The sequence below is a fragment of the Streptomyces sp. NPDC002784 genome, assembly GCF_053592135.1.
The window spans coordinates 1-56,187 of the sequence record NZ_JBSFVD010000022.1; the positions used below are offsets into that span (position 1 = coordinate 1).

Here is a 56,187-nt window from a genome sequence, read left to right on the forward strand (position 1 = left end):
AGCGAGTACTTTCTGGGGGCGGCCATGGTCGATGTTCCTCTCATGAGAACCATCTGACCCTCTGTCAACACACTCCGCATCTCGGGGGAACCTCAGTGCGAGCGATTGTGTTCCTCCTTCCAGGCCGGAAGTTCTGCCTGGCCGCGTTCGCGGCGGTGCGGGATGACCAGGCCGGTACCCCGGTAGCCGCCGTCGGCGATCACCGTCGTGCGGCCGACGGCGGCCTTCGCTCCGGACAGCTCCCACGCCTTGCAGTCGTTGCGGTTTCCCGGCAGCGGCCGGCCGACCGCGACGACCAGCCGGGTGTCGGCGTCGATGACCACCTGATGATTGGTCGAGTACCGATAGTTCTTCGACTGCTCGGCGACGCTGTGGTCGCGGGTGGGGACCAAGGTGCCGTCCACGATCAGCACGGTGTCCTTGCGGAACCGTTTGCGAGGTTGCAGGGCCAGCGCCGGGCCAAAGTGGTCGACGATCCGGTCGGCCGCGGACTTCGAGACCCCAAACAGCGGCGCCAGTTGGCGCAGTGTCAGGTTCGTCCGCCAGTACGCGGCGACCAGCAGCACCCGGTCCTCCAGAGGCAGGCTCCACGGCCGGCCCTTGCGCACCGGATCTGCACCCTCACGCCGCAACGCGGTGATCAGCTTGCCGAACTGACGCGGGCTCAGCCCGGTGAACGGGGCTATCCAAGACGGCTCCGACGCCGTGATCACACCAGCCACGACGAGATCATCTCACCCGTGACCAGCAGTTACGGGACAACGCTTAGTCTCCAGCCATGAGCATGATCGGTGAGTATCTGCGTGTCACGGCTGCGGAGCTTGACCGGGCGACCCGAGACCCAGACTGGGCTTTGGACTTCGTCGAAGAGGTCCAAGACGCCGAGGAGGAGACGGAGCCTGCGCCGGCCGAAGCGCGCCACTTCAGCACGTACAAGACCTGGGACATGCTCCGCTTCCTCCTGGCGCGCGCCGAGTTCCCCGTGAACGTGATCCACGGTGAGGAGCCATTCGCCGAGGATGAGGACTGGGGGTACGGGCCTCCGAGGTACCTGCGACCTGAGCGGGTCCAGCTCGCGGCGGAAGCTCTGCGGGCTACCAGCTATGCCGAGCTGATCAGTGATGTGGATCCTGCTGAGCTGAGCAGCGCCGAGGTGTATCCCCTCGGGTGGAGTGAGCCTGGTGCGCTGGAGTGGGGGCGCCCCTGGTACGACGGCCTCACACAGTTCTTCGAGGCTGCTGCCAGGGCGGACGACGCGATGCTCGTCTGGCTGGACTGACGGACGAAGACAACGGTGAGACCTCAGGTTGGGAAGCTTGGGTTCTCTGTGCATGGCTGCCACGCTGACATGCGGTGGACCGGCTAGGAGACCTGACTGGCCGACGACCTGGTCCCTGCCAATCCCCGTGGCTCCCCGCACGATCTGGCACGGCTCTGGCACGACCTCTTCGTCCCGACCCTCTCGGCTGGGCGGTCAATACGGGCCGGCCATTCACGTACCGTGCCCCTGGCCGCGGTGCAGCCCGAGGTTAGTGCGGGGCCATCAGCCCGCGCCCGACTGCTGTCCTCTGAATCAGGGGGTGCGAGCGACGGCCCCGGAGGAGAACCACTGCACCAGGGTGGCGGCGAGATGGACGCCGGCCCGTGCGGCTGCCAGTGTCTCGGGGACGGTGGTTGTCTGCTTGCCGTGCCGGGAGGTCTGCCCGTCCCACAATGCGCGCATCAACGCCTCCACCGGCGCGATCGGGTCGGCGTTGCCCGCGGTGGTGAGTGCGGTGGTGAACTTGGGTCGGGCCGCGCCCTTGAGCTCGCCGAGCATTGTGCCCAGGGTTGCCCGTGTGTGGTTCGGCTGGATGATCGCGTGTGCGGCGCATTCGACCGCTTTGATGGCCTCGCTGTATGCGCGCACAGCGTCGGGGCGCCGTCCATACGCCGCACTCCATGCGGTAGCCAGATGGTCGGCGGAGGAGCCAGCCGAGGGATTGCTTGCTGCGTCGGCGATGGTCTGGCGGATGGCGTCCCGCACCGCAGGCATGACCCGCTCCTCCAGACCGTCCAAAGCATCTGTGATCCGGTAGGCGGACCCGCCCTCGTCAAGGAGTTTGGTCAGGTCCGTCAGTTCGGTTGGGTTAGTCGTGCCATGTTCGACCCGGTACGCCAGCAGTGCGTCCACTGCGTCAAGCAGGTCTACTCCTTCTTGCGCAGCCAGTACGTTGACGTACATGGATCCAGCAGGGGAGTACACGCCATCTGCGGCAATGCGCAGACGCAGGCAGATGACTCGCCCCATCTCCTCGTCCGGGTGAGACTCCGGCCCGAACTCGCCTCGTGTCTTACGGTGTAGGGCGCCCAGCAGCCAGTGCTGCAGTGGTACGAGGAGATGGTCGGCGACGCCGTCGTAGGGGCCGTCGCCTGCGACGGAGGCAAGGCCAACGCGAACGGAGAAGCGCTGCCGCGGGGTGATCGTCATGCTTGGTGAGCGTACCGGCGGGAGACGCGACTCCGGGGAGAATAATGGCCGTTACCTCCCCATACTGGGTAGGGAAGTAGTCACGACGAGCCCGACGCCCGGTGAGGCTGCGGCCGCTCGCTGGACCTGCGCTCCGTGGCTTCCTGGCTCGCTCGCTCTCCTCAACGGACATCGTCGAGACAGCCGCGCCCGCGGAGGTCCTATACAACATCGCTCGCGTCCTGGACGCTCTGCGCCACCCGGTCACCGCGCTCGGTGGCACCGAAGCCGCGGCCGCCGGCCACAAACTGGTGGTCAGCCAACCATGACTGCCCTTGCCAAGGTGAGCCGTGGGCCCTCGCCATGACGGCTTTCAAGAGCATCGCGAGTTCAGGGAACGCAGCGCCCTGACCTGCACCTATGAGTCAAGCACTGAGAGCGCAAAGAGCGTTGGCCCACGCATGGCCCACAGGCTTCCCGTTGGGCACGAGATCGCTTTGTCCCGAAGCAACTTGGGTAGGCGCTCTGCCTTGGATCGGCGGGTCTCTCACCTGCGCTGAAGGTCCGCCAGCGTCCGCAGTCGTTCGCCGCTGTTCGCTGGCGTTGTCACGCAGTTGGACACTCACCGGTTGCCACCGTCGCACCAGCTTGATGCTCAGTCCTCGTCTGCTTGACCTCGCCGCCGGCGGCGCCATGCATCGAGTCGTAGCCCAAGTCCAAGCAGGGCAGTGAGAATTGTGATGAGTTGCGCGAGCAGATCCATAGAGGCTCCTGAGGTCGTCCTCCGGGGGCCTGGAGCGCTTCCGGGAGAAGCATGCACAGGCTCCCGGAGTGAGTGTTCCGGGGCTGTGCGCTTCAGCCCGAGCCAGCAAGAGTCTGCTGGCGACTACCTTGGGTCCCAGCTGGCACAAGTGCTTGCACCTTCAGCGTCCCTGGTCACTGGACCAGGCGCTTAGCTGGTTAGCTCGTCGGCTTCGGGCAGAACTGATGCCCGGCGCTAGGACAGGCTACACCGGCAGGCAGTGGAGCGCTGGGTCCTCCACTCAGGTCCTGCGAGGGAGCCTGCGGAAGTAGTTCTGGCGTTGCGGTATACCGCTGCCGCGCTGCCAGCTAGCGTGGCGACGTGCTTGATGATGAGATGCCATACGACGACATGGCGGACACTCAGTTTGAGGAATTCTGCTTCGGTTTGATGCAGGAGCTCGGCTTCGTGAACGTTGACTGGCGTAAGGGCACTGGCTTCAATGCCAGCCCAGCTGACCACGGACGAGACATCGTGGCGGAGCGCTCGATCGAGGAGTTCGACGGGACTCACCACGTCGAACGATGGTTCGTTGACTGCAAGCACTACAAGCAAGGCGTGCCACCAGACAAGATTGCGGGCTTGCTCACTTGGGCTGCCGCCGAGCGAGCAGACGTAGCACTCGTTATCGTGAGTAACTACTTGTCGAACCCATGCAAGGACCACCTCCAGCTTTACGAGCTGAACAACAGGCCCCCCTTCCGTATCAAGCATTGGGAGCGGCCTCAGCTTAAGAAGCTGCTAGAAGGCAAAGACGAATTTGTCGCTCGGTACGTCGATGCTCGTCCTCGTACAGAGGCAGAGATCCTTGCTGCCGAAGAACGACGTACAGACAAGCTCTGGTACTACCGCAAGGAGCTGCTCTACCACTTCGTGCAAAGTGGTCAACGGGAACCCTTGGAACCCAAGCTCGATCAGATGGTCAAGGACGCCATGCGGAAGATGGAGGAGCAGTACAAGGACGACCCGGACTTTGTCATCCAGGGTGATGAGCAGGAGCGCTGGAACGTCGCTTACCTGCTTGGGGAACTGTCGGCCTTGCGCTGGGTGCTTGGTGATGAGTGGAACAATGGTGACAGCTGAGCATCAAGGGTGACGATGCTGGGTGGCAACGACTGTCTCGTACAAGCGGATGCCACTGCCCTAACGCTGCATTTCCGCCCTGTCGCGTCAGCGGTTAGGAAGCTAGGCGCTGCCTTAGCTTGTTGAGCCGGAGCCGGTGCTCATCGTTACCGTGCGTCAAAATCCGAGAGGTCAGCGCCTAAGCAGCAAGGACCTTCTCAGGGCGCGGGGTAGTGAAGCAGAATTGTCAAAAGGAATGTTTCGCGATCTGGTGTTTTCGAGTAGATCGCTATCGGCGCTCAGGCGGATCAGCCCGTTAGGGGTCCATCTTTTCCTTCTCGAAAAAAGCACGTCTAGATGAAGGTCATTCGCCCCTGGCTTCATGAAGTCGTCTTCGCTTGAATCGAACTCGCATACCATTTCCTTTGAATCCCTACCGGCGATTACGAAACCTGTGGCGAACGTAGATTTTTTGCTATCAAGGTCCATGGCCTCATGTAGTCGCGTAAAGGCGGCCACATTGCCTTCCTTGTCTCGCAAGCGCATGGCTACCACTGATAGAGTCCGCGCTCCAGAATTCTGAAGAATCATAGGTACTCTGATGAGGAAATGCCCGTCAATTCGCTTGAGTATGAAGCTCCGGGGGTGGTCCACATGCAACTTGCCGCGCCGCCAATTGTTCCACCAGAAGGTTGCCAATGTGAACAAGAACGTGGTGAAAGCGATCATTGGAGTGGCGACATCTTTGAATGTCAGCCCGTCGCCGCTGCTCCGCGTTAGCAGTGCTGACATGGTTTCCATCACCGGACTCACCGAAAAACTGCAAGCGGAGATACGATCACCAAAGGCCCGGGCAATGTGAATGCATCATCCGAGATCGGCCCACCTAGGTCTTGCGGCCAGGAGCGAAAGGCGTCCTTCAGGCTGTTTTTTAGGTCAACGCCCGCTTGGCCGCGTCGCATTGCCCGAGGGAGGATCTTCAGAGCATCGAAAAGGTCGACTTCCTGGCCTGAGGGCACGATTTTTTCGACCCTACCTACGAGCGTCGATTCGCCATCCAGTGATTCTGTTCCGCGCAAGATGTACTCTCGGTGAGCCAGAAAGAATACCGACGTCTCGAACTCGTCGACCGAAGAAACGACTGGCACTTCTTTCTGTGTTGCATCGTGCCCTCGAAAGAGCATGGTAATACCGTGGATTGCCGCTCTGGTTTCGTCGGAATCATCCATTGCTCCCATGTTTTGAGCCATGGCTGCAAATTCTAGAATTGAGTCGATCATCTGACTCAGGGGAGACGGTTGGAAGTCTCTGGTAACTTCAATCAACTCCCTCTTCTCGATCTCTGCAAGATTAACCTCAGTATCCTCATCGTACGCCTTCAGGCTGCTCCTGACTGCTTCATAGAGCCGGATAAACGAACTCTTCTCTGATGCGCTGAGGACTCTTTCGTGCGTGCTTTCACTCGTTGCCTTCTTGGTGTCCGCGGGAATCTGGTTAAGGAAAGACTCTGCCTCTTCCGTGTCGCTCTGCTGTGTTTTTGTGGTTTCCCTCATCTCCTTTAGGACTCCGGGGTCAACAGCCGACATGTAATCACTCAACTTCGTGGTGTCCAGGTAGAGGTAATCAAGTAGGCGCATTACTTCCTCTTTCGGTGGAACATGGGGTAGGAGGGGATCCTACTGCTCCAGCAGGTGAAGACGTAGGACTCTGGGCGAATTGCTTCGCACCTCTCTGTGCGCTGTCGATCTTCCTGGATGAGGGAGCAATCTCCCTGGTCAACCAGCGCAGGCAAATCTAGACATCCGCCAACTACTCACCCAGCTCCCATCCCGTCTGCCGTCGGCCCACACACCGTGGAGCGGGCGTGGTTCCTGGCGTCCAGGTGGAGCGCGCCACTGTACGAACGACCTGGACGCCAGGGGCCGCGTCTGCTCGGCTCTGCCTGGGTCGACGGCAGACGGGATGGGAGCTCCCCGCGCCCGCCACTCATGGCCGGCACCCGCGAACGGCGCCCCGCCATCTCGGAGCCTGAGAGCCCCCGCCGGAGGCATGTCTCTGACCAGCGGATGACTTCCTCGCTTCTGCCCGCAGCGCGTAGCGCGCCGCCGGGCGCGGCCAGCCGGGGCGGAGACAGGAGGCAGGCCGCGCCGCAGAGGCGGCGCGCACCCGCGCCGTGCGCGGGCCTTGATGAAGTAGGGAAAGTCTTATCCCGCTGGGATCAGTCGCTTGCCGTCGTGGCTTCGTACGTGGGGGCCGTTGCCGTCGATGGCGTCCAGGAGTCTGATCGCGTAGACCTCGGACATGCGGGCGCTGACCTCGTCGGGTGTGAGCCAGGAGACGGCCGTCGACTCGCTTGAGGTGCGTTCGGTGCCGCCGGAAGGCTTGCAGCGGAAGACCAGGGCGACGATGCCGCGGGTGGTGTTCTTGTAGACGCCGGTGAGTTCGTCGACCTCGACGTGGATGCCTGTCTCTTCCCAAACTTCGCGGGCTACGCCGGCCTCTGGGGTCTCGTGGAGTTCGAGTACGCCGCCGGGGAGCTCCCACGTGCCGTTGTCGGCTCGGCGGATCGCCAGGAGGCGTCCGTCTTCGCGCACCACTACTCCGGCTACGGATACGGAGTGCCGGGGTGGCGACGTCGCTTCCTGTGGTTGACTCATGTACAGGAGCATAGGAGGCAGGGAAGGGCTATGGGAACTGCGGTAGAAGGGGGCAGGTCCGGGCCTCGGTACGTGCAGATCGCCGATGAGATCGTGCGGCAGATCCGGGCTGGTGTGCTCAAGCCCGGTGACATGGTGCCGAGCGAGTCGGAGCTGGTTGATCGCTACGGCGTGTCTGGCGGCACGATTCGTAAGGCCATGGTCGAGGTGCGGGCGAGTGGGCTCGTCGAGACCCGGCACGGCAAGGGCTCCATCGTGAAGGACCGGCCGCCGGTGCGGCACCGCTCCTCCGACCGCTTCCGGCGTTCGCTCCGGCAGGGTGGCAAGGCTGCGTACCTTGCGGAGTCCGCACAGTCCGGTGCCACGGCGAAGGTGAGCGTCCTCTACATCGGGCCCATGGAGGCTCCCGAGGATGTCGCGCGGCGGTTGGGCGTTCCCGTCGGCACCCAGGTGCTCGCCCGGCGGCGGCTCTACTTCCGTAACGGCACTCCGGTCGAGACCGCCTCCTCCTACCTCCCGTGGGACGTCGTGAAGGACATCCCGGAGCTGTTCGCCGAGAACCCCGGCGGCGGTGGCATCTACGCCCGACTCGAAGACCACGGGCATGAGTTCGCGGAGTTCGTCGAGACGCTGCAAGCTCGGCCGGCGTCCAAGGCGGAAGCCACCGAGCTGGCGCTCAGTCCGGGTGCGCCGGTGGTGCACCTCATCCGGGAGGCCCGTACGACGGCCGGGCTCGTGGTCGAGGTCTGCGACACGCTCATGGCTGCTGACCAGTTCGTTTTCGAGTACCGGATCCCAGCCGCGGACTGACGCCCGCTCAACTCCCCTCAGCTCGTCGTGACTTCGTAGTCGCGGCAGGTTGACTCATGTATAGGAGTGGTGCACTCTTCTTCATGTCACTCATGTACATGAGTGACGGAGTCCAGCATCTATAGAGGAGTGTTCCGCTGTGCGTCAGATCCCTGTCGACACCTCCGCCGCGACCGTGATGGTCGCCAAGACCCCGCAGCCCAAGGTGCGTGACCGCCGTACCGGTGAGATCGCCACCGACGCCGAGACCGGCGCGAAGCTGATGACCGTGGACGTGATGTTCGCGGCCAACGACGAGGTCGAGATCCTGTCCGTCACCGTCCCGGAGACCGGGATCTCCGGTGACCTGACCATGGGCACCCCGGCCGCCCTCACAGGGCTGGTCGCCCGGCCGTGGGAGAACGAGTTCAACGGTCAGAAGCGGCACGGCATCGCCTTCCGCGCGGTCGCCGTCACCTCGCTGGCCACCATGAGCACGGGTTCGAAGGCGGCCTGAGCCATGACATGGCCGACGGTCTTACTACTGGTGGTCGTCGCCGCTGCAGCTCTCCTGCGGTGGCGGCGTCCCGCCTGGTATTGGCTGACCTTCGGGGTCACCCTCGCTGCCGTGCGCGTCCTGGTCCGCTACGCCTCCGTCATGGAAGCCTGCGGGCTCACGGTCCCGCCCTCGCGCTGGCGGCTGATGCTGGCCCGTCTGGCCAATCGCCCGGCACCGGAGTCCCGCGCACCGCGCATCCTGCGGCTACGGCCCACCCGTACCGGGCTGGTCCTCCGGCTCAAACTTCGGCCGGGTCAGGACGCCTTCGACGTCGCTGCCGCCACTGACCGGCTGCGCCACTCCTTTGGGATGTACGGCGTGACCTCCCGTGAGGTGTGCTCCGGTGTGGTCGAGATCCGGATGACCGGGTACGACGTGCTCAAGCGGGTGCAGATGCCGGCCAGGACCGACACCCGGCCTATGCGCATACCGGTCGCTCTGCGGGAGGACGGTTCGGTCCACTACCGCGACTACCGTGCCGTCCCGCACGGTCTGACCCTCGGCGCTACGGAGTCCGGAAAGTCTGTCTGTCAGCGCAACCTCGTCGCCGGGCTCGCCTCACAACACGTCGCGCTGGTCGGCATCGACTGCAAGCAAGGCGTCGAACTGTTTCCGCTGGCCCGCCGGTTCTCCGCTCTCGCCGACAATCCCGATACCGCGCTGGAGTTGCTGGAGGCACTGGTGTCCCACATGCAGGACGTGTACCAACTCATCCGTGCCCAACAGCGGATCAGCGTTGCCGTACCGGATGCGGAGATCGCCGCCGACATCTGGGATCTGCCCGACGACCTGCGGCCGGTGCCGGTTGTCGTCCTGGTCGACGAGGTCGCCGAACTCGCGCTGTTCGCAAGCAAGGAGGAAGAGAAGCGTCGGGACCGGATCGTCACCGCGTTGGTCCGCCTCGCCCAGCTCGGTCGCGCGGCCGGCGTCTACCTGGAGATCTGCGGGCAGCGCTTCGGCTCCGAACTCGGCAAGGGCATCACCATGCTCCGTGCCCAGCTCACCGGCCGTACCGCGCACCGCGTCAACGACGAGACGAGCGCGAACATGGCCTTCGGTGACATCGCTCCGGACGCCGTCCTCGCCGCCATCCAGATTCCCGCCGAGACTCGCGGCATCGCCATCGCCGGTGACTCGACCGGTGGCTGGCACCGTATCCGCGCCCCGCACACCTCACTGCGCCAGGCCGTGAACGTCTGCAATCGGTACGCCGACCGCACCCCCGACGTGTCTGCCCTCGCGCCCTTCCGGCCTGCGGTCGCCGCGATGTCCTCGGCCCGTGTGCCGCTGTCCAAGACGGCTCCCGCCACGGCCTGACTCGCCCCCTCCCACGGTCGGCGCGAGCGCCCTTCGCGCCAGGTCCCTACCCCCGCCATGCCTGATCACAGGAAGGAGCCGTGATGGCCCGCCCCGCTCTCCGCATCGACGCCGTACTCGTTCAGGCCGTCATCGCCGGGGCGCTGTCCTTCGCCCACCTGCACGACCTCGCCGCCGCTGCCGGGCAGACCGGATGGAAAGCATGGGCCTACCCCGTCTCGGTGGACCTGCTCTTGGTCGCCGCCTGGCGTCGGCTGCGTGCTGACGGGCCGTCTCGGCTGGCCTGGTGCTGGTTCCTCATTGCCCTGGTTGCCTCGCTCGGCGCCAACGTCGCCACCGCCGGGCTCCTCGACCTCGGCGACGTCCCGGACTGGCTGCGCATCCTCGTCGCCGCCTGGCCCGCCCTCGCCTTCATGGGCGGCACCCTCCTCGCCCACTCACCCGCGGCCCCTTCCCCGGCTCCGCCGACGCCCTCCGCCCCGGACTCCAAGCCCGAGGCGCTGTCTGAACCGGCCGCCGCCGCTGAACCGGAGCGGCTGCCCGAACACGTCGCCGCCCCGCAGGCCGAGGAAACCCCCGCCGTGCCGGTGCCGGCCGCGCTCGTCGACCACGCCCGCAAAGTCGCCGACGACCACCACGCCCGCACAGGCGCCCGGATCGACACCGACACCCTCCGCGCCCGCCTCGGCGTGCCACACCAGCTCGCCGACGCCATTGCCGCCCAGCTCACCTGACCTGGAAAGGCCGACAGATGACCTTCGACCCCGCCGACCTGACCGCTGCCGACTACCTCGACGGCGCCCGAGAGATGGCCGCCGCCAACCGGCCCTACCTCGCCTTCATGCTCGCCGAGAAAGCCGCCCAACTCACCACCGACCCGGCCACCGCCGCCGGCATCCGCGCCGCCTTCCCCGACCCGACCGCGAACCGAGAGGAGACCGACTGACATGCCCGCCCGCGACTTCTTCCACTCCGTAATGCGGATCGGCCCCGTGCAGATCGGCACCCACCGGGACCGCCACGGCCGCACCAAGCACGCCGCCGTGTGCACCGCCGACCGTTGCGGCTGGTCCGCCGACTACTCCAGCCAGTCCGCCGCACAGCTCGCCGCCCGCACCCACCGCTGCCGCGTCAGCTAGGAGACCGACCCGATGGACGTTCCGCTCTGGCTCGCGCTGCTCGCCGTCGGCTACCTCGGCGTCAAGCTCATCCGCCCGCCCTTGTGGCTCATCGCCGTCATCCTCCTCGGCGGCTTCCTCCTCGCCGACAGCGTGCTGGCTCCCGTCATCGACAGCTTCGTCAAGTAGCACGCCCGAAGGGAGAACACCGATGCTCCGCCCGAAGATCCCGACCAACCCCACGCCCACCGGCATCGTCACGCCGCGCCCTGTCGTGGAGCCGACCACCGTCGTTCCGGGCCCGCAGCTTCCGACCCCGACCCCGATCGCCCCCTCGGCGCCGACCCGGCCCACGGTCCAGGTCACCCCCGGCACCGCCCTCGCTCTCATCGGCGGCGGGACGGCCGTCGTCCTGGTCGTCGGCGCCGTCCTGGTCTCCCTGCTCCTGGCGGTCGCCATCACCGGCGCCTCGGTCGCCGTCTGCGCCCTGGTGATCCGCTCCCTCGTTCGCGCAGAGGCCAAGCAACGCTGACCGGCCCCCGGGCGGCCTCGATACCGCCAAGCATCCGCCGCCCGGGCGCCGTCCCTGTTCGATCGCATAACCGGAAGGAAGACCCCAGCATGGCGCATCGCGCCTCGTCCATACCTGCCCCGTTGCTCGATCCGATCATCCTCGGCGACCTCCTCCGGGTCGCCTCGGCCCCCGACTACACCCGGTGGGAAGACCAGATCCGCCGCACCGGCGGCTGCTCCGACCCGATCCACCTCACCGGTTGGACCCTCACCAAGGACAAGACCACCGGCGAGACCCTGCACCGCTACACCACCGCCGACGAGCCGGGCGGCCGCCTCCGCCTCGCCTGCGGCAACCGCCGCGCCTCCCGCTGCCCGGCCTGCGCCTGGACGTACGCGGGCGACACCTACCACCTGATCCGCGCGGGCCTTGCCGGTGACGAGCGTCGCGACATCCCCGCCACCGTCCGCGACCACCCGCGCGTCTTCGCTACCCTCACCGCGCCCTCCTTCGGCCAGGTCCACAACCGCCCCGACCACGGCGCCTGCCGCTGCGGCACCCAACACGCCCCCGACGCGCCCGAGCTGGGCACTGCCCTCGACCCTGACACCTACGACTACGCGGGCGCCGTGCTGTTCAACAACCACGCCGGACAGCTCTGGCAGCGCTTCACCACCCGGCTCCGCCGCGAACTCGCCACCCGCGCCGGCCTCACTCGCCGGGAGCTCTCCGACCATCTGCGCGTGTCGTACGGCAAGGTCGCCGAGTTCCAGAAGCGCGGCGCCCTGCACTTCCACGCGGTCGTACGCCTCGACGGCCCTGCCGGGCCCGGCACACCGCCGCCAGGCTGGGCAACGGTCGACCTACTCACGGACGCGATACGTGCCGCCGCCGCACACCCGTACACATCCGTCTCGGTCCCAGCTGCCGATGACGAACCCGCCCGCACCTTCCGCTGGGGCCGACAGCTCGACGTCCGCCCGGTCAAGGCCTTCGGCGACGGCTCCGACATCACCGAGCAGGCCGTCGCCTCGTACGTGGCCAAATACGCCACCAAGGCTGCCGAGAACACCGGCACCCTGGACCGCCGTATCGGCGAACTCGCCGAACTCGACCGCCACCAAGTCCCCGACCACACTCGGCGGCTCATCAGGGCATGCCGTGACCTTGATGCCCTGTACCCGGATCGGCGCCTCTGGGCATGGGCGCACATGCTCGGCTTCCGCGGGCACTTCTCGTCGAAGTCGCGCACCTACTCCACCACCCTCGGCGCCCTCCGCCAGGCACGCGCCGACTACCGAGCCGCACAGGATGCCGTCGGTATCGACGACCGCGAGCCGGACACCGTCCTCGTCCTGGCGGACTGGCAGTACGCCGGCCACGGCCACACCCCTGGCGAAGCCGCCCTCGCCGCCACGATCGCCGGCGACCTCCAGACCAACCGCGAAACCGCCCGGGATGCCCTCCTGACCGAAGGGAGCACGGAATGACCACGGCTATCCGGTCACGACGCACGATGCTCACCCTTGCGGAGGTCTGCGAGGAACTGGCCATCTCCCGCTCGACCTTCTACGACTGGCGGGCCAAGCGCCGCGCGCCCCGCTGCATCAAGCTCCCGAACGGCGACCTTCGGATCCGGCGAAGCGATCTCGACCACTGGCTCGACGACCGCGAGGACGCTGCCTGATGGAGACCACTTTCGACGTCAAGATCTACAAGATCCTGGTCTACAAGGGCGCCCGTAAGACCACCTACACCGTGAGGTGGGTCGTGGCGGGCAAGCGTTGGCGCGAGCCCTTCGACACCGTTGCGCTTGCCGAGGGCTTCCGCTCCGGACTCATCCAGGCCACGGGCAAGGGCGAAGCCTTCGTGGTCAACACCGGTCTACCGGTGTCCCACCGCTCCAAGGCTGCCGACATGAGCTGGTACCGGTTCGCCGTCGAGTACGTGGATGTCCGCTGGCCTCAACTCGGCGGCAACAGCCGTAAGAACGTCGCCAAGACCCTGACCGCTACCACCATCGCGCTTCTCCGGACCAAGCCCACTCAGTTCGCAGCCGCCGAAGTGCGCACGGCCCTCCGCGAGTGGGCGTTCAACACGAACCGACGACCGGACGCGCCCCGAGAGGTGGCGGTGATCCTCAGATGGATCGAGCGGAACTCCCTCCCCATCTCGGTCTGGGAGGACCCTGAGCGTGTCGAGCAGATCCTGCGCGCCATCGACACCCGTCTCGACGGCAAGCAAGCGGCGGCCTGGTCCAGGAAGCGCAACCGCCGCATCCTCAACGTGGCCTTGCAGTACGCCGTCCGGCGGCGAATCCTGCGGGCGAACATCCTGCCCAAGGGCAAGGAGGCGACGGGTGCGACGAAGACCACGAACGCCGTCGACAAACGGTCCTTGCTGAACCCCGAGCAGGCGGCCGCGATCCTCGACTGGATCCGCCGCCGGCCGCGGGGTGGCAAGCGACTCCATGCCTTCTTCGCCACGCTCTACTACTGCGGGCCCCGCCCCGAGGAAGCCGTGGCGATGCGGGTCGAGGACGTGACCCTTCCGCCGGTCCAAGCCGCCGACCAGTGGTGCGAGTTGCTGATCCACACCGCGACCCCAGAGGTCGGCAAACAGTGGACGGACACAGGGGAGATCCACGAGCAGCGCCATTTGAAAGGCCGTGCGGAGGGTGAGACGCGCACTGTCCCAGGGCACCCCGACCTGACCCGCATCCTGCGCCAGCACATCGAGGACGAGCAGCTCCGGCCGGGTGATCTGCTGTTCCAGGGGGAGTTCGGCGGCATCCTCGCGGGGTCCGTCATCCGGCGGGCCTGGCGCAGCGCTCGTAAGGCCGTGCTGCCGCCGCACGTCTTCGACTCGCCGACCGGGCGACGTGTCTACGACAACCGCAACACGCGGTTGACCAAATGGCTCAACGACGGCATCCCGCCCGCCCAGGTCGCGGAGTGGGCAGGGAACAGTGTTGCTGTGTTGCTTGCCACATACGCCCGGTGTGTCGACGGGCAGCTGCCGGATCTCAAGCGGCGGCTTGAAGCTGCCGGGGATCTTCCTGAGTTGCCGCCTGCTGAGTGACGGCCTCTGGCGGCGCGGACTTCGACACGTATTCGACACGGCCACCCGCGAAAACCCGGTGACAGCCGGACGGCCCCGGAGTGCTCCCATGATCAGTGGGGGAGTGCCCGGGGCCTTCCCGCGCCGCGCAAAACAGGCTCTGACCAGCAAAAAAGCCCTCCCGGAGGAGAGCTGAGAAATGGCGCCCCCGGCAGGACTCGAACCTGCGGCCAAGCGCTTAGAAGGCGCCTGCTCTATCCACTGAGCTACGGGGGCCGGTGTGTGGCCTCTGTCGTGGTGCCCGGGTGTGGGCGGATCCGTGACGTTGCCGGGGTCAAGGATAGGGCTCCCGTGTCCTTGTCCCTGCTGCTTCGCCTCCGTGGCTCGATGTGGAGGTTCGGTGAAGCGGTCCTGATAATCGCAGGCAAGTGCGAATCGTGCACCGCTTTTGGCGTCCCGCGCACCGGGTGTTGTGCACTCGTTATGCCTGGACTATGCCGGTGTCCCAGTCATCCCTTCCATCCCTTGTGTTCCGTCGGCGCGCAGACATGCTCATATGCTTCAGAATTCCCCTAAAATTGGGCATTCTTCACATGTGGTGACCTTGGACGTACGGCCTCAGCTGATCGACGCACTCTCCGCTCTGCGCGACCGTGTCGCAGCCGCACGCTTTCCGCTTCCCCTGCCGGGGGCGCCACGCGCGCGTGCCAACCGCGACGAACTGCTCGCGCAGCTCGACGACTACTTGGTGCCCCGGTTGAGAGAGCCCGAAGCGCCTTTGCTGGCCGTCGTGGGAGGTTCGACGGGGGCCGGCAAGTCGACGCTGGTCAACTCCCTGGTGGGCCAGCGGGTCAGCGAGGCCGGGGTGCTCCGGCCCACCACCCGCACTCCGGTGCTGGTCTGCCATCCGGAGGATCACCACTGGTTCAGCGGGATGCGCGTACTGCCCGACCTCACCCGCGTCTGGGTGCCCCAGCAGGAGGCCGGCGACGACCTCCTGCTGCCCGGCGAGGACCCCGCGCGCGTGCTGCGCGTCGAGACCGCCGAAACGCTCCCGCGCGGTCTCGCCCTCCTTGACGCCCCCGACGTCGACTCCCTGGTCGCCGACAACCGCATCCTCGCCGCCGAGCTCATCTGCGCCGCCGACATCTGGATCATGGTCACCACCGCCGCCCGCTACGCCGACGCCGTCCCCTGGCACCTGCTGCGCACCGCCAAGGAGTACGACGTCACCCTCGTCACCGTCCTCGACCGGGTGCCCCACCAGGTCGTCTCCGAGGTCTCCCGGCAGTACGGAGCCCTGCTCACCAAGGCCGGCCTCGGCCACGTGCCCCGCTTCACCGTTCCGGAGCTGCCCGAGTCGGCCTGGGGCGGCGGCCTCCTCCCGGCCACCGCCGTGGCGCCGCTGCGCACCTGGCTCGTCCACCAGGCCCAGGACCCGGCCGCCCGCCAGCACGTGATGGCCCGCACGGCCTACGGCGTCCTCGACTCCCTCAAGGCCCGGATGCCCGAGCTGGCCGGCGCCGCCGCCGCCCAGTACGCCGCCGCGCTCCGGCTCACCGCCGCCGTCGACTCCGCGTACGACAGCGAGTACGCGCGCGTACGCGGCCGTCTGCAGTCCGGCGCCGTCCTCGCCGGCGACGCCCTCAAGCGCTGGCGCGCCTTCCCCCTCGACTGCACGGCCGGTGAACTCCTGGACTCCCTGGTGGAGAGCCTCGTGGCCCTCCTGGTGTGCTCCGTCACGGCCGCCGACGAGCGCGTCGACGACGCCTGGCGCCGCGAACCGGCGGCGGGCGCCCCCGGCCTCCGGGACCGCGACCCCACCCTGGAGACCGCCGAGCACCGCATCGGCCTGGCCGTACGGCGCTGGCGGCGCGAGCTGGAGGAGTACGCCGAGGACGAGGTGCGCGACCTCGACCGGAGCCCCGCGCCCGACCCCGAGGTGGTCGCCGCCCTCGTCGCCACGGCGCTCCTGGGGGGCCGCAGGGCCCGTTCCGCGGGCGAGGGACTCGCCGAGCGCATCGGAGCCCACGGCGCGCTGCGGCTGCGCGACCGGGGCGGACGGCTCCTCGCCGACCACCTGGACCGCGTCATGCACACCGAGCGCGAGCGCCGGCTCGCCCCCCTCGACGCCCTCGACGTCCACCCGGAACCACAGGCCGAACTCATCGCCGCGCTGTCCGTACTGCAGAAGGAGAGGTGACCGGTGACCGCCGTCACTGACCAGGACCACGACCGGGGACACACGGAACCCGCCGAGGACGGTGCCGCCGAGAGCGTTCCCGAGGAGACCAAGGAAGCTGAGCAGGCGGAGCAGGCCGAGGCGTCCGGGGGCGGTTCGGGCGAGGAGAAGGGCGCCGAGACGGACGTCGAGCCGCAGAAGGACGTAGAGCCGCAGAAGGACGTAGAGCCGGAGAAGGACGTGGACGCCGAGGGCGGGGAGCACGCGCGCGTGGAGGATGGCACGGCCGGGGGCGAGTCCGGGATCGCGTGGGACGACGGGCTGATCGCGCGGCGGGTGAACGAGAACGCCGGGGAGCAGGCCCCGCCCGTGGTGGAGAGCCGGGCCTCCGTGCCGCAGACGGCGACCACCCTGGCGTACGACGGCGTCCTGCGGTCGCGGCTCGACGCGCTGCGCGAGCTGGTGGGGCTGTCCCGGACCCGGCTCGACAGCCGGACCCTCGCCGAGGCCGGGCGGGTGCTCGACGAGGCCGCCGCGCGGCGCCGGCTGTCCGGGCAGCACACCGTGATCGCCATCGCGGGCGCCACCGGCAGCGGGAAGTCGCAGCTGTTCAACGCGCTGGCCGGGGTGACCATCTCGGAGACGGGCGTACGCCGGCCCACCACCGCCGCGCCCATCGCGTGCAGTTGGAGCGACGGCGCCGCCGCCCTCATCGACCGGCTCGGCATCCCGCCCCGGCTGCGCCGCCGCCCCGCCGGCCAGCACGCGGACGCCGAGGGACAGCTGCGTGGGCTAGTCCTGGTCGACCTGCCCGACCACGACTCCGCCGCCGTGCAGCACCGCGAGCAGGTGGACCGGGTGCTGGCCCTCGTGGACGCCGTCGTGTGGGTCGTGGACCCCGAGAAGTACGCGGACGCCATGCTCCACGAGCGCTATCTGCGGCCGATGGCGGGCCACGCCGAGGTCATGTTCGTCGTCCTGAACCAGATCGACCGGCTCCCCGGGGAGGCGGCCGAGCAGGTCCTGGACGATCTGCGCCGGCTGCTGGACGAGGACGGCATCGCGCTCGGCGAGTACGGCGAACCGGGCGCGACCGTGCTCGCGCTGTCCGCGCTCACCGGGGACGGCATCGGCGAGCTGCGCGAGGCGCTCGGCCAGTTCGTGGCGGAGCGCGGGGCCGCCGCGCGCCGGATCTCGGCCGACGTCGACGCCGCCGGGTGGGGGCTGCGGCCCGTCTACGCCACCTCCCGGCGGACCGGGCTGAGCGAGGAGGCCCGGGACGAGTTCGCCGCCCGGCTCGCGGACGCGGTCGGCGCCACCGCGGCGGGCGAGGCCGCCGAGCGCGCGTGGCTGCGCAACGCCAATCGCGCGTGCGGGACGCCCTGGCTGCGGCTGTGGCGGTGGTACCAGGACCGCAGCGAGCCCCCGACGGGACGGCTTCCGCTGCGGGCCCAGGCGGACGAGGAGGCCACCGCGCGCCAGCGGGTCGAGCAGGCGGTGCGCACGGTCGCCGAGCGGGCGTCCGCCGGGCTGCCGGCGCCGTGGGCGCAGGCGGTACGGGAGGCGGCCGTACGCGGCTCCCAGGGGCTGCCCGAGGCGCTGGACGAACTGGCCGCGCGCGCGGGACTGCCGCCGGGGCGGCCGCCGCGGCCGGGGTGGTGGCCGGCGGCGGTGCTGGTGCAGGCGTCGATGACGCTGTTGCAGGTGGTGGGCGGTCTGTGGCTGGCGGGGCAGATCGTGGGTGTCATGGCGCCGAACCTGGGGGTGCCGGTGCTGTTGATGGTGGCCGGGATCATCGGTGGGCCGCTGGTGGAGTGGAGCTGCCGGATGGCGGCGCGGGGGCCGGCGCGGCGGTACGGCATGGAGGCGGAACGGCGGCTTCGGGAGGCTGCCGCGGGGTGTGGGCGGGCTCGGGTGCTGGATCCGGTGGCGGCGGAGTTGCTGCGGTATCGGGAGGTTCGGGAGCAGTACGGGCGGGTGATGGGGGTCGGGGTGGGGTGAGTGGCGTGCGGCTCCGCGGGTGAGGCGGGTGATGCGGGTGGGGGTGGGTGGGTGAGTTACGTACGGCTCCGGGTGATGCCGGTGGGGGCGGTGAGGTAGGGCTCGGGGTGAGGCGGGTGGGGGGCCGGTGAGGTATGGCTCGGGGTGATGCGGGTGGGGGCCGGTGAGGTACGGCTCGGTGGGGTGGCGTACGGCTCGGGGTGCTGCGGGCCGGGGTGGGGAGCCGGGGTCCGGGGGCCGCACGGCGTGATGCGGAGCGCCCCGTTCGAGTGGCGGGGTTTTCCACAGGGCCGGGGGTGATCCACAGCGCTCGGCGGGATCGGCCCGGCGGAGGCAGTCTGGCTGCGCGGCGATTCGCGAGGACGCGATCGCCGGTGCGACAGACGCAGCCGTACGGGACGGGCCCGTCGGCGTATCAGGAGGGGTGCACGATGAACGAGACGATCGTGTCCGTGGTGGGGAACGTGGCCACGCAGCCGGTGTACCGGGAGGTCGCGACGGGGCCATCCGCGCGGTTCCGGCTGGCGGTGACCGCGCGGTACCTGGACCGCGAGAAGAACGAATGGACGGACGGGCACACCAACTTCTTCACGGTGTGGGCCAATCGGCAGCTCGCCACGAACGCGGCGGCGTCGCTGACGGTGGGCGACCCCGTCCTGGTGCAGGGCAGGCTCAAGGTCCGCTCGGAGGTGCGTGAGCAGCAGACCTGGACCTCGGCCGACATCGAGGCGGTGGCGATCGGCCACGATCTCGCGCGGGGCACCTCCGCCTTCCGCCGCCCGGGCCGGCCGGAACCGGCGGTGAGCAGCCCGCCTCCGCCGCCGCGTCCGGAGCCGGACTGGGAGACGCCGGAGGAGGCGAGTCAACCCGCTGCGGAACCAGCGGCGGTGACGTGACGTCAGTGCTGAGTGATCGTTGACCGAACTGCGGCTTATCGGTGAGTGCGTGCCGAAGACCCCGGTGGATTTGTCGATAAGCCCTGTTCGCAGGGGGTCCTCGCGATAACGATTCCGAGTCGGATCGCTTGTCCCGTGAGATCCCCGGGAAGCGTGGTGCGCCTGGTCCTTAGGATGCCGAACAAGGCTCTCGGGGCTTGTAGTTCTGCTGGTGGGACCGTACCCCCACATCAACGGGTCCTGCTCGAAGGGGAATTCTGTGCTTTCTTCTGTCGCCGTGCCGTCCGGGCGTGGTCGAGGTGCGGCCCGACTCGCCGCCGCGACGCTGGTGTCCGGCCTGCTCGCCACCGGTGCGCTGGTGACCGGTGGCGGCCAGGCGGCCGCCGACGGCACGACGCGGGGCCAGGGCGGGGCGACCGCGACCATAGGCGGCCTGAAGACGTACGGCACGGCGGTGATACACGGCGACGCCGGCGACCAGGAGATCTCCGCGGGCCTGTTCGAGATGTCCGTCGACGGCGGCGGGACCCTCCAGACGTACTGCGTGGACCTGCACAACCCCACGCAGAAGGACGCCAAGTACCACGAGACGCCGTGGAGCGGGACCTCGCTCGGGGCCAACGAGAACGCGGGCAAGATCCGTTGGATCCTGCAGAACTCCTACCCGCAGGTGAACGATCTGGCGGCGCTGGCCAAGAAGGCGGGCGTCCGGGGTGGTCTCACCGAGCAGGACGCCGCGGCGGGCACGCAGGTGGCGGTGTGGCGCTACTCGGACGGCGCGGACGTCGAGGCCGTGGACCCGCAGGCCGAGAAGCTCGCCGACCATCTGGAGAAGAGCGCCCGTGACGTGGCCGAGCCGGCGGCGTCGCTGACGCTCGACCCGCCCGCGCTGTCCGGGCGCCCCGGCGAGCGGCTCGGACCGGTGACCGTGCGTACCGGCGCGAGAACGGTGATGGTGACGCCGCCCGCGGACGCGGCCATGAGCGGCGTACGGATCGTCGACAAGACCGGCAAGCCCGTCACCTCGACCGCTGACGGCGGCCAGATCTACGTCGACGTGCCCGAGGATGCGACGGCGGGCACCGCGGAGCTGACGGTGCAGGCCTCCACGACCGTCCCCGTGGGCCGCGCCTTCGCCTCCGAGAGCCGCAGCCAGACGCAGATCCTGGCGGGCTCCAGCGAGTCGACGGTGTCGGCGACGGCGACGGCGACGTGGGCCGAGCGGGGCGCCGTACCGGCGCTGTCCGCGACGAAGAACTGCGCGAAGGGCGGCGTGGACATCACGGCCGCCAACGAAGGCGACGCGAGCTTCTCCTTCGAGCTGATGGGCACCGAGTACACCATCGGCGCGGGCGAGTCCCGGACGGTGACCATCCCGCTCCAAGAGGACCAGGCGTACGACTTCACCATCGAGGGCCCCGGCGGCTTCGCCCAGCGCTTCACCGGCGTCCTGGACTGCATGACGCAGGCGGCGGAGGCCGCGCAGGCCGACAACACCTCCACCCAGACCCTGACGGAGCCGAGCCCCGCCACGGTGGGCGGCACGTCCCTCGACACCAACCTCGCGGCGACGGGCAGCTCCAACGCGACGCCCGTGATCGCGGGGGTGGCGATCGGACTGGTGGTGATCGGCGGGGCGGCCCTGCTGATAGTCCGGCGACGAAAGACCTCGGAACAGGACTGACCGGTCCGGGCCCCCGAGAAAGCCCAGGTCAGGGGGGTCGGAGGTAACGGGTTTCCTCCGGAGGGTGGCGGTGCGGCAAGATGGGGTGTATCTGCCCACTGCCTGATTTCAAGCTGCCGGACGGTTTCTCTTGGCTGAGTTCATTTACACCATGCGCAAGGCGCGCAAGGCGCACGGCGACAAGGTGATCCTCGATGACGTCACCCTGAACTTCCTCCCTGGGGCGAAGATCGGCGTCGTCGGCCCGAACGGTGCCGGTAAGTCGACCGTGCTGAAGATCATGGCGGGGCTCGAGCAGCCCTCCAACGGTGACGCCTTCCTCTCGCCCGGGTACAGCGTCGGCATCCTCATGCAGGAGCCGAAGCTGAACGAGGAGAAGACGGTCCTGGAGAACGTCCAGGAGGGCGTCGCCGAGATCAAGGGCAAGCTCGACCGGTTCAACGAGATCGCCGAGCTGATGGCGACCGACTACTCCGACGCGCTGCTCGACGAGATGGGCAAGCTCCAGGAGGAGCTCGACCACGCCAACGCCTGGGACCTCGACGCCCAGCTCGAGCAGGCCATGGACGCCCTCGGCTGCCCGCCCGGCGACTGGGCCGTCACCAAGCTCTCCGGTGGTGAGAAGCGCCGCGTCGCGCTCTGCAAGCTGCTGCTCGAGGCGCCCGACCTGCTGCTCCTCGACGAGCCCACCAACCACCTCGACGCCGAGTCCGTGAACTGGCTGGAGCAGCACCTCGCCAAGTACGCGGGCACCGTCGTGGCCATCACCCACGACCGGTACTTCCTCGACAACGTCGCCGAGTGGATCCTCGAACTGGACCGCGGGCGCGCCTACCCCTACGAGGGCAACTACTCCACGTACCTGGAGACCAAGCAGACCCGTCTCAAGGTCGAGGGCCAGAAGGACGCCAAGCGCGCCAAGCGGCTCAAGGAAGAGCTCGAGTGGGTGCGGTCGAACGCCAAGGGGCGTCAGGCCAAGTCCAAGGCCCGTCTCGCTCGCTACGAGGAGATGGCCGCCGAGGCCGAGAAGATGCGGAAGCTGGACTTCGAGGAGATCCAGATCCCGCCGGGCCCCCGGCTCGGCAGCATCGTCGTCGAGGTCAACAACCTCAGCAAGGCCTTCGGTGAGAAGGTCCTGATCGATGATCTCTCGTTCACGCTGCCGCGTAACGGCATCGTCGGCGTCATCGGCCCCAACGGCGCCGGCAAGACCACCCTGTTCAAGATGATCCAGGGTTTCGAGGAGCCCGACTCCGGGACCATCAAGGTCGGCGACACCGTCAAGATCTCCTACGTCGACCAGAGCCGCGAGAACATCGACCCGAAGAAGACCCTGTGGGCGGTCGTCTCCGACGAGCTCGACTACATCAATGTGGGCCAGGTCGAGATGCCGAGCCGCGCGTACGTATCGGCCTTCGGCTTCAAGGGCCCCGACCAGCAGAAGCCGGCCGGTGTCCTCTCCGGTGGTGAGCGCAACCGGCTCAACCTCGCGCTCACCCTCAAGCAGGGCGGCAACCTGCTGCTCCTCGACGAGCCGACCAACGACCTCGACGTCGAGACCCTCTCCAGCCTGGAGAACGCGCTGCTGGAGTTCCCCGGCTGCGCCGTGGTCGTCAGCCACGACCGGTGGTTCCTGGACCGGGTCGCCACGCACATCCTCGCCTACGAGGGCGAGTCCAAGTGGTTCTGGTTCGAGGGCAACTTCGAGTCGTACGAGAAGAACAAGATCGAGCGCCTCGGTCCGGACGCCGCGCGTCCGCACCGCGCCACCTACAAGAAGCTGACCCGGGGCTGATCGATCTTGCGGCACATCTACCGCTGCCCACTGCGCTGGGCGGACATGGACGCCTACGGCCACGTCAACAACGTGGTCTTCCTCCGGTACCTGGAGGAAGCCCGTATCGACTTCCTGTTCCGCCCGGACAAGGATTTCCAGCAGGGGTCCGTGGTGGCGCGCCATGAGATCGACTACAAGCGGCAGCTCGTCCACCGGCACCGTCCGGTGGACATCGAGCTGTGGGTCACGCAGATAAGGGCCGCGTCCTTCACCCTCTCCTACGAGGTCAAGGACGACGACGTCGTCTACGTCCGGGCGTCGACGGTGATCGTGCCGTTCGACTTCGAGGCGCAGCGGCCCCGCCGGATCACCGCGGAGGAGCGGGAGTTCCTCGAGGAGTACACGGACGACGACGAGGAGGAGGCCGTCGCCGCATGACGGTGCTCCACCTCGCCGACGAGGGGGAGGCGGCGGATCTCGCCGCCTTCCTCTCCCGTTTGATCCACTACGACCGGGCAGCGGCCGTGCGTCTGCAGGCCGCCGGTACCGCGCTGGCCGTGTTCGGGCGCCCGCCGTCCTTCGAGGTGCTGGCGATCCGTACGGCGCGGCTGGCCAAGCCGTACGAGGACGGGCTCGCTGTCACGCTGGACGTGACCGTCTCCGCCGGGGAACTGCTGGAAGCGGTGGACGAGTCGGCGGCCACGGCTGTCGTTCCCGGTGCGGTCACCGGGCCGCCGTGGGCGGGGATGCTGCCGCCTAGGAGCGGGTGGCGTCCTGAGGCGGGGCTGCCGGGGCCCGAGGCGCTGCGCGGCATGGTCGGTGCGGCGGTGGCTGAATTCCGGGCGCGGACCGAGGAGTTGGGGCCGGAGGGGCGGACCCGGGCCGAGCTCGACCGGATCGGGCGGGACATCTGGTCCCGGGCCGTGGGGAGTACGCGGCTGCCGGTGCGGGCGGTGCATGCGGCGCAGGCGCTGGGGTTTCTGCGAGGCACCGGTGAGGCGTCGGTGGGGCTGTTCTCGTCGGGGGCGTGGCTGCGGCTGCGGACGCCGTACGGGTCGATCGCCGTGCGGCGGGCGGGACTTGGGGCGCTGGACGTGAGCGTGTCCCGTTAGCGGCGGGGGCGATCGGGGGGTGGGTTTCCGCTCGCCCGCGCTTGCGGGGTGCCTCCCCCAGAGGGGGCCCCAGCGCTCAGTCGTGCCGCCCCAGCGGCACGACTGCCCGCAGCTGCGCGGGTTTTGGGGCGCCGCCGCTCCGGGTGTTCAGCCCTCCGTGTTCACCATCGATGCTGCCGCGTACGTCATGTAGTTCCACAGGGTGCGGTCGTGTTCCTCGGAGAGGTCGAGGTCGTCCACGGCGGCTCGCATGTGCTTCAGCCAGGCGTCGTGGGCCGCGCGGTCGACGGGGAACGGGGCGTGCCGCATGCGGAGGCGGGGGTGGCCGCGGTTCTCGCTGTAGGTCGTCGGGCCGCCCCAGTACTGGATCAGGAAGAGCGTGAGGCGCTCCTCGGCGGGGCCCAGGTCCTCCTCGGGGTACATGGGCCGCAGCAGCGGGTCCCCGGCCACACCCTCGTAGAAGCGGTGGACGAGGCGGCGGAAGGTCTCCTCCCCGCCGACCTGCTCGTAGAAGGTCTGCTCCTGCAGCGTGCCGCGCCGAATCTCATTCACATCCCCTATGGTCTCAGACGCCGCGACCCAGGTCCGGAGACTTAGGACCCTCCCCTCGCCCGCCGCCGCGTACCGCAGGACAGTGGAGTCATGAGCGCCGACGCTCCCGACAAGGACCTGGACGACCTCGCCGCCACCGCGCGGGCGGAACTCGTGCGCGAGATCGACCGCAGCGGGGCCTGGGCCGAGGAGCCGGTCTGGCGGGAGGCGTTCGCGGCCGTGCCGCGCCATCTCTTCGTGCCCTACTACTACGTCGGCACCGTCGGCGGCTACGAACGGCGCTGGGGCGAGAGCTCCGACCCGGGCGCACGGCAGAGCTGGTTGCGCGGCGCCTACGACGACGTACCCCTGGCCACCCGGCTGCGCGACGGGGAGCTGCTCTCCTCCAGCAGCCAGCCCTCGCTGATGGCGATGATGCTGGTCGCCCTGCGAGTGCGGGACGGGGACCGGGTGCTGGAGATCGGCGCGGGGACCGGGTACAACGCCGCCCTGCTCACCCACCGGCTCGGCGACGACGATCTCGTCACCACCGTGGATCTGGAGCCGGAGATCACCGAGTCCGCGCGGCAGCACCTGGCCGCCGCCGGGTACCACCCCGCCGTGCTCACCGGCGACGGCACCCGCGGCGCTCCGGAGCGGGCGCCGTTCGACCGGATCATCGCGACCTGCACCCTGCCGTCGATCCCGGCCGCCTGGCTCGCCCAGTGCCGGGAGGGCGCCCGGATCCTCGCCCCGATGGCCACCGGCCTGGTCGCCCTGACGGTGCGGGACGCCGAGCATGCCGAGGGGCGGTTCCTGCACACGCCCGCCTACTTCGTCCCGTTGCGCGGCGGCGCCCGGCCCGAGCCGCCACCCCTCGGCGGAGTGCCGCGCCCGGCCAGGGACCACGACCTGTTCCGCTTCCTGCTGGCGCTGAGCCGCGACAGCCTGGACCCGCAGGAGGCGTACGCGCTGTGGGACCGCGAGGGCGCACCGCAGCGTCAGCGCTACGGCATCACCGTCAGCGGCGGGAGCCAGTGGGCCTGGCTGGACGATCCGGAGGGGCCGTACGCCTGGCCCCTCCGGTGAGGAACCGAGGAGCCGAATCAGCCCCCGCGGATATCAGTCCCCGCGGATATCAGCCCCGGCGGATCGTGATCGTCGTCCACGCGCCGACGTGGACGCGGTCGCCGTCCTGCAGCGGTACCGGGACGAACGGCTGGATCGGTTCCTCGGAGCCGTTCACCGTCGTGCCGTTCGTCGAGTTCTGGTCGACGACCGCCCAGGAGCCGTCCGGCTGCTGGACCAGCACCGCGTGCTGGTGCGAGACGCCCGGGTCCTCCGGCGGCACCGACAGGTCGATGTCGGGGGTGTCGCCGGTGGAGTGGCGGCGGCGGCCGATGGTGACCTGGTTGCCGGTGAGGGTGCGCTGCTGCTCCGGCGAGTACGCGGGCAGGTTCAGGCCGGCGGCCTCCGGGCCCGAGCGCTGCATCATCGCCATGAAGTAGTCGCGGTCCGGGCCGATCGTCGCCATCCAGGTGGCCGGCTGCTGCTGGTACGCCGGGCCGGGCGGGGCCTGGTGGGAGCCGGGCTGGGGGTAGCCGTAGCCGCCGCCCTGGGGGCCGGGGCCGCCGGGGCCGGTGGCGGACGGGGGCGGGATCACCCAGTCGTCCTCGCCGCCGAAGGACGGGCCGCCGGGCTGGGGGCGGTTCGTCTCCTGCGGGTAGGCGGGCGGGGCGGGCGGACCGGAGCGGTAACCCTGCGGGGCGCCGGGGCCACCCGGGCCGCCGGGCGGCGTGGGACCGGGCGGCGGCGGAGCCGGCCGCGAGGGGTCACCACCGAAGCCGGACGGACCACCCTGACCGCCGGGACCGGGCCCACCAGGACCCGACGGCCCACCGAAGGGTCCGGGGCCACCAGGACCGGGGCCACCAGGACCGGGGCCACCAGGACCGCCGAAAGGACCGGGACCGCCGGGACCACCAGGTCCCCCGGGGCGACCAGGGCCGCCCGGTCCGGACGACGGGTCCGCGCCGAACGGCGGGATCGGCTCGGCCGGCCGGTTCATCTGCGAAGGCCGCGAGCTCTGGTAGTCGTACGCGTCACCGCCGCCGTAGGACGGCCCGGGCGGCTGCTGCTGGAAGCGGGCCGCCGGGCTGGGGCCGGAGCCGGGCGCCGGCGGGCGCGGGGCGGCCGGGGTGTACGAGGTCGCCGTGTTGGTCAGGAAGTTCCACCGGCACTCCTCGCAGAACGGCGCACCGCCCTCGCGGGGCGTGCGGCACTGCGGGCAGAGCTCCGGCTCGCGGTCCGGTACGCCACCCAGGTGCGGACGCGCACCGCCGGGCTGGCCGCCGGGGGCGCCGGGCGGCGGCGGGAAGCCGTAGCCACCGCCGGGCGGGGGCGGCGGGGGAGGGGGCGGAGGTACGGCACCGGCCATGCGGTGACCGCAGACCTCGCACCAGTCGTCGGAACCCGACTGGTGTCCGTTCGGGCAGGTCGGCATGTCGGCGCTTCCCCCTCTCCTTTCCGGCCCGGTGGCCGGATTTCTCCAACCCCGAGGGGTCAGGCTCGCGTCAGTGCCCGGTAGCTTCCCCCGGGCACTTCTGATGTCACTTCTTTACACGAACAGTCTTTGTCGACCGGGTCTCGAGAGTCATCTCGTCGGCCTCCGCGACCTTCGCCTTCAGTCGCACAGTACCTGCCGCGGCGTCGACCACGTCCACCACCTTCGCAAGGAGTTTCGCCGTATCGGCGTTTCCGGAGGCGCTGGCGAGCTGAACGGCGCGGCCCAGTTTGGCCGTTGCTCCATCCATATCGCCCGCTTTGCGAAGATCGAGCCCTTGCTGGATTGCCTGGGCCAGTTCCGCCTGCCCGGTGTAGTGGGCGACTTGGGGGTTGATCGAGGTGGACGCGGCCATGTCGTCGGTCCATACGGCCCGTACCAGGCCCTGGGCGCCCAGGTTCTGGACGCTGCCGTCCGGCTGCGGGACGACCAGCGAGACCCGGGCGGCCAGCATCTCCTGGCCCAGATCGGCGACCGGGACCTCGACGCAGACGTGGTAGTCACGGGACTCGTCTCCCCAGGAGCCGGTGGGGTAGTCCCCGGAGCGCGGGCCCGATTCGGTACGGCGGTCCGTCAACTCCTCGACCGTCGGCGCGACTTGCTTGACGAACTTGATGGTCGTGCCGACCGGCGTCCACACCCTGAGGGCGACGTCCGCGACCTCCTTGCCCATCGCCGTCTCCATCATCTGCGTGAAGTCGGCGGCCAGGCCCGCCGGATCGGCGACGATGTCGGCGGTGCCGAGCAGGGCGGAGGCGATCCCTGTGACTTCTTTCACTTCCCAGTCGGTGCCCACACCGCGTGCGTCACAGGTGAAACGGCCGGCGCAGGAGTCCAGCGCGGCGCGCAGATCCTCAGGTGACTCGTGTTCATTGCGGCCGTCGGTGAGCAGGATGCCGTGGCGGATGGCGACGTCCGCGGAGGACAGCAGCCGGTCCGCGAGCCGCAGCCAGGTGCCGATGGCCGTTCCGCCGCCCGCGCTGAGCCTGCGCAGCGCCTGCTTGGCCTGGTCGCGGGTGGTGGCGTCGGCGACCGCGAGCCGGCCGGTGCCCGGGTAGACCTCCCGGGCGACGTGCGTGCCGCCGATCACCGCGAAGTGCACCCCGTCGCGCAGGGTGTCGATGGCCGCGGCCGTCGCGTCCCGGGCGTTGCGCATCTTGGTCGGCGGGTAGTCCATCGAACCCGAGCAGTCGACCATGATCGCCACCGCGGCGGACGGGCCCTGGCCCGGCGTGTACAGCGGCGCCGCGACCGCGCTTCCGATCGTGCCGCCGCCGGTCGCGGAGACCGTGACGATCGCGTTGACCTCACGGCCGCCCTCGGGGAGGTACTCGTTCTGGTACACGTCCATCGAGAACTGCGGCACGTTCGACTTCGAGAAAATGGCCATGCCTTCTGTGATCCCCCTAGGTCACCCCACCGGGGTGGGGCACTGGCTGATGGCGGACCGGTCCCCTCCGGTCCGTCGAGGCTGTCCCCGCTGCGGGCCTCAGGCCGATCCTGCCCCCATCGGCGGGGCCGGGAACGGCAGCACGGCCACTGTTACGTTGTCGTGGCCCCCGCCGTCGAGCGCGTGGCCCACCAGCACCTGGGCGCTGTGCAGCGGGCGTACGGCCGCGTCGAGGGGCACCACGTCCGCCATCTCGTCGGCCGCCTCGGCGTAGTTCCACAGTCCGTCGGTGCACACCACCACCACACCCGGCCGGTCCGGCTTGAAGGACGCGGTGTGCGGCTCCAGTTCGTAGGCGTCCGCGCCGAGCCAGCCGGTGATCGCGTGGGCGCGCTCGTCGGCGTACGCCTCGGCCTCGTTCATCAGGCCCGCGGCGACCATCTGCGCGGCCCAGGAGTCGTCCTCGGTCAGCCGGGCCGCGGGCGCGCTGCGGTCCACCGGCACCCAGTAGACGCGGCTGTCGCCGACCCAGCCGACGACCAGCAGCCCGGAGGTGATCACGGCGCCGACCAGGGTGCAGGCGGGGGCGTTCTGGTGCGGGGCGTGCTCGCGGGCGGTGGCGGGCTCGCCGGCCAGCGCGTTGACCGCGTGGGCCGCGGCGACGATCGCCTCGTGCATGGCCTGCTGCGGATGCGTGCCCTGCGGCAGGGCCGCCAGCAGCGAGTCGCTCGCCGCGCGGGACGCGGCCTGCGAGGCCTCGTCGGGGCGGGTCGCCGAGGAGACGCCGTCGCAGACGATCGCCAGCACCGCCGGGGAGCCGTCGGCGAGGGCCGTGCAGCCCACGGCGAAGGAGTCCTCGTTGCGGTGGTGGCGCAGCCCGCGGTCGCTGACGGCGGCGATCGGGCCGCACGACTGTTCCATGTGGTCGCGCTCGCGGGGCTGGGCGTGACCGCAGTTCTCGCAGTAGCCGTCGTGGTCGACCCGGCCGGCCCGGCAGGCCACGCACACCTTGGCGGCCCCGGCGGGAGCGGGCTCCTCGGCGGCGACGCGCGGGTCGGGCGCCTGGAGCGGGTACTCCTCGGGCTCCGGCGCGCGGTCGAACCGTACGCCCGAGTGACCGCGGCCGTCCGACTCGGCCCCCTGGAGATCGGCGGGCAGGTGCACCGCCGCCGGGGTGTCCGAGCCGTCCGGCGCTGAGGCGTGCGGCCAGGCCACGTCGGCGCCGGGCGGCGGGGCCGAGCCGTTGACGGCGGCCGGTGTGCCGGCGAGGGCGGACAGGTCGTATCCGCACTTCTCGCAGAAACGGTCACCCGAGAGCAGCGGTTCGGCGCAGCTCGGGCACTTCGACAGAGCGGCCTGCTGGGGCATCTGCGACATCAACTACACCCACGTCCGGGGGCGGTAACGATTGGCACGTTCCACCAGGTCGATCCTCTCCTCGCCGCCCTGCGCGAGCCGGGCCAGCGTGCGGTACGAGCGCTCCAGGCCGAACCGCAGTCCCCGCTCGTCCAGGCCGCTGCCGAGCAGCGACCGCCCCCCGGCGGCGGGGGGGACGGAACCTTGGCCACCGGAGAGTATCCAGTCCAGCGCACAGCCGAGCACCTCCGCCGCCAACTGCTCGCGGCGCGCCGGGTCCAGACCGTACGCCTGAAGCGCCTCCACCTGGCCCGCCGCGGCGGTCAGGTCGTCCAGGAACGGTACGTCACCGGCGACCGCGGTGCGCTGCCGCAGCCGTGCCCGCACCGCCGCGACCCGGGCTGCCGTGTAGTGGATGGAACTCTCCGGCACCGACTCCAGCGTCGTCACGGCGCCGCGCCGGTCGCCGGTGGCGAGCTGGACGCGGGCCAGGCCGAACGCGGCGCTCACATAGCTCGGGTCGGTCGTCCAGACCAGGCGGTAGTACTCGGCGGCGTTGTCGAGCTGGCCGAGCACCTCCGCGCACAGGCCGAGGGCCAGCTTCGGCGCGGGCTCGCCGGGGAAGGCGTCGTAGATCGCGTCGAAGGCGAGCGCGGCGCCCTCGTGATCGCCGGTCACCAGCGCGGCCACGCCCCGGTACCAGACCACCCGCCAGTCGTCGGGCCGCTCCGCCTCCAGGCGCAGCAGGGTCTCGTGGGCGGTGCCCGCGTCGCCGTTCTCCAGCCAGGCCCGCACCTGCCGCAGCCGGGTCTCGGTGGAGGGCGCCGGGGCGGCGGCGAGCGCGCTGACGAGTTCACCGGGCGCGGAGGTCATCAGGCCCGCCAGGAAACCGGCGTTGGGGTCCGAGGGGTCCACGTGCGGCACGGGCAGGGCGAGGGCCGCCGCGGCGGTGGGGACCGGCTTGACCAGGCCGCCGGCCAGGGGGGTGGCCGCGGCGGTCCGGCCGCGGGCCCCAAGCCGGGAGACCTCGCCGTCCAGCTTCGGGAACAACTCCGTGTCGGTGACCTTCACTTCGGGCCCGAACAGCGGCGACAGCGCGGGCCGCGCGCGTCCCGTCTGCAGCGACACGACCTCCCGCAGCACGCCCGTCAGCTGCTCCGCCATCTCCTGCGCGGAGGCGAACCGGCGGGCCGGGTCCGGGTCCGTCGCCCGGACCAGCAGCCGGTAGAAGGACTCGTACTGGCGGAAGACCTCGATGTTGTCCGGGTCGGGCAGGGAGTCCACGAAGACGTTCGTGTAGCCCTGGAAGTCGAAGGTGAGCACCGCCAGGGTGCGGCCGACGGTGTAGAGGTCGCTCGCCACCGACGGGCCGACCTCCGCGACCTCCGGCGCCTGGTAGCCGACCGTGCCGTAGATGGCCGACTCCTCGTCGTCCATCCGGCGCACCGCGCCCATGTCGATGAGCTTGAGCTGGCTCTCGGTCTGGATGGCGTTGTCGACCTTGAAGTCGCAGTACAGCAGGTTGCGGCTGTGCAGATGGCCGAGGGCCTCCAGGGCCTCGATGCCGTAGGCGCAGGCCTGCTCCACCGGCAGCGGATCGCGCTTGCCCGCCGTGGTGCGGCGGCCGTTGGCGATCTCCTTCAGGGACTTGCCGCCGACGTACTCCATGACGATGTAGCCGTCCAGGGAGCCCGTGCGCTGGTCCAGGTGCTCGACGAAGTTGTAGATCCGCACGATGTTGGCGTGCTCGATCTCCGCGAGGAAGCGCCGCTCGGAGATCGCGGCGGCCATCGCGTCCTGGTCGCCGGTGTCCAGCAGGCCCTTGAGGACCACCCAGCGGTCGGAGACCGCGCGGTCCACGGCGAGGTAGACCCAGCCGAGCCCGCCGTGCGCCAGGCAGCCCACGACCTCGTACTGCCCGTGCACCACATCGCCGGACTTCAGCTTCGGGACGAAGGAGTACGGGTGGCCGCACTTGGTGCAGAAGCCCTCCGTGCGGCCCGGCCGTTCACCGCGCGCCCGGCCCACCGGCGCCCCGCAGTCCGAGCGCGAGCAGAACCGCTTGCGCTCGGGCACCTCGGGGTTGTCCAGCACCATCGCGCGCGGGTCGGGCCGCGGCACGTCCGGCACGTCCACCAGGCCGACGCCGAGCCGGCTCCGCCCGGAGGTGCCGGCGGCGGAACCGGAGCCGCGCACCGACACCGAGCGGCCGGAGGAACCGCCCGACAGGGAGCGGGAGAGCCGCCCGGACACCGAGCGGCGCGACTTCGACGACTGCGAGGACGTACGGGAGCTGGCGCGGCTGCTGGAGCGGGAACTGGTGCTGCCGGAACCGCCCTTGCCGCCGCCGGTCACGCCGGTGGGCGCCGAGCCGACCGTGCCGGACGTGGAGACGACCGGGGCCAGACCGCAGGTGTCGCAGTACAGCTCGCCGCCGCCCACGTCCTCGTACGCACCGCCGCAGCCGGGCCGCTGGCAGGACTGCTGTGGCTGACTCATGACCTCGTCTCCCCCCGACGATCCTCCGGGCCGTCCTGCTCAGGCACCCGTGGGGTGCCCAGCAGTTCGACTGCCGCCCGCTGGTAGCGCAGGACGGCCTGTTCCGCGACGCGCAGGTCGCAGGGCGCGCTCCACAGCATGCGCCGGGCCGCGTCGTACCGCTCGATGAGGAACGGGTCCTCGGCCAGGCCGTGCCGGGCCACCTTCGCCCGGTACGCGTCCAGCCGGCCGCGCAGCTCGGCGCGGACCGCCAGCGGCTGGGTGACCGCGGTCAACGACTCGCGGGCGCGCAGCAGTTCGTCCTCCGCCTTCTGCTCCAGGGACTCCAGCAGCGGGGACAGCCGGTGCCACTGGCCGTGCCTGCGGTACTCGGCGGCCGTCGCCAACTGCTCCTGCAGCGCGGTCGGCGGGCCGCTGACCACCGGCACCTCGGTGGCGGCGATCTTCGCCAGGACCTCGCCGCGCGCGGTGCGTGCCTCGGCGAGGGTGCGGTCCGCGCGGGAGAGCACGTCCCGCAGCTTCACCAGGCGCGCCTCGGCGTCCTGCCGGACGGTGAGCACGGCGTCGATCTCGCGGCGTACGTCCTCCAGGGCGCGCGCCTCACGGTCGTAGACCGTGGTGTCCGGCTTGCCGCCGCCGGGGGCCGAACTGCCCTGCGCGGGACGCCAGAACGCCAGCGGGTCGGACACCACCTGGGCGCGCAGGTCCGTCAGCGTGCGGGTGATGCGCTCCAGGTCGTCCCCGGCCGGGTGTTCGCCCGGGCGGACGCCGACGGAGTGCGCGAGCTTGCGGGTGCGCTGCAGCTCGGCGGCCAGTAAATCGATCCGGGCGGGCAGCGCCGACCACACGGCGTCGGCGGCGACGACCATGTCCAGCGAGGTCGCGTACAGCTCGTTCATCCGGTCGACCAGCGTCGCGAGCGTGAACCGCTCGCTGAGCTTGCCCGAACCGCCGTGCAGGGTCGGCGCGTTGGCGGTCGCGGTGGCGGAACCGGCGACCGTGACGGACTCGCCGCGCAGCAGCTCGGTCAGCTCCGCCAGGTCCTCGCGGCTGGACCAGCGGCGCCGGGAGCGGATCTCGCGGGCGCCGCGCAGGGCCGCCGTATAGGCGTCGAAGTAGGTCCACAGCAGCGTGATGGACGCCTCCGCGGCCGTCCAGCGCTCTTGGGTGACGCCGGTCAGCTCGGCGCCTTCGAGGAGTCTGCGGCCCGCGTGGTCCTGGAGGGCGAGCAGCGAGGTCTCGATCGCCTCGTGCTCCGCGCCGAGCCGCGCCAGCGCACGGTCCACCTCGTCCCGGTCCATCACCGGCCCGGGGGGTCCCGTGACGCCCATCGATCACCTCTCGCTGCTGTGTTGTGCGGTTGGGGGGTTGTACTCGTGCCGGGTTCAGCTCTTGCGGAGGTACTGCGGCGCGGGCGGCTCCGAGTCCGCCGACTCCGCCCCCAGTGTCGCCGAAAGCCAGGTGTCGTACGACGCCTGCCAGCCGCCGGAGGTGTCCTTGCGGTAGTCCACAAGGATCTTGTTGACCCGGCGTACCAGATCGTCGGCGTCCTTCTTCATCGCCACGCCGTAGTACTCGGTGGTGAAGGCGGCACCCTTCAGCTCGACCGTCGGGTCCTGCGCGGCCTGGCTCGCGGCGAGGGCGCCGTCGGTCACCACCGCGTCCGCCTCGCCGAGTTGGAGGCGGACCAGGCAGTCGAGCTGGTTGGGGACGGTGTGGGAGATGTCGGCGGAGGCCGGCAGCTCGCCGTCCTCGCGGCCCTGCTCCAGGGTGGAGTACGCCGTCGAGCCCTCGGCGGTGCAGATCTTCCGGTCGGCGAGGGTGTCGTCGTAGCCCGTCACGTCCGAGGACTTGGGGGCGAGGACCTGCTGGCCGGTCTTGAAGTACGGGGCGGAGAAGGCGACGTCGGTGAGCCGGTCGCAGTTGATCGTCATGGTGCGCACCACCATGTCGACGCGGCCCTCCTGGATCGCCGGGATGCGCTGGTTGGTGGGTATCGCCTTGAACTGCACCGCGTCCGGGTCGCCCAGGATGTCCTCGGCGATGCGGCGCGCCAGGTCGATGTCGAAGCCCTCCAGCTCGGCGGCGCCGGTGCTGTTGGGGTTGCGGTAGCCCCAGCGGTAGCTGTTCTGGTCGACGCCGACGATCAGCTTGCGCTTCTCGCCCTGCCGGTTCTTGATCGCGTCGATGGTGGGGCCGTCCGCGCCGGACGGGGAGAGCGTCTGCTTCTCCGGGTCCGTGCACTCCTCCTCCGCGCGGGCGTGGCTGCCCTGCGCGATCCCCGGGCCACCGGTGCCGGTGCTGCCGTCGCCGGCGGCCCGGGCGAGCGGCAGCAGCAGCGCGAGCACCACCGCCAGGGCGCACACGGCCGCCATCGCTCCTACTCCGCCCCAGCCCTTCAGGCTGGCCCGCAGACGCTTCGCGCGCATCGTCCTGCCCCCTCTCACCGGTACTCCGACAGCCTGCGGCCGATGCCCAGGACGGCGCCGGCCGCGCCCAGCACGGCGAGGACCGCCGCGCCGATGGACAGCCCCGCCATCGCGTCCAGGCCGTCGCCGGCCGCCGACCTGAACTCTGCCGTCTCGTGCTTCAGCGCGGTGGCGAGGTTGGTGTCGACGCTGTCGAAGCACTCGCCGGTGGTGCCCTTGGCGCCGATCACCTTGTCCAGCGCCTGCTGGTACTCGCCGTTCTCGTCCTCCGCGCGGGCGTCGGCGTGGCGCTTCTTCCACTCCGTCATGTTCGCCACCGCCGAGGTGACCGGCCGCTCGCCCGCCCGGTCGTCGGCGAGGTCCGCGGCGAGGGCGAGGCCCTTGCCGAGGGTGTTCATGTCCTGCGTGAAGTCGTAGTCGTAGGCGTCGTACGTCTCCTCGCCGACCTTCTTCGTCTCGGCGCCCCGGGAGACCAGCGTCAGGTTCTCGTTGCCGCGGGCCTTCAGGGAGGCGATCCGGGCGTCGTGCAGGACGTTCAGCGAGCGGACGCCGTGGTCGTAGGAGTCGTTCAGGCTCGCGCGGGCCACGCTGTGGCCGACGACCAGCCACAGCAGCACCACGGTGGCGGCGGCGGTGGCGGCGACCAGGCCGTGGTTCAGGACGCGGTTGGTGCGGCGGTAGTTGCGGTGCTGGGCCCAGGCGAGGGCGGCGAGCGCGAGGACGCCGAGGGCGATCGCGGCCCAGGGGTACGGGGTGGCGCCGTCGTAGTCGTCGCGCAGCCGCTGGTTCTCCTTCGTGTAGAGATCCTCCGCGGCCGGGAGCATCTCCTGCTGCATCTTCTCGTTGGCGTACCGCAGATAGGCGCCGCCGACCGGGAAGCCCTGGCGGTTGTACGTCCGGGCCTGCTCGACCAGGCCCTTGTACTCCGGCAGCAGCCGGTTGAGCTTGGCGATGGTCGCCGCGGAGGGGGAGTCGGGGTCGGAGTTGGCCGCGGCGTTGACGAGCTTCTCCGCGGCCGTGCGGATGCCCTTCTCGTAGCGGACGCGGTTGACGCCGGTCTCCGAGCGGCCGGCCAGGAAGCCGCTGGAGGCGGCGGTGTTGGCGTCGGCGAGGGAGCGGTAGATGTCGGCGGCGTCGGAGCTGAGCGGCTGGCTGCTGTGCAGGACGTCGTCGGCGGCGGCCGCGCGGTCGGTGACCTGCCAGGCGGTGACGGCCCCGAAGGCGACGACCAGCAGGGCGAGTACGGCGCCGATGATCCGGAGCCGGCCGGGTTCCGTGGTGGCGCCGGCGCGGAGCCGGTCCAGGCCCTCGGCGAAGGCGGTGCGGCGGGTCGCCGGCGGCGCGGGGACCTTGGGCTCTGCGGGGGGAGCTGGACGGTGCTGCTGCGGCGGGATCGGCGGCATGGCGGGCATGCCGGATCCCGGTGGTGGTGCCGTGCTGCTCGTCGCCGGCTGTGTCACTTCGACCTCCCCCATGGTCATCCGTCGCCCGCAAGTATCACTGCCGAAGCCTGCCGACGGCCAGGCGGGATCCCGGATCACCCCCTGCCCATGAATACGCCTCGGCAGTCGGTTCGGTTCCGGCGGGGTGGGTTGGGGCGCGGCGGAGGGTGGATCGGGGTGCGAGCGGGGTGGGTTGGGGCGCGGCCGGGGGTGGATCGGGGTGCGAGCGGGGTGGGTTGGGGGCGGGAGGTGGCCGGTCGCAGCTCCGCGCCCCCACCCGTCACCGCTCGTAATGTGCCCGCGCCCGCTCCTCCGCCTCCGGTCCCGCGCCCACCCCGTCCAGCCCCAGCAGCACCGCCCCCAGTACCGGCGGGGCCGTCACCACGCGCGGTACGGCCTTTGGGGCGTGCGTGGCCAGCAAGTCCCGTATGCCGGTGTCCAGGAGGGGATGGCGGGCGGCCAGGACGCTGCCGCCGAGGACCACCGGGACCTCCTCCGTCAGGAGGTCCAGCCGGCGCAGGGCCACCGTCGCCATCGTCACCACCTCCTCCGCCAGGCGGTCGACCAGGGAGCGGGCCACCGGGTCGCCCGCCGTCGCCGTCGTGAAGAGGACCGGGGCCAGTTCGTGGCGGCGGGACAGGGGGATGTGGTCCAGCTGGAGCGCTTCGATCAGGGCCTGCATCGACGCCAGGCCGAAGTGGGCCGGGAGTGCCACGGCCAGCGCTGTCGGGGCGCCGCGTCCGTCCTCCGCCCGCGCCGCGTGCCACAGCGCCTCCTCGGCCAGGCCCCAACCGCCGCCCCAGTCCCCGGAGATACGGCCCAGCGCCGGGAAGCGGGCGGTGCGGCCGTCCGGGAGCATGCCGACGCAGTTGATCCCGGCGCCGCACACCACGGCCACGCCGCGTGGTTCGGCCACGCCCGCCCGCAGGATCGCGAACGTGTCGTTGCGGACGTCGACCGTCGTGCCCCACGCGCGCGCGTGCAGCGCGGCCGCCAGCTGTTCCTCCTCCACCGGCAGGTCCGCGTTGGCCAGGCACGCCGAGACGTGCGACACCGAGTCGACGCCCGCCTCGGCGAACGCCCGCCGTACCGCGTCCGCGACCTTGTCCACGGCTGCCGTCACCCCGACCGCCGGCGGCCGGAACCCGCCTCCGCGTGCCGTCCCGACGACCTCCCCGCCGGCCGTCACCACCGCCACGTCGGTCTTGCTGTTGCCCGCGTCGACGGCCAGTACCGTGCCCGTCACGCCCACGCCAGGTGCTCCCGGTTGTGCGCGATCAGCCGGTCGGTGAGGGCCTCGGCGTACGCGAACTGGCCGATCAGCGGGTGGGCGAGCAGCGCCCGGAACACCCGCTCCCGGCCGCCCCGCAGCGCCGCCTCCAGGGCCAGGTCCTCGTAGGCCGTCACGTTCGCCATCAGTCCCGCGTACAGCGGATCCACGTCCGCCACCGGCAGCGGTGCCGCCCCCTGCGGGCCCACCGCGGCCTGCACCTCCACCACGGCGTCGTCCGGGAGGAAGGGCAGCGTGCCGTGGTTGTACGTGTTCACCACCTGGTAGGGGCTTCCGGTACCGCCGAGCAGCGCCGCCGCCAGGTCCACGGCGGCCTCCGAGTAGTAGGCACCGCCCCGCCGGGCCAGCAGCTCCGGCTTCTCGTCGAGCGCCGGGTCCGCGTACAGCTTCAGCAACTGCCGTTCCATCTCGGCGACTTCGGCGGCCCGGGAGGGCTTGGTGCGCAGTTCGCGCACGACCTCGTCGTGGGCGTAGTAGTAGCGCAGGTAGTAGGAGGGGACCACGCCGAGGCGGTCCAGGACCGCGCGGGGCAGGTGCAGGGCGCCGGCGATGTCCTCGCCGTGCTCGGCCAGCAGCCGGGGCAGGACGTTCTCGCCCTCCGGGCCGCCGAGGCGTACCGCCGTCTCCCAGGTGAGGTGGTTCAGGCCCACGTGGTCCAGGTGGAGGTCGGCCGGGGCGACGCCCAGCAGGCCCGCGAACCGGCGCTGGAAGCCGATCGCCACATTGCACAGGCCGACCGCCCGGTGGCCCTCCTTGAGCAGGGCGCGGGTCACGATCCCGACCGGGTTGGTGAAGTCGATGATCCACGCGCGCGGGTTGGTCCGCCGGACGCGTTCGGCGATGTCCAGCACCACCGGCACCGTCCGCAGCGCCTTCGCCAGGCCGCCCGCGCCGGTCGTCTCCTGGCCGACGCAGCCGCACTCCAGCGGCCACGTCTCGTCCTCCTCGCGGGCCGCCTGGCCGCCCACCCGGAGCTGGAGCAGCACGGCGTCGGCGCCCTCCACGCCCCGGTCCAGGTCGTCCGTCGTGACCACCCGGGCCGGGTGGCCCTGCCGGGCGAGGATACGGCGGGCCAGGCCGCCGACCAGTTCGAGCCGCTCGGCCGCCGGGTCCACCAGGACCAGCTCCGTCACCGGCAGCGTGTCCCGCAACCGGGCCAAGCCGTCCACGAGTTCGGGGGTGTAGGTCGAGCCTCCGCCGACCACTGTCAGTTTCATTGCGCGGGCCAACCCTTCACTCCGGTCAGCGCGAGGTGTCGAAGACCTCGTCGCGGGTCGTCGCGAGCGCGCTCTCCAACGCGCCGCGCAGAACGGGCAGTTCGGTCACGTCGCCCAGCACCAGGCGTGGCCGGGAGGCGGCGAGGTCCGCCAGTTCGGCCTGGACGAGGGCCAGCAGCCGCTCACCGCCGGAGGTGAGGGCGCTGCCGCTGAGGACGACGAGTCCGGGGTCGAGCACGGAGACGAGCGAGGCGAGACCGGTGGCCACCCCGGTCGCGTAGGTGGCGAGGAGCCGGCGCTGCGGCTCCGCGCCGCTGTCCGCGGCCCGGGCCAGCAGTTCGGCGGCGACCTCGGTGCAGGGGCCCTCGGGGATGTCGTCGATCCCCAGTTCCCGGGCGAGCCGGGGGATGACCTGGGCGCCGGCCAGCTCCTGGTAGCCGCCGCTGTTGGCCCGGGTCACCTGGCGGACCAGGGGCGCGCCCGGCACCGGGAGGAAGCCGACCTCGCCCGCGCCGCCGGTGAAGCCGCGGTGCAGCCGGCCGCCGAGGACCAGGGCGGCGCCGAGTCCGGCCTCGTTCCACAGCAGCACGAAGTCGTCGTGGCCGCGGGCCGCGCCGAGGCGCTGTTCGGCGAGGGCGACGAGATTGACGTCGTTCTCGTACTCCACCGGCATCGGCAGGGCGGCGGCGAGGGCGCCGAGGAGGCCGGGCGAGTGCCAGCCGGGGAGGTGGGCGGCGTAGCGCAGCCGGCCGGTGCCCGGGTCGAAGGCACCGGGGGTGCCGATGACGAGCCGGCGGATGTCGTCGCGGGTCAGCCCGGCCGCCTTCACGGCGCCGTCGAGGGCGGCGGTGACCTGCTCGACGACGGGGCGCGCTGCCCGGCGCCCCGGGGTGGGGACCTCGTGGCGGCCGATGGTGCGGCCGGTGATGTCGGCGACGGCGGCGAGGAGGCGTTCGGGGGTGACGTCGAGTCCCGCGGCGTATCCGGCGGCGGGGTTGACCCCGTAGAGCTGGGCGCTCGGGCCGGGGCGGCCTTCGGAGGTGCCGGTGGCGACGACCAGGCCCGCGGCCTCCAGCCGGGCCAGCAGCTGGGAGGCGGTCGGCTTGGACAGGCCGGTGAGCTTGCCGATCCGGGTGCGGGACAGGGGGCCGTGCGCCAGCAGCAGATCCAGGGCGGCGCGGTCGTTCATGGCGCGCAGGAGGCGCGGGGTGCCCGGCGTACCGGCGGTTCCTGCCATGGGATCTGCACCTGCCTCTCGGGCGACCGGCTTCTCATCCAGCGGCTGTTCTCGCTCAGCGACTGTTCTCATCCAACGACTGTTCTCATCCAGCGACTGTTAGGAAGGTTTCCTGTCGGTTGGAGGGAAGGTAGGCGGCGGCGCGGCAGCCGTCAAGAGCCCCCGCGGTAACGGGGTTACCGCGGGGGCGCGAGAGGGGGCCTACTTCGTCACGCTCGGCGGGGGCAGCGGGGTGGCCGCCTGGGCCTGCGGTGAGGCGGTGTTGGCGTAGGCCGAGGGGGCGGCCATGCCCGCGGTCGGATCGGCCGGGGCCGTCTCCCCGGTGGGCAGCGGCGGGCCGCCGACGATCTGGATGTCCGCCGCGTCGAAGGCCCGCTTGATCCGCCAGCGCAGCTCGCGCTCCACGGTGAGCGCCTTGCCCGGCATGGTCTTCGCGGAGACCCGGACGACCATGGAGTCCAGCAGGACGCTGTCCAGGCCGAGGGTCTCGATCGGGCCCCACAGGAGCTCGTTCCAGGGCTCCTCCTTGCTCATCCGCTCGCCCACGTCGGCGAGCACGGCCTTCACCCGGTCCAGGTCCTCGGAGGGGCGGACGGTGACGTCGACACCGGCCGTCGACCAGCCCTGGGAGAGGTTGCCGATCCGCTTGACCTCGCCGTTGCGGACGTACCAGATCTCACCGTTGTCGCCGCGCAGCTTCGTCACGCGCAGGCCGACCTCGATCACCTCGCCGGAGGCGACGCCCGCGTCGATGGAGTCGCCGACGCCGTACTGGTCCTCCAGGATCATGAAGACGCCGGAGAGGAAGTCCGTGACGAGGTTGCGGGCGCCGAAGCCGATGGCCACACCCGCGACACCGGCGGACGCCAGCAGCGGGGCCAGGTTGATCTCGAAGGTGCCCAGGACCATCAGCGCGGCCGTGCCCATGATCAGGAAGCTGGCCACCGAGCGGAGCACCGAGCCGATCGCCTGCGAGCGCTGGCGGCGGCGCTCCGTGTTGACCAGCAGGCCGCTGAGGGCCGTGCCGTCCACCGCCGAGACCGTGCGGTTCATCCGGTCTATGAGCTTGGTGATCGCCCGCCGCACCGCCACTCTCAGCACCGCCGCGATCACCAGGATCAACAGGACCCGAAGGCCGATCGCGAGCCAGGTGGACCAGTTCTCCTCGACCCAGCCGGCGGCGTTGGTCGCGCTCTCCTGGGCGTCCTGGAGCGACGGAACCGCCGGCGTGGACCCCGAAGGAGAGGGGGACGGGGTGGGACCGGCGGCCAGTAGGACGGCGGACAAGGACACGGCGGGTACCTCCAGGTGCGGCTTCTGCCTCCCGGTACGGCGGTCACAGGGCGTCGGATCATCAAGGTCACGAAAAGGTCACCGAGGGGGCAGACCCACCACACTAACGGTGCATCGTGTGTGGATCGTTGTGATGCCCGGGGGAGAGACCGTGCTCACCTGGGGATGAAGAAAGGTGTGGTCGAAAACACTCTCAGCCCGTTACCTGCACATGGTGGCGCATTCACCAGGGCTGAGGGGAAACTGACTACAGATCGTCCCGGCGCGAGCCACGCGCCGCCGACGCCCAAGGAGGCATCCGTGCCGCATGTCCTGGTCCTCAACGCGTCGTACGAGCCACTCGGCGTCGTACCGCTCCGCCGCGCGCTCGTCCTCGTGCTCGAAAACAAGGCCGTCTGCCTTGAGGAGTCCGGCGCCTTCATGCACAGCGCGACCGTCACGGTTCCCGCACCAAGCGTGGTCCGGCTCAAGCGGTTCGTGCGGGTTCCCTATCGGGGGCCCGTTCCTCTGACCCGCAGGGCGCTGTTCGCCCGCGACGGGGGCCGGTGCATGTACTGCGGTGGCGTCGCAACCAGCGTCGACCACGTCATCCCGCGCAGCCGCGGGGGCAAGCACGTCTGGGACAACGTGGTGGCGTCCTGCCGCCGCTGCAACCACGTGAAGGCCGACCGTCACCTGTTCGAGATCGGCTGGCGGCTGCGGCACAAACCGGCTCCGCCCAGTGGTCTGGCCTGGCGCATCATCGGCACCGGGCATCGGGATCCGCGCTGGTTGCCGTACTTGCAGCCGTACGGCGCGGATGATGCTTTGGCCCGGATCGACGGCATTTCTGCCTAGGGATCCGGGCCTTGTGCGTTGTCTGCGGGCGGGTGGGGGCTGGTCGCGCCCGCGCGGCGGAGCCGCAAAATCGATACAGCCCCGCGCCCCTTGGGCAGCCCCGCGCCCCTTAGGGAGTCGCGCGCGCCCCTCGTGCGACGTAAGCCGTGCCTCCCGCCATGAACAGGGCCGCTGCCGTCGTCCAGGCCGTCCCGCTTGCCGTCGGCTCCAGCAGCCATGCCCAGGTCGGGAGTGAACCGCCCGGGATGCCGGAGATTCCCAGGTACATCGCGCTCACGCAGGTGAACACCGGCAGCCAGCTCAGGCGGGCCCCGAGTAGCACCGCCGCTCCCGCCGCCAGGCCGGTGCAGCCCAGGACGTTGCGGATCATGGCGGGTGGGCCGAAGGTCTGGGCGCTGGTGAGGACCGCCAGGGGGAGCAGGGCCGCGGCCAGGGCGGTGAGGGCCAGCAGGTGCAGCGCGCGGCGGCGCCACCAGGGGCGTACCGCCGTGCGGTCCAGTTCGTCGGAGGCGGTGTGCAGGCTGGTGCCGATCACCGCCGAGGCCAGCAGCGGGGCCAGGGCCACCACCGGGACCCGTCGCTCCGGGTCCAGGTAGGAGTCCAGGGCGTGGGCCGCCCCCACCGCGAGCAGCGTCGTGGCGGTGAGGGAGGCGAGGGCCTGGGGCAGGGCGCGGGAGCGGGCGTAGAGGCAGAGACCGGTCGTGGTCACAGGGCCGGTACCGCTTTCGGGTCGCAGACGTCGGCCGTCGCGAAGTACTCCGACAGCCAGGCCCGGCGGTCCTCGTCGGCCATCGCGAGCAGCCGGGCCCGGGTCCGCTTCCTGGCCTCGATGCCGGGGTCCAGGTCGTCGAAGTGGTCCCGCATCGGACTCGGCGCCAGGTAATACTCCACGGCGTCGTCCACGCGGCCCAGGGCAGGCTCGATACGGTCGCAGTCGCCACGGCCGATCAGCATCATCCCGGCCTCCCACGCGTACCGCCGCGGATCCGTGAGCTCTCCGCGGACGACCGACCGGCCGAGCGGGGTGACCATCGGCAGCCGGACCTCGTCAGCGTGCGCCTTCCCCGGCCCGTCCGCGAAACGGACCGGAACGTTCCGTACGCCCTCCAGGCGGCCCGTCAGTCCGGACAGGGCGTCCCTGATGGCGGGCAGGAGTTTCTCGTAGCGGGCGTTGACGCAGATCTGCGGGGTGGTGGAGGTGTCGCAGACCTGGCGGAGGGCGATCGGGCTGGTGCGGGCCAGGCCCTCGTCGCCGGTCTGGACGAGCAGTACCGCGGCGGCGGTCGCGGCGGTCAGCGGCACCAGGGCCGTCACGCGGCGGCGGGCGGCGTGGGCCAGGACCGCGGCCGCGGCGAGGCCGCCCACCCAGGCCACGATGACCATGGGCTGCCACCACACCGGCACCTGGTGGGCGGCGGTCTCCAGCAGCGGGGACAGCGGAGCGAGGGTGCCCCGGCCGTCGTAGGACAGGGCACCGAGCAGGATGTACGCGGCCGTCGCCAGCAGCGGTGGCGTCAGCCGCCAGGGCAGGACCCGGCCCCCGACCTGGCCCGCGAGCGCGGCGCAGCCGAGGACCAGGGAGTCGGCGAGCGGGACGGCCAGGTACGGGCTGTCTCCGGTGGCGCAGTACCAGGTGGCCAGCAGGGCGAGCGCGGCGGCGGCCAGGTGTCCCGCGGCCACCCACAGGGCGACCGGCAGCGCCGAGGCGAGGAACCGGGGGAGCGGCCCGCGTACGGAGGTCTCCATCAGTTCGCCGGTACGGCACCGGCGTTCCCGTCCGCCCTGCCGGCAGCCCGCAGCGAGCGCCAGCGGGATGCCGAGCAGCACCGCCGCCGCGTGCGTCCGGTTCCGGGTCTCCGCCCAGCCGCCCTGCCAGGTCTCCGCGGGTACGGCCAGGGCGACGAGCAGCGTGAGCAGGACCGCGCCGCCCGCCCAGGGGGCGAAACCGCGCCGCACTTCGGGGCGCAGGGGGTGCCCGGTGACGCGGGGTCGCTCCGCGACGAGGGTCATCGCGCCGCCACCTCGCTGCCGGCGCCCGAGGCCCGGTGGGCGCGCAGGGCCGCCGTGTAGCCGCGCTCGATCGGGTTGTCGCCGATGCCGTCCGCCGACGCGCCGAGCGCGCTCAGGGAGGCGGGGGTGCCGCGGTGGGCGAGCCGGCCCGACGCGATGAGGGTGACCTCCGTGCAGGCGGCGGCCACGTCCTCCACCAGGTGGGTGGAGACCAGCACGGTGGCCGTGGCACCCAGCTCGCGCAGCAACTCGCGGAACTCCACCCGCTGCTCCGGGTCGAGGCCCGCCGTCGGTTCGTCCAGCAGCAGCACCGCCGGGTCGTTGACCACGGCCTGCGCGATGCCGACCCGGCGGACCATGCCGCCGGACAGCGTCTTGATCCTCGCGTCGATCCGGTCGGTGAGCCCGACCCGGGCGACGGCCCGCTCGACCGCCGCCGGGGTGGCGGCGGCGGGCATCTCCTTCAGCCAGGCCATGTAGGCGACGAACTCGCGCACGGTGAAACCCGGGTAGTAGCCGAACTCCTGCGGCAGATAACCCAGCCGGCGGCGGACCGCCGCCCGTCCGCGGGGGTCGCCGATGTCCTCGCCGAGCATCTCCACCCGGCCCCCGGTCGGGGCGGCGACCGTGGCGAGGACCCGGATCAGGGAAGTCTTGCCCGCGCCGTTCGGCCCGAGCAGGCCGTGCACACCGGCGCCGAGTTCGAGGTCGAGCGAGTCGAGGGCGACGGTCCTGCGGTGCCGGACATGCAGACCGGCCACCTTGATCGTGGTCAAGAGGGCTCCTGGGAGAGGGAGTACGGGGAGCGGGGCGCGGGAGTACGGGGGGTCAGTGCCGTTCGGGGCGGTCGTACGCGGTGCGGCGGGCGGCGAGCAGCGCCGCGCACAGGACGGCGGCCGCCGCCCAGGCGCCCTGCGCCGGTGCGCCGCCGAGGTAGGCGGAGGCCTGCTCCGTCAGTGCCGCGGACACCGCGCCGTCCGCGGGCACCAGCGCCGGCGCGAGGACGGCGCACAGCCAGCCGCCGCCGGTCACGGCCGTGGCGGTCCGCAGCCCGAGCCAGCCGCCGAGGGCCAGCGAGGCCAGCGTCAGCGCGAGCCCGGGCAGCAGCCAGGCGGCGGCGCCCGGGCCGCCGTGGGACGGCAGCAGCAGGCCGGTGAGGGTCAGCAGCGGCAGGCTCACCGCCAGGACGACGGCGGTGCGGGTCAGCACCAGGCGCAGTCCCGCGGACGGGGTCGAGGCGGCCAGTTCGTGCAGCGGGTCCGCGTGGGCGCCGTAGGACAGGGCGACCCCGGCGAGCGGGACCACGGGGGCCAGGGCGAGCAGCAACGGGCGGGCGCCCGCGAAACCGGCGCCGTAGGAGAGGGCGACCGCGCCGAGGGCGACCAGGAGAGCGGCGGGGAGCCAGGCCCCGCGCACGGCGGGCCCGGCGGCCCACAGGACGCGGATCCGGGGGGCCGGGACGGGGCTGGGTGCGGGACGGGGGGCCGGTGCTGATGCGGGTGCTGGCGGGAGGGCCGGTGCGGGGGCGGGTGCCGGACGGGGGGTTGGTGCGGGGGTGGGTGTCGGCCTGGGGTTCGGTGCGGATGCGGGCGTCGGCCTAGGGGCCGGTGCGGGCGCGTGCGTCGGACGGAGGGGCGGTGCGGATGTGGATGCCCGCTCGGGGGCCGATGCGGCCGTGGGTGCCGACCGGGGGGCCGGTGGGGCTGCCGCGAGCACTGCGTGCCGTACGTCGGACAGGACCGCGCCCGCCGCCGTCGCCCGTACCGCCCGGGAGACCCGGACCGCGCAGGACGTACAGGATTCCAGGTGCTTCTCCAGCGACCAGGCGTCCGGGTCCGGCAGGGAGCCGTCGGTGTAGCGGGCGACCAGGTCGTCGGGTGCGTGCCAGTCGGTCATGCCGGGCCTCCCATCGGGGACGGGGCCAACCGGTCCAGCGCGGCGCGCAGTTCGGCGCGGGCGCGCATCGCCCGGGACTTCACGGTGCCCTCGGGGATGCCGAGCAGCCGGGCCGTCTCCCGGGTGGTCAGACCGTCGACCACCGTCGCGCGCAGCACCTCGCGCAGCTCCGGCGAGATCCGGTCCAGGGCGGTGCCGACATCGCCGTACTCCAGGCCCGCCAGTACCCGCTCCTCCGCGGACGGCATGGCCGCGGCGGGCTCGTACCCGCCTTGGGTGCCGTCGATCGGGGTCGTCTCCAGGCGCGCGGCCCGCTCCAGCGCCCGCCGGGCGTCGACCAGCCGGCGCGCGGCGATGGTCCACAGCCAGCCGCCCGCCTCCTCGCCGCGGTGCGCCTCGGCCGACCGCCACACGGTGACGAAGGTGTCCTGGAGCACTTCGCGGACGACCTCCGGGTCGGGGCAGCGCCGGGTCAGCCGGGCGTGCAGCCAGCCCGCGTGCCGGTCGTACAGCGCTGCCATCGCCGCCGAGTCCCCGGCCGCGACGGCCCGCAGCAGGGCCGCGTCCGCGCCCGCCTCGTCCTTCTCCCGGTGGCCCCCCATGGGGCGGAACAGTCTCACACCCCGTCTATCGACCAGCCGGACCCACCCGGTTCACGGCCGGTCGAACCGGCGTCGAGCCGTGCTGCCGCGCGACTCGACGGGGAGTGGCCCGGGCGGCGGACGTCCGCCAGCCTGGAGGAGGCGCGGCGGGCAGAATGTGACGACCGGCACGTTGTTTCACCGGACACGTCTGCCGTCGCGCCCGCTGGGTAGGGCTGCGGTAACCCACAAGGGCCTGCCCGGCGTGATCCGCCGGCCGGGCCGTAGGTCGCCGTACTCGACAAGGAGGCCCCCGTGGCCGCATCGGCACACCTTCTGCTCACCGCCCTGTCCAAACCCGAGGCGCTCACCGGGCCCGAACCGCACGTGTGCGTCTTCAGCGCGGAGAGCGCCTGCGCCGAGCCCCCGCTGACCAGCGAACCTCCCCTGCCCGACACCGAGCCGCTGACCAGTGAGCCGCCGCTGTACGAGGCGCCGCCGCTGACCAGCGAGCCGCCCCTCGCCGACTTCCCGCCGCTCACGAGCGAGGCGTTCCCCGTCGGCACGGACACCACGAGGCCCTGAATGGCAGAGCAGCGGTCGGCCGAAACCCCCTCCGAGGACGCCCCCTCCGAGGACGCCCCCTCCGAGGGAGTTCCTTCGGAGGTAGTCTCTGCGGAGGATGTCCCTTCGGAGGACCTGTCCCGGCTCGCCGGGCTGCTCGGCGTCGCCACCTCCTACCAGCCCTCCCCGGACCGCACGGTCCGGGCCTCGGCCACCGCCCTCACGCTCGCGCTGACCGCGCTCGACATCGACGTGAGCACCCCCGCGGCCGTACGGCACGCCCTCACCGCACACGAACGCGCCCTGCGGGAACGGCTGCTGCCCCCGACGGTCGTGCAGTGGGCCGACGCCGGCCCGCCCGCAGCCCTCACCGGCCTCCCGCCCGGCACCGGGCTGCGCGTGGAGACCGAGCAGGGCGAGACCCGCGCCGCCGCCGACCGGCTCCCGCCCGGCGTCCACCGGCTGACCGCCACGGCCCCCGACGGCCGCACCGCCACCGCCCACCTGGTCGTCGCCCCCGCCCGGCTGTCCGCCGGTGCCGGACGCACCCACGGACTCCTCGTCCAGCTCTACTCCCTGCTCTCCCGGCGCTCCTGGGGCATGGGCGACCTCGGTGACCTCGCCGAACTCGCCGGCTGGGCCGGGCGCACGCTCGGCAGCGGCTTCGTCCAGGTCAACCCGCTGCACGCGGCCGTACCCGGCGCGCCCACCGATCCCTCCCCCTACCGCCCCTCCTCACGCCGCTTCCCCGACCCGGTGCACCTGCGCGTCGAGGACATCCCGGAGTACGGCCGGGTCGAGGACCGCGAGCGGGTGCGGGCGCTGCTGGAACGGGCGGACCGGCTGCGCGAGTCGGTGCTGGAGAAGGGCGCGCTGATCGACCGGGACGCGGTGTGGGAGCTCAAGCGGGAGGCGCTGGAGCTGGTCCGCGAGGTGCCGCTCGGGCCCGGCCGGCGCGCCGCCTACGCCGACTTCCTCGCCGAGGAGGGGCAGGCGCTGGAGGACCACGCCACCTGGTGCGCGCTCGCCGAGGTGCACGGCTCGGACTGGCGGCGCTGGCCGGCCGGGCTGCGCGATCCCCGGTCCGCCGAAACCGCCCGTGCCCGGGGCGAGCTGGCGGACCGCGTCGACTTCCACTCGCTGCTCGCCTGGCTGACCGACGCCCAGCTCACCGCCGCCCAGCGCACCGCCCGGGAGGCCGGGATGCCGGTCGGCATCGTGCACGACCTCGCGGTCGGCGTGCATCCCGACGGCGCCGACTCCTGGGCGCAGCAGGAGTACTTCGCCGCCGGGATGTCGGTCGGCGCGCCCCCGGACGCCTTCAACGCCCGCGGCCAGGACTGGGGCCTGCCGCCCTGGCGCCCCGACCGTCTCGCCGAGTCCGGCTACACGCCGTACCGCCGTCTGCTGCGGGCCCTCTTCCGGTACGCCGGCGCCCTGCGCATCGACCACGTCATGGGCCTGTTCCGGCTCTGGTGGGTCCCCCAGGGGCACCCGCCCACGGACGGCACCTATGTCCGCTACGACGCCGAGGCCATGCTCGCCGTCCTCGTACTGGAGGCCTCCCGCGCCGGGGCACTGGTGATCGGGGAGGACCTGGGGACGGTGGAGCCCGGGGTGCGCGAGGCGCTGCGGGCGCGCGGGGTGCTCGGCACGTCGGTGCTCTGGTTCGAGCGGGACTGGGCGGGCGACGGCCGTCCGCTGCCGCCCGAGCAGTGGCGCTCCGACTGCCTGGCCACGGCCACCACCCACGATCTGCCCTCCACGGCCGCCCGCCTCACCGGCGACCACGTCGAACTCCGCTACCGGCTGGGCCTGCTGACCCGCTCGCTGGAGGAGGAACGCGCGGAGGCGGCGGCGGACACCGGCGAGTGGCTGGGCCTGCTGGCCCGGCTCGGCCTGCTGCGCGGCACGGGCGGCGGACACGGTACGTCGCAGGAGGAGGCCGAGATCCAGGCCGTCCACCGCTTCCTGCTGCGCACCCCGGCCCGCATGGTCGGCCTCTGGCTCCCCGACGCCGTCGGCGACCGCCGGCCCCAGAACCTGCCCGGCACCTGGGACCAGTACCCGAACTGGCGTCTGCCGATCGCGGACGCGGAGGGCAGGCCGGTGACCCTGGAGGAACTGGCGGCGTCACCCAGGCTGCACGCGCTGGTGGAGGTGATGAGGTCGGGGTGAGGGGACGGGGGCAGAGGGGAGGGCTCAGCGCCAGGGGGCCTCTTATGCACCCCCGGGCGAGCGTCCCCATCCGCGGTTCGATACTTTTGGCACCGTGGACAAGAAGAACGCCCTGCGCGCCGGCGCCCTGGCCGCCGGTACGACGCTGATGATGCTGCTCATGTCGTCCCCCGCGCTCGCGCTGACCCGCGACGACGGCGACGACCCCGGCTCTGGCCTCAGCGTCATGGAGACGCTGGGTCTGTTCGTCGTGGCCCCGATCGTCCTGTTCGCGGTGATCACGGGTCTCGTGATGGTCCTGGACCGCTCGGCGGAGGCCCACCGCGTCAGGACCAAGCCGAAGGTGAAGGGCCCGGCGAAGGCCTGACCTCCCCCGATCTCCTGAAGGGCGCCGCCCGCACGGCGTGTACGCGCAACCCGCCGTACGCCGAGGGCGGCGCCTTCTGCGTACCCGGGTCGTCTTCGGGCTCTCCTGCCGGGCCCGGCTCGGGGTCCGGTTCGGGGTCCGGCTCCCGCTCCTGTTCCTCCCCGGCCACTTCCGGCGCGGGCGCCTCCGGCTTCTCCCGTTCGTTCATGGGTTCGGGGCCGTCAGGTATCGCTGTACCGTCGGTGCCAGCCATGCCACCACCTCCTCGGGGCGCAGCGCCACGGCCGGTGGCAGCCGCAGCACGTAACGGGTGAGCGCGAGACCGAGCAGCTGCGTCGCGGCGAGTGCGGCCCGGGTCGGGGACTGCTCCGGGTCCGGGCACACCTGCCGGGCCAGCGGCAGCAGCTGCTCGCCGAAGATGTGCTGCATCCGCTCGGCCCCGGCCTGGTTGGTGACACCGACCCGGAGCAGGGCCGTGAGCACTTCGTTCTCCTCCCACAGGTGCAGGAAGTGGAGCACCATCGCCTCGCCGACCTCCGCGCGCGGCAACCTGCTCAGATCCGGCAATTTCAGGTCGACCGAAACGGCCGCCGCGAAAAGCCCCTCCTTGTTGCCGTAGTAGCGCATCACCATCGACGGATCGATGTTCGCGTCCTTGGCGATGGCGCGGATCGTGGCCCGCTCATAGCCGTCAGCTGCGAATCGTTCGCGCGCCGCGGCGAGGATCGCTATGCGGGTGGTTTCCGAACGGCGACGGGTGCCCTTCCCGGAATCGGGCACGGTACTGCGTTCATTTCCGGTCATGCCAACAAGCGTAGGCCAACACGCGTGGGCCAACAAGTGTTGACTCCCGACGAAGACGGTCGTATCGTCGTCAACGAGCGTTGGCAAACAAGCGTTGGCAGTCTGGTAGGCGTTGGCAACAGGAGGCCACCATGAACGACACCCCCCACTCCGTGATCGTCGTCGGCTGCGGCCCCACCGGTCTCCTGATGGCCGGTGACCTCGCCGCCGCCGGTGTCCCCGTGACCCTCGTCGAGAAGCGCCCGCACAAGATCAGCAACCTCTCGCGCGCGATCGTCGTGCACGCCCGCACCCTCGAACTCCTCGACGCCCGGGAGCTCTCCGACGAGGTGGAGTCCCTGGGTCGCCGGCTGGACCGGATGAACCTGTTCACCCGGCTCACCGTCGAGTTCGACACCCTCCCCTCCCGCTTCAACCACATCCTTCTCCTCCCGCAGTACGAGATGGAGCGGATCCTGGAGCGGCGCGCGTTCGAGGCCGGGGTCCGGTTCCGGTTCGAGACCGAGGTGACCGGGGTCCGGCAGGACGAGGACGGGGTCACGGTCGAGGCGCGCGGCCCCGACGGGACGAGCGAGGAGCTGCGGGCGGCGTACGTCGTCGGCACCGACGGCATGCACAGCACCGTGCGCGGCGCGATCGGCCTGCCCTTCCCGGGCCGCTCCGTGATCCGCTCCGTCCTGCTCGCCGACGTCCGGCTCGCCGAGGAGCCCGAGAACCTGCTCTCCGTGCACTCCAACGGGGACGCCTTCGTGTTCTTCGCGTCCTTCGGTGACGGCTACTACCGGGTCGTCGCCTGGAACCGCCGCCGGGACACCTCCGAGAGCGAGCCGCTCCACCTGGAGGAGGTCAAGGAGACCGTCCGGCTCGCCGCGGGCCGTGACTTCGGCATGCACGACGCCAAGTGGCTGTCCCGCTTCCACAGCGACGAACGCCAGGCGCCCGCCTACCGGGTGGGCCGGGCCTTCCTCGCCGGCGACGCCGCGCACGTGCACACCCCGGCCGGCGGCCAGGGCATGAACATCGGCATGCAGGACGCGGCCAACCTCAGCTGGAAGCTCGCGGCCGTGCTCCAGGGTCGCGCGGACGACGCGCTGCTCGACACCTACCAGGCCGAGCGCCACCCCGTCGGCACGGAGGCCATGCGCAGCAGCGGCGCGATCGTCCGCCTCGCGATGGCCAAGCACGCCTGGACGCTGGGCCTGCGCGCGGTGGTCGCCTCCACCCTCAACGCCCTCACCCCGGTCCGCCGCAAGCTGGCCCTCCAGATCACCGGCATCGGCGTCAAGTACGACGCCCCCAGCGGCGCCCACCGCCTCACCGGGGCCCGCGTCCCGGACCTCGCCCTGGAGAGCGGCCGGCTCTACGAGGCCCTGCGCGGCGGCCGGTTCGTCCTGATCACCCCGCAGAAGTGCGAGGACAAGACGGGCCTGGAGGACTGGCTCACGGTGGAGCGCCGCACGGGCCGCGGCAGCGGCAGCCGTACGACGGTGCTGGTGCGGCCCGACGGATACGTGGCCTGGGCGGCGGACGCCGCGGAGCCGGCGGACATCGAGGCGGCGGTGGTGGAACACGTGGGGGAGCGCATCGCCCTCGCGCGCTGAGCCCCGGGCCGCGGGCGCCAAGCCCCCCCAGGTCCTGACGACAGGACCTGGCGACCGGACCTAGCGGTCGGACTCCCGCGTCCCCTCCAGCAACTCCCGCAACAGGTCGGCCAGTTGGCCGGCCTGTTCGGCGTCCAGGGTGGCGAGCGCCTCCGTCTGCAGGGCGAGCCCCGCGCCGACCGCCCGGTCGACCGTGCTCAGCCCCTCCTCGGTCAGCGTCACCTGGAGCCCCCGGCGGTCGTGCGGGTCGGGGGAGCGCCGGAGCAGTCCCGCCCGTTCCAGCTTGTCCAGCCGGCCGGTCATGCCCCCGGTGGTCAGCATCAGCGTCGCCGACAGCTGGCGCGGCGAGAGGGTGTACGGCTCGCCGGAGCGCCGCAGGGTCGCCAGGACGTCGAACTCGCCCCGGGAGATCCCGAAGCGGGCGTACGCCTTCTCCATGCGGTCGCCCATCGTGCGGGCCAGGCGCGAGATGCGCCCGAAGACCTCCATCGCGGCGGTGTCGAGGTCGGGCCGCACGGCCGCCCACTGGTCGATGATCGCGTCGACGGCGTCCTTGCGCTGCTCCGGGCGTGCGTTCATGCGGGGAGTATCCCGGCCCGTAGGGTCGGCCGCAAGAAAGTGGCTTGACGGAAAGTACCTTAGAGGTAAGCTACTTTCTATCGACCTAATCCTTCGAAGGGTGCGTCCCATGGCCGCCGGCCGCCTCGCGTTCACCGCCGTCACTGCCCTGGCACCGGTCTCCTGGGGCACCACGTACTACGTCACCACCGAGTTCCTTCCGCCGGACCGCCCCCTGTTCACCGGCCTGATGCGGGCCCTGCCCGCCGGTCTGCTGCTCCTCGCGCTCGCCCGGGTGCTGCCGCGCGGCGCCTGGTGGGGGCGGGCGGCGGTGCTCGGCGCCCTGAACATCGGCGCCTTCTTCCCGCTGCTGTTCCTGGCGGCGTACCGCCTGCCCGGAGGGCTCGCGGCGGTGGTCGGTTCGGTCGGGCCGCTGTTCGTGGTGGGGCTGTCGGCGCTGCTGCTGAGCCGGCGGCCGACGGCACGCGCGCTGGTGACGGGGGCGGTCGCGGCGTTCGGCGTCGGACTGGTCGTCCTGAAGGCGGTCGGGGCGCTGGACGCCCTCGGTGTGCTCGCCGCCCTCGCCTCCACCGCGTCGATGTCCACCGGGACCGTGCTGGCGAAGAAGTGGGGCCGCCCCGAGGGTGCGGGCCCGACCGCCCTGGCCGGCTGGCAGCTGACCGTCGGAGGAGCCCTGATCGCCCCGGTCGCGTTCCTGGTCGAGGGCGCGCCACCCGCCCTGGACGCCCGGGCGGCCGGCGGCTACCTCTACCTCGCGCTGGCCGGTACGGCGGTCGCGTACTGGCTCTGGTTCCGTGGCATCGGCCGCCTCACCGCGACCCAGGTCACCTTCCTGGTCCCGCTCTCCCCGCTCACGGCGGCGGTCGTCGGCTGGGCGGCGCTGGGGGAGTCGCTGACACCGGTGCAACTGGCGGGCATGGCGCTGGCGCTGGGCGCGACCGTCGCCGGGCAGCTGCTGCCGGGAGGGAGCGACGGCCCCGCGCGAACGTTCCGTTTTACTGAAAGGAATGCTCGAAAAGATTCGATGGACGTGACAGGTCCGGCGCTGCGACGGTAGATCCCCGCGATCACCGAAGCGAAAGGACCTCTGTGGCTGTCACAGCCGACCGGATCACCCGTACGGCCTCCCGCGCGCCGAGGCCGAGGACGGCAGCCCCCGTCCTCGGCCTCGCGCTGGCCGCCCTCGCCACCCTCGTCTGGTCCGGCAGCTTCGTCACCTCGCGGGCGCTGCACGACAGCGTGCCGCCGGTGCAGCAGGCGTTCTGGCGGTGGATCGTGGCGCTCGCGGCGGTCGCCCCCTTCGGCGCCCGGCGGGCCTGGCGGCAGCGGGCGCTGATCCGCCGGCACCTCGGATTCGTGGTGCTCGCCGCGCTGCTCGGCGTCAGCGTCTACAACACCCTCGTCAACCAGGCCGGGCTGACCACGCCGGCCGCCACCATGGGCCTGATCATGGCGGCGTCGCCGGTGCTGATGGCGGTCCTCGAACGGCTGGGCGGGGTGCGGCTGGGCGGGCGGCGGGTCGCCGGGCTGCTGGTCGCGTGGGCCGGGGTGCTGCTGCTCGTCGGAGGTGGCGGGCACTTCGCGGCCGGGGACCTGTGGATGATCGGGGCGGCCTGCTGCTTCGCGGGCTACAGCGCCCTGTTGCGGCGCAAGCCCGCCGAACTGGGCGGCGCGGCCTTCCTGTTCACCACGTTCCTGGTGGGTGCGGCCCTGCTGCTGCCGGCGCAGGGGGTGAGCCTCGCGGTGCAGGGCGGCTTCACGCCCACCGCCGACACGGTCCTGCCGCTGGTCTACGTCGGTGTCGCCTCCTCCGCCGTCGCCTTCTTCGCCTGGAACCGGGCGATCGCGCTGATCGGGGCCGCCCGCGCCGGGATCGTGTACTACCTGCAGCCGGTGTGTGTGGCGCTGCTGTCCTGGGCGCTGCTGGGGGAGACGGTCGGCCGGCCGCAGGTGCTGTGCGCGGGGCTGATCCTGGGCGGGGTGGTGCTGGGGGCCGGGGCGCGGCGGTGACGTAGGTTGCGGCCATGGCCGAGTGGGACATCCGGAAGCTGCTGATTCTGCGGACGTTGCGGGAGCGCGGGACGGTGACGGCGACCGCGGAGGCGCTGCGGATGACTCCGTCGGCCGTGTCGCAGCAGCTGACCAACCTGGCCAAGCAGTTGGGGGTGCCCCTGCTGGAGGCGCGGGGGCGCGGGGTGCGGTTGACCGACGCGGCCCGGCTGGTACTGCGGCACGCCGAGGCGGTGTTCGAGCAACTGGAGCGGGCGGACGCGGAGTTGGCCGCGTACCTGCACGGGGAGGCCGGTGAGGTCCGGGTGGGGGCCTTCTCCACCGCCGTACCCGCGCTGGTCGTTCCGGCCGTGCGGGCGCTGCGGGCGGGGCATCCCGGAGTGCGGGTGCAGGTCCGGGAGGCCGAGGCGGGGGAGGCGTACGAGCTGCTGGGCGGCGGGGACGTCGACCTGGCCCTGTCGCTGGCGGCGCAGGCGCCGAGCGCGGTGGACGCCCGGTTCACCCGGGTGACCCTGCTGGCGGACCCGTTGGACGTGGCACTGCCCTTGGACCATCCGCTGGCCGCCGCGGAGAGCCTGCGGCTGGCCGAACTCGCCTCCGAGCCGTGGATCTTCGGCGGGAGCGGGCCCTGGTCGGACATCACCCGGGGGGCGTGCGAGGCGGCCGGGTTCACTCCGCACCCCGGGCACGCGGCGACCGGCTGGACCGCGATCCTCGCGATGGTCGAGGCGGGGATGGGGGTGGCGCTGGTGCCCCGGATGGCCGCGGTGCCCCGGGACGGCGTCGCGATGCGGGAGCTCGCCACCGAGCGGCCGGTCCGGCATGTGGTGGCCGCGGTGCGCAGGGGCGCGGAGGACGCACCCGCGGTGGGGCGGGTGCTGGACGCCCTGCGGGAGGCTGCCGCGGGGCTCGGGAGCTGAGCGCGAAGGGGCGCCCGGTGTGGCACCGGGCGCCCCTCCTGGTATCCGTACCGTCGGCTACTCGGCCGTCGCCGCCGCGTCCGCCGCCTGGGCCCGCAGGGCGCGCTCCACGCCCGCCCGGGACTCCGAGACCAGCCGGCGCAGGGCCGCGCCCGGCTCGGCGGAGGCCAGCCAGGCGTCCGTCTTCGCCAGGGTCTCCTCGGAGACCTGGAGCGTCGGGTACAGGCCGGTCGCGATCTGCTGCGCGATCTCGTGCGAGCGGCTGTCCCAGATGCCCTTCAGGACCTCGAAGTACCGGTCCGTGTACGGCGCCAGCAGCTCCCGCTGGTCCGTCTGGACGAAGCCGCCGATCACCGCCTCCTGCAGCGCGTTCGGGAGCTTGTCCGACTCGATGACCGAGGCCCAGGCCGCCTCCTTCGCCTCCGCGGTCGGGCGGGCCGCGCGGGCGGTGGCCGCGTGCCGCTCACCGGCCGCCGTCCGGTCCCGCTCGTACTCGCCCGCGATCTCCGCTTCGTCGAAGCGGCCCACCGCGGCCAGGCGGTGCACGAACGCCCAGCGCAGTTCCGTGTCGACGGCCAGGCCCTCGATGGACCGCGAGCCGGCCAGCAGCGCC

52 protein-coding genes, 1 tRNA gene and 1 pseudogene (1 of these 54 only partly in view) are annotated in these 56,187 nt (G+C 71.5%); 29 read left to right on the forward strand and 25 right to left on the reverse strand.

Features of this window, described 5'->3' with window-relative positions; genetic code table 11:
• Positions 1-95: 95 nt before the first annotated feature.
• Positions 96-722 (reverse strand): annotated as a pseudogene (locus ACWD1Z_RS29335) (transposase family protein); the annotation flags it as partial.
• 56 nt (positions 723-778) lie between these two features.
• On the opposite strand from ACWD1Z_RS29335, the gene ACWD1Z_RS29340 reads away from it, so the two are divergent.
• Entirely contained in the window at positions 779-1,279 is a 501-nt protein-coding gene (locus tag ACWD1Z_RS29340; RefSeq protein WP_451122639.1) for a YfbM family protein, read from the forward strand.
• Positions 1,280-1,573: 294 nt separating this feature from the next.
• Here ACWD1Z_RS29340 and ACWD1Z_RS29345 read toward each other — a convergent pair whose 3' ends face one another.
• Positions 1,574-2,470: a hypothetical protein gene (locus tag ACWD1Z_RS29345; RefSeq protein WP_451122641.1), complete on the reverse strand. Its 897-nt coding sequence runs from the start codon at positions 2,468-2,470 to the stop codon at positions 1,574-1,576.
• Positions 2,471-3,572: 1,102 nt separating this feature from the next.
• Between ACWD1Z_RS29345 and ACWD1Z_RS29350 the strand changes: the two genes are divergently transcribed.
• Positions 3,573-4,334, forward strand: a complete 762-nt coding sequence (locus ACWD1Z_RS29350; RefSeq protein WP_451122643.1) for a restriction endonuclease — start codon at positions 3,573-3,575, stop codon at positions 4,332-4,334.
• A gap of 788 nt (positions 4,335-5,122) precedes the next feature.
• On the opposite strand, the gene ACWD1Z_RS29355 is transcribed toward ACWD1Z_RS29350, so the two are convergent.
• Both ACWD1Z_RS29355 and ACWD1Z_RS29360 read right to left on the reverse strand, forming a co-directional pair.
• Positions 5,123-5,950: a DUF6414 family protein gene (locus ACWD1Z_RS29355; protein ID WP_451122645.1), complete on the reverse strand. Its 828-nt coding sequence runs from the start codon at positions 5,948-5,950 to the stop codon at positions 5,123-5,125.
• A 567-nt stretch (positions 5,951-6,517) separates the two neighbouring features.
• Positions 6,518-6,982 (reverse strand): NUDIX hydrolase, encoded by a 465-nt coding sequence (locus tag ACWD1Z_RS29360; RefSeq protein WP_451122647.1) that lies wholly within the window; start codon positions 6,980-6,982, stop codon positions 6,518-6,520.
• Between the two features lie 18 nt (positions 6,983-7,000).
• Here ACWD1Z_RS29360 and ACWD1Z_RS29365 point away from each other — a divergent pair, with 18 nt between their 5' ends.
• From ACWD1Z_RS29365 to ACWD1Z_RS29415, 11 genes are all read left to right on the forward strand, one after another.
• A complete protein-coding gene (locus ACWD1Z_RS29365) occupies positions 7,001-7,780 on the forward strand; it encodes a GntR family transcriptional regulator (RefSeq protein ID WP_451122649.1) in 780 nt (259 codons plus the stop codon).
• 139 nt (positions 7,781-7,919) lie between these two features.
• Positions 7,920-8,276: an SCO3933 family regulatory protein gene (locus ACWD1Z_RS29370; RefSeq protein WP_451122651.1), complete on the forward strand. Its 357-nt coding sequence runs from the start codon at positions 7,920-7,922 to the stop codon at positions 8,274-8,276.
• A gap of 3 nt (positions 8,277-8,279) precedes the next feature.
• Positions 8,280-9,635 carry an FtsK/SpoIIIE domain-containing protein gene (locus tag ACWD1Z_RS29375; protein WP_451122653.1) on the forward strand — a complete coding sequence of 452 codons (1,356 nt, stop codon included), beginning with the start codon at positions 8,280-8,282 and terminating at the stop codon, positions 9,633-9,635.
• A gap of 83 nt (positions 9,636-9,718) precedes the next feature.
• On the forward strand, positions 9,719-10,369 hold the full coding sequence (locus tag ACWD1Z_RS29380; protein ID WP_451122655.1) for a DUF2637 domain-containing protein: 651 nt from the start codon (positions 9,719-9,721) through the stop codon (positions 10,367-10,369).
• 17 nt (positions 10,370-10,386) lie between these two features.
• Positions 10,387-10,581, forward strand: a complete 195-nt coding sequence (locus ACWD1Z_RS29385) for a hypothetical protein (protein WP_400118358.1) — start codon at positions 10,387-10,389, stop codon at positions 10,579-10,581.
• A 1-nt stretch (position 10,582) separates the two neighbouring features.
• Positions 10,583-10,774: a mobile element transfer protein gene (locus ACWD1Z_RS29390; RefSeq protein ID WP_451122657.1), complete on the forward strand. Its 192-nt coding sequence runs from the start codon at positions 10,583-10,585 to the stop codon at positions 10,772-10,774.
• A gap of 12 nt (positions 10,775-10,786) precedes the next feature.
• On the forward strand, positions 10,787-10,942 hold the full coding sequence (locus ACWD1Z_RS29395) for a hypothetical protein (protein ID WP_250078368.1): 156 nt from the start codon (positions 10,787-10,789) through the stop codon (positions 10,940-10,942).
• A 22-nt stretch (positions 10,943-10,964) separates the two neighbouring features.
• Entirely contained in the window at positions 10,965-11,285 is a 321-nt protein-coding gene (locus ACWD1Z_RS29400) for a SpdD-like protein (protein ID WP_451122659.1), read from the forward strand.
• Positions 11,286-11,395: 110 nt separating this feature from the next.
• Positions 11,396-12,757 (forward strand): replication initiator protein RepSA, encoded by a 1,362-nt coding sequence (gene repSA, locus ACWD1Z_RS29405; RefSeq protein WP_451122749.1) that lies wholly within the window; start codon positions 11,396-11,398, stop codon positions 12,755-12,757.
• Complete coding sequence (locus ACWD1Z_RS29410) at positions 12,754-12,954, forward strand: helix-turn-helix transcriptional regulator (protein ID WP_171156200.1); 201 nt, start codon at positions 12,754-12,756, stop codon at positions 12,952-12,954. Before repSA ends, ACWD1Z_RS29410 begins: the two co-directional genes overlap by 4 nt.
• On the forward strand, positions 12,954-14,348 hold the full coding sequence (locus tag ACWD1Z_RS29415; protein ID WP_451122661.1) for a tyrosine-type recombinase/integrase: 1,395 nt from the start codon (positions 12,954-12,956) through the stop codon (positions 14,346-14,348). Before ACWD1Z_RS29410 ends, ACWD1Z_RS29415 begins: the two co-directional genes overlap by 1 nt.
• A 179-nt stretch (positions 14,349-14,527) precedes the next feature.
• On the opposite strand, the gene ACWD1Z_RS29420 is transcribed toward ACWD1Z_RS29415, so the two are convergent.
• Positions 14,528-14,603 (reverse strand) — tRNA-Arg (locus ACWD1Z_RS29420).
• Positions 14,604-14,922: 319 nt separating this feature from the next.
• On the opposite strand from ACWD1Z_RS29420, the gene ACWD1Z_RS29425 reads away from it, so the two are divergent.
• The 7 genes from ACWD1Z_RS29425 (at position 14,923) to ACWD1Z_RS29455 (ending at position 23,979) form a co-directional block, all read left to right on the forward strand.
• Positions 14,923-16,530, forward strand: coding sequence for a dynamin family protein (locus tag ACWD1Z_RS29425; RefSeq protein WP_451122663.1), 1,608 nt, complete (start codon positions 14,923-14,925; stop codon positions 16,528-16,530).
• Positions 16,531-16,533: 3 nt separating this feature from the next.
• On the forward strand, positions 16,534-18,510 hold the full coding sequence (locus tag ACWD1Z_RS29430; protein WP_451122665.1) for a GTP-binding protein: 1,977 nt from the start codon (positions 16,534-16,536) through the stop codon (positions 18,508-18,510).
• Positions 18,511-18,941: 431 nt separating this feature from the next.
• Complete coding sequence (locus ACWD1Z_RS29435) at positions 18,942-19,406, forward strand: single-stranded DNA-binding protein (protein WP_451122667.1); 465 nt, start codon at positions 18,942-18,944, stop codon at positions 19,404-19,406.
• 259 nt (positions 19,407-19,665) lie between these two features.
• Entirely contained in the window at positions 19,666-21,090 is a 1,425-nt protein-coding gene (locus ACWD1Z_RS29440; RefSeq protein WP_451122669.1) for a Cys-Gln thioester bond-forming surface protein, read from the forward strand.
• Between the two features lie 130 nt (positions 21,091-21,220).
• Positions 21,221-22,885, forward strand: a complete 1,665-nt coding sequence (ettA, locus tag ACWD1Z_RS29445) for an energy-dependent translational throttle protein EttA (protein ID WP_389415984.1) — start codon at positions 21,221-21,223, stop codon at positions 22,883-22,885.
• A 6-nt stretch (positions 22,886-22,891) separates the two neighbouring features.
• Positions 22,892-23,305: an acyl-CoA thioesterase gene (locus ACWD1Z_RS29450; RefSeq protein ID WP_250078358.1), complete on the forward strand. Its 414-nt coding sequence runs from the start codon at positions 22,892-22,894 to the stop codon at positions 23,303-23,305.
• Complete coding sequence (locus ACWD1Z_RS29455) at positions 23,302-23,979, forward strand: hypothetical protein (protein ID WP_451122672.1); 678 nt, start codon at positions 23,302-23,304, stop codon at positions 23,977-23,979. Before ACWD1Z_RS29450 ends, ACWD1Z_RS29455 begins: the two co-directional genes overlap by 4 nt.
• A 147-nt stretch (positions 23,980-24,126) precedes the next feature.
• Here ACWD1Z_RS29455 and ACWD1Z_RS29460 read toward each other — a convergent pair whose 3' ends face one another.
• On the reverse strand, positions 24,127-24,540 hold the full coding sequence (locus tag ACWD1Z_RS29460) for a globin (RefSeq protein WP_451122750.1): 414 nt from the start codon (positions 24,538-24,540) through the stop codon (positions 24,127-24,129).
• Between the two features lie 81 nt (positions 24,541-24,621).
• Between ACWD1Z_RS29460 and ACWD1Z_RS29465 the strand changes: the two genes are divergently transcribed.
• Positions 24,622-25,599 (forward strand): methyltransferase domain-containing protein, encoded by a 978-nt coding sequence (locus tag ACWD1Z_RS29465; RefSeq protein WP_451122674.1) that lies wholly within the window; start codon positions 24,622-24,624, stop codon positions 25,597-25,599.
• 49 nt (positions 25,600-25,648) lie between these two features.
• Here the strand turns inward: ACWD1Z_RS29465 and ACWD1Z_RS29470 are convergent, their stop codons facing one another.
• The 11 genes from ACWD1Z_RS29470 to ACWD1Z_RS29520 all read right to left on the reverse strand — a co-directional run bounded on the left by ACWD1Z_RS29470 (position 25,649) and on the right by ACWD1Z_RS29520 (position 41,227).
• The gene (locus ACWD1Z_RS29470; protein WP_451122676.1) at positions 25,649-27,013 is read right to left on the reverse strand and encodes an FHA domain-containing protein; all 1,365 of its coding nucleotides are present in this window, start codon (positions 27,011-27,013) and stop codon (positions 25,649-25,651) included.
• 106 nt (positions 27,014-27,119) lie between these two features.
• Positions 27,120-28,463, reverse strand: coding sequence for a vWA domain-containing protein (locus ACWD1Z_RS29475; RefSeq protein ID WP_389415989.1), 1,344 nt, complete (start codon positions 28,461-28,463; stop codon positions 27,120-27,122).
• Between the two features lie 99 nt (positions 28,464-28,562).
• Positions 28,563-29,840 (reverse strand): protein phosphatase 2C domain-containing protein, encoded by a 1,278-nt coding sequence (locus tag ACWD1Z_RS29480; RefSeq protein ID WP_451122678.1) that lies wholly within the window; start codon positions 29,838-29,840, stop codon positions 28,563-28,565.
• Between the two features lie 3 nt (positions 29,841-29,843).
• Positions 29,844-32,318, reverse strand: coding sequence for a tetratricopeptide repeat protein (locus tag ACWD1Z_RS29485; protein WP_451122680.1), 2,475 nt, complete (start codon positions 32,316-32,318; stop codon positions 29,844-29,846).
• Positions 32,315-33,649 (reverse strand): hypothetical protein, encoded by a 1,335-nt coding sequence (locus ACWD1Z_RS29490; RefSeq protein WP_451122682.1) that lies wholly within the window; start codon positions 33,647-33,649, stop codon positions 32,315-32,317. Before ACWD1Z_RS29490 ends, ACWD1Z_RS29485 begins: the two co-directional genes overlap by 4 nt.
• A gap of 54 nt (positions 33,650-33,703) precedes the next feature.
• Positions 33,704-34,747: a glutamate ABC transporter substrate-binding protein gene (locus tag ACWD1Z_RS29495; protein WP_451122684.1), complete on the reverse strand. Its 1,044-nt coding sequence runs from the start codon at positions 34,745-34,747 to the stop codon at positions 33,704-33,706.
• A 14-nt stretch (positions 34,748-34,761) separates the two neighbouring features.
• Positions 34,762-36,150: a hypothetical protein gene (locus tag ACWD1Z_RS29500; protein ID WP_451122751.1), complete on the reverse strand. Its 1,389-nt coding sequence runs from the start codon at positions 36,148-36,150 to the stop codon at positions 34,762-34,764.
• Between the two features lie 319 nt (positions 36,151-36,469).
• A complete protein-coding gene (locus ACWD1Z_RS29505; RefSeq protein WP_451122686.1) occupies positions 36,470-37,441 on the reverse strand; it encodes an N-acetylglucosamine kinase in 972 nt (323 codons plus the stop codon).
• Positions 37,432-38,697, reverse strand: a complete 1,266-nt coding sequence (locus ACWD1Z_RS29510) for a 6-phospho-beta-glucosidase (protein ID WP_451122688.1) — start codon at positions 38,695-38,697, stop codon at positions 37,432-37,434. Before ACWD1Z_RS29510 ends, ACWD1Z_RS29505 begins: the two co-directional genes overlap by 10 nt.
• Before the next feature lie 25 nt (positions 38,698-38,722).
• A complete protein-coding gene (locus tag ACWD1Z_RS29515; RefSeq protein WP_451122690.1) occupies positions 38,723-39,934 on the reverse strand; it encodes an ROK family transcriptional regulator in 1,212 nt (403 codons plus the stop codon).
• Positions 39,935-40,135: 201 nt separating this feature from the next.
• The gene (locus ACWD1Z_RS29520; RefSeq protein ID WP_451122692.1) at positions 40,136-41,227 is read right to left on the reverse strand and encodes a mechanosensitive ion channel family protein; all 1,092 of its coding nucleotides are present in this window, start codon (positions 41,225-41,227) and stop codon (positions 40,136-40,138) included.
• Between the two features lie 300 nt (positions 41,228-41,527).
• Here ACWD1Z_RS29520 and ACWD1Z_RS29525 point away from each other — a divergent pair, with 300 nt between their 5' ends.
• Positions 41,528-42,064 carry an HNH endonuclease gene (locus tag ACWD1Z_RS29525; RefSeq protein ID WP_015660341.1) on the forward strand — a complete coding sequence of 179 codons (537 nt, stop codon included), beginning with the start codon at positions 41,528-41,530 and terminating at the stop codon, positions 42,062-42,064.
• A 109-nt stretch (positions 42,065-42,173) separates the two neighbouring features.
• Here the strand turns inward: ACWD1Z_RS29525 and ACWD1Z_RS29530 are convergent, their stop codons facing one another.
• The 5 genes from ACWD1Z_RS29530 to ACWD1Z_RS29550 are packed head-to-tail and all read right to left on the reverse strand — an operon-like array spanning position 42,174 to position 46,572.
• Positions 42,174-42,773: a hypothetical protein gene (locus ACWD1Z_RS29530; RefSeq protein WP_451122694.1), complete on the reverse strand. Its 600-nt coding sequence runs from the start codon at positions 42,771-42,773 to the stop codon at positions 42,174-42,176.
• Complete coding sequence (locus tag ACWD1Z_RS29535; RefSeq protein WP_451122695.1) at positions 42,770-44,074, reverse strand: hypothetical protein; 1,305 nt, start codon at positions 44,072-44,074, stop codon at positions 42,770-42,772. The genes ACWD1Z_RS29530 and ACWD1Z_RS29535 overlap by 4 nt, the downstream gene beginning before the upstream one ends.
• On the reverse strand, positions 44,071-44,850 hold the full coding sequence (locus tag ACWD1Z_RS29540) for an ABC transporter ATP-binding protein (protein WP_451122696.1): 780 nt from the start codon (positions 44,848-44,850) through the stop codon (positions 44,071-44,073). Before ACWD1Z_RS29540 ends, ACWD1Z_RS29535 begins: the two co-directional genes overlap by 4 nt.
• Positions 44,851-44,902: 52 nt before the next feature.
• Complete coding sequence (locus ACWD1Z_RS29545) at positions 44,903-45,970, reverse strand: zf-HC2 domain-containing protein (protein ID WP_451122697.1); 1,068 nt, start codon at positions 45,968-45,970, stop codon at positions 44,903-44,905.
• Positions 45,967-46,572, reverse strand: a complete 606-nt coding sequence (locus tag ACWD1Z_RS29550; RefSeq protein WP_451122698.1) for an RNA polymerase sigma factor — start codon at positions 46,570-46,572, stop codon at positions 45,967-45,969. Before ACWD1Z_RS29550 ends, ACWD1Z_RS29545 begins: the two co-directional genes overlap by 4 nt.
• Positions 46,573-46,866: 294 nt before the next feature.
• On the opposite strand from ACWD1Z_RS29550, the gene ACWD1Z_RS29555 reads away from it, so the two are divergent.
• From ACWD1Z_RS29555 to ACWD1Z_RS29565, 3 genes are all read left to right on the forward strand, one after another.
• A complete protein-coding gene (locus tag ACWD1Z_RS29555; RefSeq protein WP_451122699.1) occupies positions 46,867-47,136 on the forward strand; it encodes a hypothetical protein in 270 nt (89 codons plus the stop codon).
• Positions 47,137-49,293, forward strand: coding sequence for a 4-alpha-glucanotransferase (gene malQ / locus ACWD1Z_RS29560; protein WP_451122700.1), 2,157 nt, complete (start codon positions 47,137-47,139; stop codon positions 49,291-49,293).
• Between the two features lie 94 nt (positions 49,294-49,387).
• The gene (locus ACWD1Z_RS29565; protein ID WP_451122701.1) at positions 49,388-49,660 is read left to right on the forward strand and encodes a hypothetical protein; all 273 of its coding nucleotides are present in this window, start codon (positions 49,388-49,390) and stop codon (positions 49,658-49,660) included.
• 204 nt (positions 49,661-49,864) lie between these two features.
• Here the strand turns inward: ACWD1Z_RS29565 and ACWD1Z_RS29570 are convergent, their stop codons facing one another.
• Positions 49,865-50,464: a TetR/AcrR family transcriptional regulator gene (locus ACWD1Z_RS29570; protein ID WP_451122702.1), complete on the reverse strand. Its 600-nt coding sequence runs from the start codon at positions 50,462-50,464 to the stop codon at positions 49,865-49,867.
• Between the two features lie 131 nt (positions 50,465-50,595).
• Here ACWD1Z_RS29570 and ACWD1Z_RS29575 point away from each other — a divergent pair, with 131 nt between their 5' ends.
• Entirely contained in the window at positions 50,596-52,065 is a 1,470-nt protein-coding gene (locus ACWD1Z_RS29575) for an FAD-dependent monooxygenase (RefSeq protein ID WP_451122703.1), read from the forward strand.
• Positions 52,066-52,125: 60 nt separating this feature from the next.
• Here ACWD1Z_RS29575 and ACWD1Z_RS29580 read toward each other — a convergent pair whose 3' ends face one another.
• Positions 52,126-52,644: a MarR family winged helix-turn-helix transcriptional regulator gene (locus ACWD1Z_RS29580; protein WP_451122704.1), complete on the reverse strand. Its 519-nt coding sequence runs from the start codon at positions 52,642-52,644 to the stop codon at positions 52,126-52,128.
• 109 nt (positions 52,645-52,753) lie between these two features.
• On the opposite strand from ACWD1Z_RS29580, the gene ACWD1Z_RS29585 reads away from it, so the two are divergent.
• From ACWD1Z_RS29585 to ACWD1Z_RS29595, 3 genes are read left to right on the forward strand one after another with little or no spacing between them, the layout of a single operon-like run.
• A complete protein-coding gene (locus ACWD1Z_RS29585) occupies positions 52,754-53,701 on the forward strand; it encodes an EamA family transporter (RefSeq protein WP_451122705.1) in 948 nt (315 codons plus the stop codon).
• Positions 53,702-53,733: 32 nt separating this feature from the next.
• On the forward strand, positions 53,734-54,654 hold the full coding sequence (locus ACWD1Z_RS29590; protein ID WP_451122706.1) for a DMT family transporter: 921 nt from the start codon (positions 53,734-53,736) through the stop codon (positions 54,652-54,654).
• 14 nt (positions 54,655-54,668) lie between these two features.
• Positions 54,669-55,574, forward strand: a complete 906-nt coding sequence (locus ACWD1Z_RS29595; protein ID WP_451122707.1) for a LysR family transcriptional regulator — start codon at positions 54,669-54,671, stop codon at positions 55,572-55,574.
• Positions 55,575-55,631: 57 nt separating this feature from the next.
• On the opposite strand, the gene pepN is transcribed toward ACWD1Z_RS29595, so the two are convergent.
• Positions 55,632-56,187: the 3' end of an aminopeptidase N gene (pepN, locus tag ACWD1Z_RS29600; protein ID WP_451122709.1), read on the reverse strand. 2,024 nt of this gene lie beyond the right edge of the window; 556 of the gene's 2,580 nt are visible here — the last part of the coding sequence; its start codon lies beyond the right edge, outside the window; its stop codon occupies positions 55,632-55,634.

What these genes read in the sequence shown, in the direction of transcription:
- ACWD1Z_RS29340 (WP_451122639.1), top strand. Translation starts at nt 779, where the DNA reads ATGAGCATGATCGGTGAGTATCTGCGTGTCACGGCTGCGGAGCTTGAC.
- ACWD1Z_RS29345 (WP_451122641.1), bottom strand. Translation starts at nt 2,470, where the DNA reads ATGACGATCACCCCGCGGCAGCGCTTCTCCGTTCGCGTTGGCCTTGCC.
- ACWD1Z_RS29355 (WP_451122645.1), bottom strand. Translation starts at nt 5,950, where the DNA reads ATGCGCCTACTTGATTACCTCTACCTGGACACCACGAAGTTGAGTGAT.
- ACWD1Z_RS29360 (WP_451122647.1), bottom strand. Translation starts at nt 6,982, where the DNA reads ATGCTCCTGTACATGAGTCAACCACAGGAAGCGACGTCGCCACCCCGG.
- ACWD1Z_RS29365 (WP_451122649.1), top strand. Translation starts at nt 7,001, where the DNA reads ATGGGAACTGCGGTAGAAGGGGGCAGGTCCGGGCCTCGGTACGTGCAG.
- ACWD1Z_RS29375 (WP_451122653.1), top strand. Translation starts at nt 8,280, where the DNA reads ATGACATGGCCGACGGTCTTACTACTGGTGGTCGTCGCCGCTGCAGCT.
- ACWD1Z_RS29380 (WP_451122655.1), top strand. Translation starts at nt 9,719, where the DNA reads ATGGCCCGCCCCGCTCTCCGCATCGACGCCGTACTCGTTCAGGCCGTC.
- ACWD1Z_RS29385 (WP_400118358.1), top strand. Translation starts at nt 10,387, where the DNA reads ATGACCTTCGACCCCGCCGACCTGACCGCTGCCGACTACCTCGACGGC.
- ACWD1Z_RS29390 (WP_451122657.1), top strand. Translation starts at nt 10,583, where the DNA reads ATGCCCGCCCGCGACTTCTTCCACTCCGTAATGCGGATCGGCCCCGTG.
- ACWD1Z_RS29395 (WP_250078368.1), top strand. Translation starts at nt 10,787, where the DNA reads ATGGACGTTCCGCTCTGGCTCGCGCTGCTCGCCGTCGGCTACCTCGGC.
- ACWD1Z_RS29400 (WP_451122659.1), top strand. Translation starts at nt 10,965, where the DNA reads ATGCTCCGCCCGAAGATCCCGACCAACCCCACGCCCACCGGCATCGTC.
- ACWD1Z_RS29410 (WP_171156200.1), top strand. Translation starts at nt 12,754, where the DNA reads ATGACCACGGCTATCCGGTCACGACGCACGATGCTCACCCTTGCGGAG.
- ACWD1Z_RS29415 (WP_451122661.1), top strand. Translation starts at nt 12,954, where the DNA reads ATGGAGACCACTTTCGACGTCAAGATCTACAAGATCCTGGTCTACAAG.
- ACWD1Z_RS29435 (WP_451122667.1), top strand. Translation starts at nt 18,942, where the DNA reads ATGAACGAGACGATCGTGTCCGTGGTGGGGAACGTGGCCACGCAGCCG.
- ACWD1Z_RS29455 (WP_451122672.1), top strand. Translation starts at nt 23,302, where the DNA reads ATGACGGTGCTCCACCTCGCCGACGAGGGGGAGGCGGCGGATCTCGCC.
- ACWD1Z_RS29465 (WP_451122674.1), top strand. Translation starts at nt 24,622, where the DNA reads ATGAGCGCCGACGCTCCCGACAAGGACCTGGACGACCTCGCCGCCACC.
- ACWD1Z_RS29470 (WP_451122676.1), bottom strand. Translation starts at nt 27,013, where the DNA reads ATGCCGACCTGCCCGAACGGACACCAGTCGGGTTCCGACGACTGGTGC.
- ACWD1Z_RS29475 (WP_389415989.1), bottom strand. Translation starts at nt 28,463, where the DNA reads ATGGCCATTTTCTCGAAGTCGAACGTGCCGCAGTTCTCGATGGACGTG.
- ACWD1Z_RS29480 (WP_451122678.1), bottom strand. Translation starts at nt 29,840, where the DNA reads ATGTCGCAGATGCCCCAGCAGGCCGCTCTGTCGAAGTGCCCGAGCTGC.
- ACWD1Z_RS29485 (WP_451122680.1), bottom strand. Translation starts at nt 32,318, where the DNA reads ATGAGTCAGCCACAGCAGTCCTGCCAGCGGCCCGGCTGCGGCGGTGCG.
- ACWD1Z_RS29490 (WP_451122682.1), bottom strand. Translation starts at nt 33,649, where the DNA reads ATGGGCGTCACGGGACCCCCCGGGCCGGTGATGGACCGGGACGAGGTG.
- ACWD1Z_RS29495 (WP_451122684.1), bottom strand. Translation starts at nt 34,747, where the DNA reads ATGCGCGCGAAGCGTCTGCGGGCCAGCCTGAAGGGCTGGGGCGGAGTA.
- ACWD1Z_RS29500 (WP_451122751.1), bottom strand. Translation starts at nt 36,150, where the DNA reads ATGCCGCCGATCCCGCCGCAGCAGCACCGTCCAGCTCCCCCCGCAGAG.
- ACWD1Z_RS29510 (WP_451122688.1), bottom strand. Translation starts at nt 38,697, where the DNA reads ATGAAACTGACAGTGGTCGGCGGAGGCTCGACCTACACCCCCGAACTC.
- ACWD1Z_RS29515 (WP_451122690.1), bottom strand. Translation starts at nt 39,934, where the DNA reads ATGGCAGGAACCGCCGGTACGCCGGGCACCCCGCGCCTCCTGCGCGCC.
- ACWD1Z_RS29535 (WP_451122695.1), bottom strand. Translation starts at nt 44,074, where the DNA reads ATGACCCTCGTCGCGGAGCGACCCCGCGTCACCGGGCACCCCCTGCGC.
- ACWD1Z_RS29545 (WP_451122697.1), bottom strand. Translation starts at nt 45,970, where the DNA reads ATGACCGACTGGCACGCACCCGACGACCTGGTCGCCCGCTACACCGAC.
- ACWD1Z_RS29550 (WP_451122698.1), bottom strand. Translation starts at nt 46,572, where the DNA reads ATGGGGGGCCACCGGGAGAAGGACGAGGCGGGCGCGGACGCGGCCCTG.
- malQ (WP_451122700.1), top strand. Translation starts at nt 47,137, where the DNA reads ATGGCAGAGCAGCGGTCGGCCGAAACCCCCTCCGAGGACGCCCCCTCC.
- ACWD1Z_RS29570 (WP_451122702.1), bottom strand. Translation starts at nt 50,464, where the DNA reads ATGACCGGAAATGAACGCAGTACCGTGCCCGATTCCGGGAAGGGCACC.
- ACWD1Z_RS29575 (WP_451122703.1), top strand. Translation starts at nt 50,596, where the DNA reads ATGAACGACACCCCCCACTCCGTGATCGTCGTCGGCTGCGGCCCCACC.
- ACWD1Z_RS29580 (WP_451122704.1), bottom strand. Translation starts at nt 52,644, where the DNA reads ATGAACGCACGCCCGGAGCAGCGCAAGGACGCCGTCGACGCGATCATC.
- ACWD1Z_RS29585 (WP_451122705.1), top strand. Translation starts at nt 52,754, where the DNA reads ATGGCCGCCGGCCGCCTCGCGTTCACCGCCGTCACTGCCCTGGCACCG.
- ACWD1Z_RS29595 (WP_451122707.1), top strand. Translation starts at nt 54,669, where the DNA reads ATGGCCGAGTGGGACATCCGGAAGCTGCTGATTCTGCGGACGTTGCGG.